Genomic DNA, 54091 nt, shown 5'->3' with positions numbered 1-54091 from the left:
GGCGGTGAGGTCACCGGTGTCCAGCGCGCACTCGCCGAGCCCGAGCAGCGCGGTGGCCTGCTCCTCGACGAGCCCGTGCGTCTCCGCCTCCGCGAGCAGGGCGGCGTAGCGCTCCCTGGCCTCTTCCGCTTCGCCGGTGGCGAGGGTGCGCCGGGCGTCGGTCAACCGGAGCCTGAGGTCGGTCGCGAGGTGGGCGGGGCGGCCGGTGGCCAGCTCGTCGAAGGCGACGCCGAGCCGCTCGGCGAGGTGGCGCAGCGCGTCGTCGGAGGGGCGGACGCGGCCTGCCTCCAGGGTGGAGATATAGGCGGGGGTGTAGGCCGGTTCGGCCAACTGCCGCTGGGTGAGCCCGCGTTCGTGCCGCAACTGCTGCACCCTGCGTCCGATGGTCTCAGGGTCGTCCCGCTTCGCCATGTGCTTAATCATGCCAGTAAATGGAGTTACGCCGTCAGGCGGCCGGTGTGGGGGCGAGTGCCGCCGGGAAGGGACGGGCGGGTGGTCCTCGTGTCGCCGTCCGGGGCCGGCGGGTTTCGTCAACTCCCCTGGGCCCCCTTCCGGTTGGCCCTTGTGACCCCCTAGGTTAGGAGCGAGATTAAGGCCGCTTAATCCCCCACTGTCATTGCGGAGGTTGCCGTGCACGGTCCCACATCCGCTTCCCACGGGCGGTCGTCCGCCCGTTACGCGCGGGCGTTCGCCGCGGCGGTCGTCGCGGCCGCGGCCCTGATCACGGCGGCGAACGCGGGCCCGGCGCGGGCGTCGGAGCCGGTGCGGACGGTTGTGCAGGGGGAACGCGGGTAGCCGCGGGCGTTCGCCCTAGACCGACACCCGGGCCTGCTTGCGCACCTCCGCCAGCCGCTCGGCCCCCAGCTCGGCGACCGCCTGGGTGACCTGGGTGAAGACCTCGCCGAGCCCGCCGTTGGTGAGGGTGAAGGCGTCCTCACCGACGCGCACGGCGGCGATGTCCAGGGTGAGGGTGGCGGTGTTGTTGCCGTTGGCCCGGGTGACCGTGATCCGCAGCCCCTGCCGCGCGTCACCGAACTCCGGCAGCGCCGAGTCGGCGACCTGTACGCCCTGCACCACGCCGAGGGCGGTGGTGGCCGTGAACTGCCGGCACTTCTGCGGCAGGCTCCGCAGCCAGGTCAGCGCCGCGTCCACGTCGGCGGCCCGCTGGGCGGAGACCTGGTAGCGCAGCTGGGCACCGGCGTAGCCGTCGTCGATGCCCGCGACGGCGCGGGCGGGGGCGCCGAGGAGCTCGTCGCTGTAGAGGGCGTCGATCAGCCGCTGGCAGTCGGGCGTCCCGGCGGGGGTGGTGGCCTTGAGGAACCCGTCCCGCCAGGTGGCGACACCCTGGGTGGCCGCCCAGGGGTCTCCGAGGTCGGCCTCGGTGACCAGCGCGGACCGTGCCTGCTCGTCGGTGAGGGCGGACGAGGACCCGGGGGACGTGGGGGAACTGCCGGGCGAGCCGGCGGCGGTCCGGGGGGAGGACGCGTACCGCGCGACGTCGGAGGCGAGCCCGGAACAGCCGGTGACGGCGAGCAACCCGCTCGCCGACAGCGCGGAGACGAGAAGCAGACGGGCGGCGGAGCGCGGACGCGGGCACGGGGTCATCGGGGTGCCTCCAGGACAACTGCAGAGGGGGACACGTCCACGGGAACACCTGAACCGGCAGGTCACCAGCACGCCGGGCCGTACGGGGATGGGGTGCGGCCGGATGGGTGAGCGGGTTCCGCCGGCCGGGCCGGACACCGCGACCACGGACCGACCCTCACATCTCGCGCAGACTTTCGACATCTTCTGGATCCCCCGAGCGGACTCTCCGTACGGTTCCGCGCATGTGCTCACCCGGAACACGACGCCCAGGACGAGGCCGCCCCACGCGACGCGAACGCCCCATGCCACGTAAGCGCACCGGGATGCCCGCCGTCACCGCCGGCACGCTTCTCCTCCTGCTCGCCACCGCGTGCACCACCCCCCGCACCGGCGACGCCGCGCCCCCCGCGCCCTCGTCGCCGACGCCGTCCCCCACACACCGGACCGCCCCCGTCCTGGCCCCGGATCTCGATTCCGACGAGACCCTCGCCGGCCGGCACCCGGCCACCCGCGGCAACGCGGCCTTCCCCTGCACCGGCGGGCCCCAGGGCAAGGCGCTCCTCGTCGCGATCAGCTGCGTGGGAGGGGGCTCCGTCACCGTGGACCTCCCGCGGATGGACTCCTCCTTCCGCCAGGAATGTGATCCGGACACCCCGACCGAGACGTACAACCAGCTCGCCGTCCCGGAGGCGGGCAAGCCCGGCACGGTGAGGGTGGAGGCACCCACGACCGTCACCTGGGCGGTCACGATCGGACGCACCGATCCCGTAGAGGCCGACGAGTAGAAGACGAAGCGCCGCAGGGCGCTGGAACGCCGACCCGAAGCACGCGGTCGAGGGGAGCCGGCGGGCGGAATCCGCGTAAGGTCGCGGGCGGAGCCAACGGCCCCGGTGGCCCGTCGAAGGAGGCCCGTGTGAACGGACAGCCCGTCCCGGTGATCATCGACTGCGACACCGGGGTCGACGACGCCCTCGCCCTGCTCTTCGCCGTACGGCACCCGGCGATCGACCTGCGTGCCGTCACCTGTGTGGCCGGGAACACCGACGTCGACGGCGTCGTACGCAACACGCTCACCGTGCTGGAGCAGGCCGGTGCCGGGGACGTGCCCGTCGCCCGGGGAGCCGCCCGGCCGCTGATCGAGGCGCCGCGCCCGGCCCGGCACGTGCACGGGCAGGACGGTATGGGCGACCTGGGGCTGCCCGCGCCGGCGCGCAGGCCGGTGGACGTGGACGCCGTGACGCTGCTGCGCCGCGAGATCCTCGCCTCGCCGAGGCCCGTCACCCTCGTCCCCACCGCCCCCCTCACCAACATCGCCCTGCTGCTGCGCACCCATCCGGAGGTCGCCGACCGCATCGAGCGGATCGTCTTCATGGGCGGCGCGGTCGCGGTCGGGAACGCGACGCCCGTCGCCGAGTTCAATGTGTGGCACGACCCGGAGGCCGCCGCGATCCTGCTGAGCTCGGGCGTGCCGCTCACGATGTACGGGCTGGACGTGTTCACGCGCGTCGTCGTGCCCGCCTCGGACGTCCGGCGGCTGCGCCGGAGCTCCCAGCCGGGCGCCCGGCTGGGGGGCGAACTGCTGGCCCACCGGGGACCGGGCACCGAGGAGGACCCGGCGGGCGGGCTCGGTGACGCGGGGGCCGTCTGCGCGGTCGCCGATCCCGCGGGGCTCACCACCCGGGCGCTGCCCGTCGAGGTGGCGCTCGCGCCGGGACCTACCAGGGGCCAGACCGTCGTCGACCTCCGGCCGCGCCCCGGCGAGGCGGAGATCCACGGCGAGGCGCGTGAACAGCCGCTGGTCGACGTCGCGTTGGACATCGACGAGGAGCGTTACGTGAAGCTGTGGCTGGCGGCCGTGGAGGGCTAGGGCGAAACACGACCCAGGCGCCCGCCGCGAGCGCGGCCTCGTCGTCCGGGGGACGGCCGCGCGGTGGACGCCACTCGGGTGACGGTCCCCGGCCCGTGCCGGTCCGCGCGGATGCGGGCGGGTCCGCCTCCGCCTTCACTGTGGGCAGGACGGTTCCAGCCGGGGCCGGAGAGGTGGAGGCGGCATGGCGGGTTACCGGAGGCGGTGGGTGGTCGCGGCGGCCTTGGCGGGCGTCATGGGGACCGGCGCGGTGGGGTGCGGGGGCGGCGGTGACGGGCCGGCCGCGAAGGCGGGCGAGGCCGCCTCGGCCCTGGACTCGGCCGCCGCGCGCGCCTCCGAGATGTTCGCCTCGGCATCCGCGGAGGCGGACCGCGAGCTCGACGAGATCAAGGGCGTCGACGCCAGGAACGAGGTCACGCTCGGCGAACCGCGGACCGGGAAGGACGGGCGGACGGCCGTCGAGGTCGAGGTGCGCAACACCGGCGGCGGCCCGAAGTCCTTCGCCGTGCAGGTCGACTTCACCGACTCCGGCGGGCAGCTCCACGACGCCGTCGTCGTGACCGTCACCGACGTGGCCGCGGGACGGACCGGCAAGGGCACGGCCCGCAGCGCGCACGGGCTGTCCGGTGACGTGGGCGCGCGGGTCGCGCGGGCCGTGCGGTACTGAACCGGCACCTCGGCGCCCGGCCCGGTCACCCCGGCCGGCCGTGCGCGGCCGCGCCGTTCACCGGCCCCGCCACGGCCCGGTGACCTCCACACAGGCCGGACGCGGCAGATGGTCGCCGACCCGGTAGCCGGGGCGCACGATCGCCGTGCGGGTCGGCCGGACGCGGGACGCGTCGACCCGGTGGGCGAGCGCCTCGTGGCGGGACGGGTCGAAGGGGTCGCCCACCTCGCCGAACGCCACCGGACCCAGCGCCCCCGCCTGGACCCGGAGCGTCTCGGAGATCTCCCGCAGCCCCGGCGTCATCGGCTCGTGCGCGCAGGCCCGTTCCACCGCGTCCAGCACCGGCAGCAGCTCGCGCAGCACGTTGGCCACCGCGACGTGCCGTACGGCGAGCCGGTTCCGCCGCGCCCGCTTGCGGTAGTTGTCGTACTCGGCCTGCACGCGCTGCGGGTCGGCGGTGCGTTCGGCCGGCTCCGCCCCGGCGGTCCCGGCCGAAGGCCCGGGTTCCGTCTCCGGCCATTCGGGCCACCTCCTCGGCGCGTGCGGGCGCAGGGGAGGGCTCGGAGGGGGCTGTTCCGTCTGTGGGTGAAGAGTGAGGGGCGCGTCAACTCCCTCTGAATGCGCGCAGGTTGACAGCATTCTGCCGGGCGTCCCACCATGTGCTCACACTGTGGCGCATGTGACCAGTGGGCCCGGTGTTCCTCTTCTTCCTTTCACACACCCTTGTGCACCTTCATGTGCACGCCACGATGGGATACGCATGTCCATTGCGAGACGTGTCACCGCGCGCCGCCTGCTGGGGACGGGCGCCGCGTCGCTCGCGCTCTGCGCCGCATCCGCCTCCGGTGCCTGGGCCACCGGGTCGCCGGGCGGTGGTGACGGCTGGGGGGCCGGCGCCCGGTACAAGCCCGGGACCGGGGCCGGGACGGTCACCGGGAGCGACCGATGCGAGTTCTCGCTCGACGGCGAGAACTTCCAGGCATCCGTCAAGGTCGACGACGTCAGCCTGCGGCCGACCGACGACGGCAAGGTGCACATCAAGGTCCGCGCCGCCGGGGACGCGGCGACCTGCACGGCGTCCCTCGCCTCCTACCTCGCGCACGGGGCCACCTTCGCGACCTCCGGTGAGCAGAAGTTTGTCGACTTCGACACGGCGACCGTGAAGCCGGGGCAGACCGATTCGCTCGACATCGCGGTACCGGACGCGGGCTGCTTCGCGCAGATCGACCTCTACCGCGGCGCGGTGAAGTACGACGGTCTCCTCGACGCGGGCGACGGCTTCGAGCACGGCGAGCTGCCCAAGGGCCCCGACCGTCCGGTGATCAAGGACAAGCTGATCGCCGCGTGGAACGGCGGGACGAAGGACTGCACGGCGACGCCGTCGGAGCCGCCCGCCACCACGTCGCCGTCTCCCTCTCCCACCCCGCCCGCCTCGACGCCGCCGGGCTCCGCCGAGCCGTCGACGCCGGCCGGGACGACGCCCGCGCCGACCGAGCCGGCCTCCGAGCCGCCGTCGAGCACGCCGCCCGCGAACGCCCCCTCGCCCGCGGGTCCCGGCGAGGACCTGGCCGAGACGGGCGCCGACAGCAACACGACCCCGATCGCCCTGGGCGCGGCGGCACTTCTGGCCGGCGGCGCCGCGATCGTCGTCGCCACCCGGCGTCGCAGGTCTTCGGGCAGCTGACACCCGTCCGCTCCGTCACTCGGCCCACCCGCCGTCGGCCGACCCGTATCAGGGTCCGGCTGCCGGCCGGTGGGCCGTCGCGTGCCCGCAGACCCGGACCGCGGCGACGCAGCGAGGTCAGCCCAGGCAGATGACCAGCAGGCAGAGCTGCGGCGGCGTGGACTCCGGGGGCGCGGGCGGCGGCGCCGCGGGGTCGGTCGGCGCCGGGGAGGCGTCGGCGGGGGGCGGCGTGGTCGGCTGGGGTGCGGTGGGGGTGGCGACCGGGTCCGACGGGACGTCGGGGGAGTCGCTGCGGTGCTGCGGGGGCCGCGGTGCCGAGGGGACGGAGACCGGGGCCTGGGACTGCCCGCCCTGCGGAGCCGGTGACGCGGGGCGCTGCTGCGAGCGGCCGGCCGTGGAGCGGTCGTCCCGGGACGGCGTGGCGGAGGTGCCGGGCGCGGTGCGCCGCTCCTCGGGCCGCGTCTCCGGCGGAGCTATTCGCTCGGCCGGATGCCCCTGCGGGGTGTCCAGCGTCAGCTCGTCGGGTGCCGCGGCCGTCTGCGCGCGGTCGGTGGGCGCGCCGCGCCCCACGGTCTGGAGGGTCAGCCCGCCGCCGATCAGCGCCACGGCCGTCGCCACCAGCGCCCGGCGCTGACTCTTCTTCCAGCGGATGCGCTGCCTGCGCCGTGCCGCGCGGCCGTCGCGCAGAGGGATCACCGCCGTCTCGGGCGCGGCGTCCGGTACCGGTGCGGCATACGCCGGCTCCGGCTCCTCGTGCGCGTGCGGCTCCGGTGCGATGTCCGGTGCGTAGGCGCCGCATCCAGGGCACACCAGGGCGCGGTTGAGATGCCGTCGGCACGAGGAGCAGTAGTCCATCTGCCAGTAGTCCATCTGCGGTCTTCCTGAATCGACAGCCCCCGAACGGCCAGCAACGCTAACGACGGATTCCGTCCTCCGTGTGCAGCCGGTGTGACACTCCTGCACAGATTCGCCGGTCCGCGGTCGCCCTCCGGGCACTGCCTTCGCACGAACTTCGGCACCGGCAGGCAACCCGCACCCCGAGTTCACCTGTCTCACAGGATGCTCACAGAGTCACGGTCACCGGACGCGTGGGGTGCGTCGGTACAGCGGTGGCCGCGCGGACGTGAGCTGTCCGGTCCGATGCCGCCGACCAGCGGCACTCGCAGACGAGGAACCGATGACCAGTCAGCAACACCGCAACCGTGTGAGGCGTTCGGCGCTCGCCGCCGGCACCGCGCTCACCGTCGTCGTGGGCGGCGCCGCCGTCGCCTCCGGGGCCGACCCGGCGAGCACCACGCCCGGAAAGCCGAAGCTCAAGCTGATCGCCGCGTCGAAATCCGTGACGCTGGATCGCTGGGAGGGGGAGCCCGGGGTCTATCTGGACCTCGGGACCTATGTGAGCGTCGACAACGCGCCCTTGGAGTTCAAGGTGACGCGGAAGTCGTACAAGGACCCGGTGGTCGCCCAGCAGATCCTGCGGAGCGGCAACGGCGTCCAGACCAAGAACCTGCCCGCCGGTCTGGTGAAGGACTTCTCCGGGCTGCCCGGCTTCCTGGAGGTGTCGATCAAGAACGCGGCCGGTCAGGAGGTGTCGAAGTCCAAGGGCACCTTCTGCCCGAACAACGCCTCCGGCCGGCTCCGTCCGGACGCCCCGGCGACCTCGCACTACCCGGAGAGCTGCCCCATGAACCCGTGGACGCTGGGCTCCGTGTGGGGCGTGGAGAAGGGCTGGGCGTCCAACTCCAGCACCGTCGACTACGACAAGCCCGTGGACCTGCCCGCCGGCGAGTACACGGCGAAGGTCTCGGTCGCCAAGAAGTACCGCGACCTGTTCGGCATCCCGAACGACCAGCCGACCGTCAAGGTGACCGTCCGACAGACCAGCGACGGCGGTGGCGACGCGGGCGCGTCGCGTTCCGGCGCGCAGCAAGGCGGTCACGGGGCGCACAGCGGTCACGGCGCCGCCGACCCGAGCGCCCACACCGCCCACCACTACGGCCCGCGCGGCGCCGACGCGCCCACCCCGCCCCAGCTGTCGCACGCGATGGAGCACCGCGGCCGTGCCTCGCACCTGGGCGACGGGCCGGGCCACACCGACGGTTCGCGGATCGCGCCCGCGCTGAAGCCCAATGCCAAGCGGCCCACCGGGCGCGCGGGCGTCCCGGCGAACGCGCCCAAGCCCGACCTGCGGTCGCTGCCGGCCTGGGACATCGCCGTCACGGACGGCGAGGACGGCGACGTGCCCGGCAAGGACTACCTCGCGTTCAGCGCGAACGTCTGGAACGCCGGGCCCGCGCCGCTCGTCGTGGACGGGTTCCGCAGCCCGGGCGCCGATCTGATGGACGCCTACCAGTACTTCTACGACGCGAACGGCAAGCAGATCGGCTACACGCCCACCGGCACCATGGAGTGGGACCCGCGCGTCGGGCACGAGCACTGGCACTTCACGGACTTCGCCAGCTACCGCCTGCTGAGCGCCGACCAGACCAAGGAGGTGCGCAGCGGCAAGGAGGCGTTCTGCCTGGCCAACACCGACGCCGTGGACTACACGGTGAAGAACGCCAACTGGCACCCGTACAACACGGACCTGTCGACCGCCTGCGGTCAGCAGAACTCGATCTCCGTGCGGGAGGTGCTCGACGTCGGCTCCGGCGACACCTACACGCAGTACCGTCCGGGCCAGTCCTTCGACATCACCGACCTGCCGAACGGCACGTACTACATCCAGGTGATCGCCAACCCGGAGAAGCGGCTCAAGGAGACCGACCTGAACAACAACGTCGCCCTGCGCAAGGTCGTCCTCGGCGGCGAACCGGGCGCCCGCACGGTCAAGGTCCCCCCGCACCACCTGATCGACGCCCCGTGACCGGCCCCGCCTGACCGTTTCCCGAACGCCCCCGGCCGCCGTGCCGGGGGCGTTCTGTCCGCGCCCGCCGTTTCCTCCGCCACACCTGAGCGTTGGTCCCGTTGTGCACTGAGCGATGCCCAGCAGACACGGGCGCCCGGTGCCGCAGCAGGCAGCGTTCGCCCCGTCGCGGCACCGGCCGTTCGTCTCCCGTGGGCGGACGAACGGAGAATGCTGTGCGAATGACGGACATCCAGCGCTGCGAGATCCGCCCCGGGCGGCTCGTGGAGTGGACGCTGCACCCGGCGGCGGTGCGGGCCGCGGCGGACATGCCGGAGGACACCCGGCCGCCGGCGTACGTCCAGGAGTCACATGTGCGCACCGCGCGCACCGTGCGCGAGGACGGGCTGTTCGTGCCGACCTGGCTGGGAGCGGCCTTCGACATCCCCGGCCAGGTCGACCTCGGCGCGCTCCAGGAGGCCCTGCGGGCCTGGACCCTGCGGCACGAGACGCTGCGCAGCGGATTCCGCTGGATCGGTGACGACATGCGGCGCTTCACGCTCGACGCGGACGCGGTCGTCCTGCACCGCGAGGACCGCGGCGCCTTCGGCGACGCGGCCCGGCTGACCCGCTATCTGCAGGACCGCTTCGACACCGTGGCGGACGCGCTCAGCTGGCCCAACTTCATCTACACCGCGGTCGTCCGGGACGACGGCACCAGCGTCTATATGGCGTTCGACCACAGCAACGTCGACGCGCACTCCATCCACCGCATCCCCGCCGAGATCCACGAGCTGTACACCTCGGCCCTCGGCGGCCACCGCCTCGAATCGCCGCCGGTCGCCAGTTACGTCGACTTCTGCGCCCTCGAACGCACCGAGGCCGACCGCCTCGACGACACCCACGAGATCGTCGGCCGCTGGCGGGAGTTCATCGTGAGTTGCGACGGGAAACTACCCAACTTCCCCGTCGAGCTGGGCCTCGACCCGGAAGGGCCGCTGCCCACACAGAAGTTCATGCAGGAGATGCTCGTCGACGACGCGGACGCCGCCGCCTTCGAGGCGTACTGCCGCCCCTACGGCGGCAGCCTGGTCGGGGTGCTCGCCGCGACCGCGCTCATCGTCCGGGAGATCGGCGGACAGCAGGTGTACCGCACGGTCGTGCCCTTCCACACCCGGGTCCGCTCCCAGTGGTCGGACTCCGTCGGCTGGTACGTCGGCGGCGCGCCGATCGAGATCCCGGTCGCCGGGACACCCGACTTCGACGCCACGCTGCGCCTGGTCCGCGCCGCGCTGCGCGAGAACCGCCCCCTGTCCCGCAAGCCCATCGCCCGCGTCCTGAAGCTCCTGGGCGCCGACTTCCGCCCCACCTCACCCGACCTGTACTCGATCGTCTCCTTCGTCGACGCCCGCGCCACCACCGGCTCCGAGCAGTGGCACGACCTGAAGGCGTACGGCCTGATCCGGGTGTCGTACGGCGACCAGGTCTGCGTCTGGCTGACCCGTCTGCACGAGGGGCTCCAGCTCGCCAGCCGCTACCCGGACACCGACATCGCGCGCAAGAACATGCGGCTGTTCACGGAGCGGCTCCGGGAGCACGTCGTCACCGTGGCCCGGGACGCCCTCGTCGCCGGACGCTCTGCGCGGGTGACCCCGTCGTCCCGGTGAGGCACATGCGTCGGGGCCCGCACTCCGTGGAGTGCGGGCCCCGATGTACCACCACGCGTCAGGCGGGAACGATGTTCTCGGCCTGCGGGCCCTTCTGGCCCTGCGTCACGTCGAAGGTCACCTTCTGGCCTTCCTGAAGCTCGCGGAAGCCGGAGGTGGCGATGTTCGAGTAGTGAGCGAACACGTCGGCGCCGCCACCGTCCTGCTCGATAAAGCCGAAGCCCTTTTCCGCGTTGAACCACTTCACGGTGCCAGATGCCATATTCAATCTCCCTAAAAACGAGTGCTCCTATCAAAGCTAGCACAGTCACGGGTATATGGCCCGGGCGATTCTCGCGAGCTCGCATTCCCTTTTTGGGTACAGAAATTCTGCTCCCGCCACGACAGATATTCAGCGGTTCAGCGGCCTTCGGGGCGGTGTCCTTTTCCCTGGCCCCCGAGCTGCCGCCGGGCCTCGGCGAGCTGGTCCTCCAGGCTGATGATGCGGCAGGCGGCGTCGATCGGGGTCCCCTGGTCGACCAGTTCCCGCGCACGGGCTGCCGTCCGCAGCTGGTGGCGGGAGTAGCGGCGGTGGCCGCCCTCCGAGCGCAGGGGGGTGATCAGCCTGGCCTCGCCCAGGGCGCGCAGGAACGCCGGGGTCGTGTCGAGGACGGCGGCCGCCCGGCCCATGGTGTAGGCGGGGTAGTCGTCGTCGTCGAGGTTGCCGGCGGGGGCGGCGGTGGCGGTGGCGGTGGCGGTGGCGGGATCGTCGGGCACACGGTCAGGGGACACGCAAAAACCCTAGCCTGCGCGAGGGGCGATATCTGCGGCAGCCGCGACAGAATCGCCCCTCGCCGGTGGCGCGGCGTTCAGCCGAAGAGCCGGCGCGGGATCAGAGGCCGAACTCCTGCGGCGACAGGCCCAGCACCGAGCACGCTTCCCGCAGCACCTGCTCCTCGGCCGGCGCGATGTAGCCGTCGGCCCCGGCGATGACGAGACCGGTCTGGATGACGGCCCGCGCCTCCGTCGGCTTCTTGGCCGCCTTGGCGATCTCCTGCAGGACCTGTGTCTTGCCCTGCGGGAAGTCGAACGCCAGCTGGTCGACGTGCTTGCTGAAACGCTGACGCAGCTGCTCCGGCGGGAAGTTCTGCAGGACGTCGTTGTTGAGGATCAGCGACTCCATCTGCTGCCGCTCGGTTGGGTCGACATGTCCGTCGGCCGCCGCGACCAGGGCGCACATGGCCATGCTGGCGTCCCGGTAGGCGCCGCTCTTCAGCTCCGTCTTCAACGACGTGAGCTGCGACTTCAGGGTGCTGACCAGCTGGGCGCGCGAGCCGCCGGAGGACCCGGAGCCCGGCCGGCCGTGTCCGCCGGGGGCGCCGTATCCGCCCTGGCCGCCGTGCCCGCCCTGGCCGCCGTATCCCTGGCCGCCGGAGCCGCGCGCGCCCTGAGCCTGCTGCTGCAGGTTCTTGGCCTGGTCCTTGATCCGATCCCACATATCCCGTGCCACCTCGGCTTCAGCCGTGTCGTTCCGGTCGTCGGTGTGCGTTCGCACACGTCGTGGTGGCAACGCCTGCCCGCTGCCCGAAGTTCCGGGCGGCGCCCGCGCGGCCGGGGGCGCGGTGACATGGATCACGTCTCCGGGCGGCGTTGACAGGAGCGCCCGCCGCCTTCCATCATCATTCCACTAATCAAGTAGTTAAATGGTGGTGGATGACGTGAGTGACGGTCAGTACGCCGGGGACACGGCGTTGGAGGCCTCCGGCGTGGGGGTGCGCTACCGACGGGGCTGGGCCCTGCGGGACTGCTCGTTCCGGCTGCCGGCCGGACGGATCTGCGGGCTGGTCGGCCCCAACGGGGCGGGAAAGACCACGTTGATGGGCATCGCCGCGAACGTGCTGGAGCCGACCGAGGGCACGCTCCGGGTGTTCGGCGCGGCCCCGGAGTCGGCGGAGGCCGGCCGGCGGACGGCGTTCCTCGCCCAGGAGAAGCCGCTGTACCGCCGCTTCACGGTGGCCGAGATCCTGCGGATGGGCCGGGAGCTCAACCCCCACTGGGACCAGGAGGCCGCCGAGGGCATCGTCCGCGCCGGGAACGTGCCGCTGGACGCCAGGGTCGGCACCCTCTCCGGCGGGCAGCGCACCCGCGTCGCCTTCGCGCTCGCCTTCGGCAAGCGGCCCGACCTGCTGCTCCTCGACGAGCCGATGTCCGACCTCGACCCGGTCGTGCGGCACGAGCTGATGGGCACCCTGATGGCCGAGGCCGCCGAGCGCGGCACCACCGTGCTGATGTCCACGCACGTCCTGGCCGAGCTGGAGAACGTCTGCGACTACCTCGTCGTGATTGCCGCCGGCGCGGTGCGCCTCGCCGGCGACGTGGACGAACTGCTCGCCGCGCACACCCTGGTCACCGGCGTGCGCGAGGACGAGGGCCTGCCCGCCGGACTCGCCCGTCACACCCTCGTCGAGACCCGCGCCACCGGACGCCAGTTCACCGCCCTCGTCCGTGCCGAGGGTCCGGTCACCGGCCCCTGGGAGGCGGCCGCCCCGACCATGGAGGAACTCCTGCTCGCCCATCTGCGCTCCGCGGACGCGCCCTCGCTGATCACCCCCACCGCGCAGGTGCACGGCTCCCGGGCGGTGGCCGCATGAGCACCCTCACCGGCACGCCCGTCACCACCGGCGCCGACACCCCCGCCCCTCGCCGCCGTCTCCGCCTCCGCCTCTCCGGCATGACCTGGCTGGTCTGGCGCCAGCACCGGGCGGCGTATCTGACGGTGCTCGGCGCGAGCGTGCTCCTGCTGGCGTGGATCGCCTTCCAGCGGCACACCATGATGGAGTTCCTGACCGGCTACGGCTGGCCCGAGAACAGCCTCGACAGCCTGGGCACCGAGTTCCAGCCCTACGCCGCCGCCTTCGGCCCGGTCGGCACCGCGCTGGGCCTGATGCCGGTCGTGCTAGGTGTGTTCGTCGGCGCACCGCTGCTGGCGGGCGACCTGGAGCACGGCACCGCCAAGCTGGTCGCCGCCCAGAGCGCGAGCCGCTCCCGCTGGCTGGCCACCAAGCTGGGGCTGACCGCGCTGGTGCTGACGGTGAGCACGATCGCCCTGTCGGCCGGGTTCGGCTGGTGGTGGGAGCCGGTCAAGGAAGGGACCATGGTCCTGGACTGGACGAGCACCGCCTTCGACACCACCGGACCGGTGCCCGTCGCCCTCACCCTCCTCACCGTCGTGGGCGGGGTGGCGATCGGCGTGGTGCTCCGCCGCACGCTGACGGCCATGGTGGTCACCTTCGGCTTCGCCGTCGCAGTCCAGCTCGCCTGGGGCCAACTGCGGCTGTCGCTCGGCGACGTCGTCACGGTCACCACGGACAAGGGCGTCCTCGCGGAGGACTCGTTCCCGGTCCTCCCCGACGGCGCCTACCAGATCGACCAGTGGTACCTCACCGGCGACGGGAAGCTGCTCGGGTGGAGCACCTGTACCGACTCGGCGTCCGAGCAGGCCCGCGACCTGTGCCTGCGGCAGAAGGACGTGGTCGGCTGGGCGGTGGACTATCTGCCGATGTCCCAGATGGCCGGCATGCAGTGGCTCGGCGCGGCGATCCTGTTCGCGCTGACGGCGGCCGTCGCGGCGTTCCTCTTCCTGTGGGGCCGCAAGCGCCTCGTCTGACACACGGGCCGGGGCGGGGCGCCTACCTTCACCCGGGCCGGGCGGGGCGCCTCACTTCACCCGGGCCGGGCGGGGCGCCTCACTTCACCCGGGCCCGGGCAGGGCGCCTACCTTCGGGTGGCGCCCTGCTTCGGAATCAGCCGTGCCGAGGAGTCCCGCTCACGCGCGCTCCGCGAGGAGGCGGCGGGGCGCGTGGCCTCCCGACGGCCCTCCCGGGGCGCCGGGCCCCGCGACTCCTCGGCGCCGGGGGACGGGGCGGGCGGCCGCGAGCGGTGCCGTGGCAGCGTGCGCCGGGGCGGGCGGGTCAGCGTGATCTGCCGTACGAGCTGCTGAAAGCAGGCGAGCGCCGCCAGACCGGGCAGGGCGGCCGTGACGGTGTCGACCACCGTCCGGGGCGCCTGCGCGACGCATAAAAGCATTGCCGCCGTCGAAAAGAGGAGAATCACACACCAGGAGTGCACCGCCCGGCGCTGATGGAGGGCGGCCCGCAGGACGGACAGCGAGGCCACCAGCCAGGGGCCGTAGATCAACAGGGGCCACAAGGAAACAATGCCGTCTTGCGTTCGGGAAACGGAAAGGCGCAGCGGTTCGTAGACGGCCATTCCGCCGAAGAAACTCACGCTGCACGCGATGACCGCCGCCAGCGCGGCGAGAAACCGGCTGACCGCGCGCAGGGCGTTGCGGCCGACGCGCGCACGGGGCTTGCGGTGGCCTTTCGGGGAATCCCTCAGCGGCGGCAGCTCGGCGGTGATCTCCTGGAGGTTCCCGAGCGGCGAGCCGGGGACGGGAGCGGTGACCGAGGTGTCCGCCGGAGTGATGTCCAGGGGGATGTCCGCGGGGACATCCATGGGGACATCCACGGGGACGTAGGTCGGAACCTGCTCCGCCATCGCGTCCTGGAGCATGAACGCCAGCTCCTCGGCGGGGTCCCAGGCGGAGTCCGGGGGAACCAGGGGCTGCGGGTACGCCTCGGCGGGACCTCGGTGCCGACCGGTGCCATACGTGCCCTGGTCGCCATAAGTGCCCTGGTTGCCGTGAGTGCCATGAGTGCCATGGCCGTGCGTATACATGCGGCTTGCTATTTCGCCGCTGAGAAGCCGGCCGCGCCCTGTGGCGCCAGCCACCTTCGGGCGAGATCGTCTTCCAGCTCGGCCATGACGTGCAGGAAATTCCGGAGAATCGGCTCGGTGGCCCGGAGTGCCACCGGGGGACCGTCTTTGGTGAGTGTTCCGTTGACACCGGCCGAGCAGTGGGCCGGGGCCGGAATGTAAGTGTAGGGACCCAGCGTCACCGCATGTCCCGCAGCCCGGCCCCCTCGCTGCTGACTCGCCAACAGGCCGAAAAAACCGTCCCTGGTTGCCTTGGTCATATCCAAACTAACGGCACCCCATTCCGCCGGATGCGCGGCAAACGGGTGAACGATTAAGGTAATAAAACGGTCGCCGCGCGTGAAATGAAGTGATGACTGGTCTTACATTCCGCACCGCGGTCGAAGGCATGGTCGAAGTCGCGCTCGAAGACCGGGACGGCTGTCGATGTGACCCGGATCACTGGCGGCGGGTGCATAGGGGCGGGGCCGCCGACGTCTTTACTCCAGATGTGGGCGAGCGGCGGGAGCGGGGGGCGGTGTGGATGGAGCAGGCGCGGGCGGGTGAGTTCGACGAGTTCGTCACGGCCCGCTGGCCGGTGTTGCTGCACCTCGCCCGGCTGCTCGTCGGCGGCGACCGCCATCGCGCGGAGGACCTCGTCCAGGACTCCCTGGTCAAGCTCTGGTTCGTCTGGCCGAGGATCGCCGAGGAGGCGCCGGAGGCATACGTCCGCAAGGTGATGGTGCGGGCCGCCGCCCGCTCGGGCCGGCGGCTGTGGTGGGGCGAACGCCCCGTGGAGCGCCTGCCCGACGTGGCCGGGGCGGCCGACGTCTGCGCCGACGTGGCGGAGCGCTCCCGACTGGAGGCCGCACTGGCCCGGCTGACCCCCCGTCAGCGGGTGGCCGTGGTGCTGCGCTACTACCAGGACCTGCCCGAGCGGCAGGTGGCGGAGGCGCTCGGCTGCCCGGTGGGCACGGCCCGCTCCCATGCCGCGCGGGGAGTGGCACGGCTGCGGGAGCTGCTGGCCGACGTCGTCGAGCCGGTGCGGTGAAGGAGAACCCCATGGACCACTTCGAGCGGCGGCTGGCGCGGATGATGCGCGACAGCGAGGAGCACAGCCCGTTCGGGCCGCGGCACCGGGAACGGCTCCGGGAAGGCGTCGCGGCCCGCCGCCGCGCCCGCGCCGCACAGCGGGCCGCCGGTTCCCTCCTCGCCGTCGCCGGACTCGTGGTCGGACTGCTCCTGCTGCCCGGCGGCCCGGACCGGGCCGAACCAGCCGGACCCCTGCCGCGGCCCGCGACGAGCCCACAGTCCTCCGGCCCGGGGCCGACACCGACACCGGACGCGTCCACGCAACCCGCGCTCCCGGCAGGGCCCACCGGCACGACGACGCCGCCGTACTCCACCTCGCACCCGCCGTCCGGCACACCGGACCCGGCGGACTCGACGGACCTGCCCGATCCGCCCGGGGCGCCGACCTCGACGGCGCGCACCGGCCCATGACCCGTACACCGCGGCCCACGGCCGCCGACGCCCGCGTGCTTTCGGCATACCCTGCGCCGGAGCACCCACAAGGACGAACCAGTGACTGAGCGAGGGACCGCCGCCGTGAAGGACGTACACCCGCTGCCCCGACGCACCCCGGTCCCGACCGATCACCCGGACCCCGTCCTGGACCTCGTCGTCCCGGTGTACAACGAGGAGACGGACCTGGAGCCGAGTGTGCGGCGGCTGCACGCGCACCTGAGCGAGACGTTCCCCTACGCGTTCCGCATCACCATCGCCGACAACGCCAGCACCGACCGCACGCCCGAGATCGCCGCCCGGCTGGCCGGTGAACTGGCCGAGGTCGAGGAGCTGCGGCTGGACGAGAAGGGGCGCGGACGGGCCCTGTACGCCGCCTGGACCCGCTCGCCGGCTCCCGTGCTCGCCTACGTCGACGTGGACCTGTCCACCGAACTGGCCGCCCTGCTTCCGCTGGTCGCGCCGCTGATATCCGGCCACTCCGACATCGCCATAGGCACCCGGCTGGCCCGCGGCGCCCGCGTCGTGCGCGGTCCCAAGAGGGAGTTCACCTCCCGCTGCTACAACGCGTTGCTGCGCTCGACGCTCTCCGTGGGCTTCTCCGACGCGCAGTGCGGCTTCAAGGCGGTACGGCGGGACGTGGCCGAGCGGCTGCTGCCCCTGGTGCGGGACACCGGCTGGTTCTTCGACACCGAGATGCTGGTCATCGCCGAGCGGGCCGGGCTGCGCATCCACGAGGTGCCGGTCGACTGGGTGGACGACCCCGACAGCCGGGTCGACATCGTCGCCACCGCCCTGGCCGACCTGCGCGGCATCGCCCGGATCGGCTCGGCCCTGGCGCGCGGCACCCTGCCGCCGGCCGAGCTGCGGCGCAGTGAAGGCGACGGGCCGTCGGGCGGGCTGGTGATGCAACTCGTGCGGTTCGCCACCGTCGGAGCGGTGAGCACCCTCGCCCACCTCCTGCTGTACTCGCTGCTGCGACCGGTGGTGGGAGCCCAGGCCGCCAACGCGCTCGCACTGCTGATCTGCGCCATCGGCAACACCGCCGCCAACCGCCGTCTCACCTTCGGCATCCGCGGGCCCGGCGGTGCGATGCGCCATCAGGCCAGGGGGCTGGTGGTGTTCCTGCTCGGTCTGACGCTCACCAGCGGCTCGCTCGCCCTGCTGCACCAGGCGGCGCCCTCGGCCGGGCCGCGCGTCGAACTGGCCGTGCTGATCGCCGCCAACCTCACGGCGACACTGCTGCGCTTCCTGCTCTTCCGGGCGTGGGTGTTCGGCACCCGGCCCCGACGGCGGAGCGAGCCCCGGGCCTCATGACCACGACGCTCCCCGGTCCGGCCGCCTGGAACGCACGGCTGCCGGACAGCCCACCCCTGCCCGGACGCGGGCACCGGTTGCGCCGCGCGGTCGCGCGGTACGGCCCGGTGCTCGCCCTCTACGGCGGCCTGAAGCTCATCGGCTTCGGCGCCTTCATGTTCGCTCGCCGTCGCACTGCGCCGTCTCGGCACAGCCCATCTCTGCGCCCTGCTCGGCACGGCGGCCCTGGCCTCCGGCTCGTACGCGGGCTACGCCCTCTTCGAACTCGGTGTGCCGTGACGGTGCCGCTGAGGACGCCGCTCACCTTCGGGTGACGCTCTCAGCGCGGACCGGGACCGGACCTCTCGGACGCCTCGTCCGCGGCGCGGCGGTACTCGGCGTTGATGCGCTGCGCGTCCTCCAGCTGGTCCTCGAGGATGACGATGCGGCAGGCGGCCTCGATCGGGGTCCCTCTGTCGACGAGCTCGCGGGCACGCGCCGCGATCCTCAGCTGGTAGCGGGAGTAGCGGCGGTGCCCGCCTTCCGAGCGCAGCGGCGTGATCAGACGAGCCTCACCGACGGCCCGCAGGAAACCGGGAGTGGTGCCGAGCATCTCGGCGGCCCGGCCCATGGTGTACGCGGGGTAGTCGTCGTCGTCCAGACGATCGCTGAGCTGGGTATCTGCTGCCATGTCACCTCGTTGCAACGCGTCGAGGGGCCCTCGCGCCGTACGGCGGCAGGGCCCCGGAGGAAATTCAACACCATCCTCCGGCCCTGACGCCGTTGGCTTCCCGCTGTCGCACAGGGTGGCGACGCGCGACGAGGGCCCCGCCGACACCCGTCGGCAGGGCCCTCACCCGGTCCTCGACGGCGGCCCGCGCCGGTGTGCGCGCGGCGGGCCGCCGACGTTCTAGGCGGCCGACCCGGAACCGGTGCGCCGCTGCGGCCTGCGCCGCGCCGTCTCTCCGACGGGCCTGCCCTGGCCCGAGCGGCCGCGGCGGCCCCGGCGGCTCGGCGACGAGGCGGAGGACGCGCCCGAGGGACGCTGCGCGGGCGGCGCGGTGACGACGACCGGCACACCGGAGGGCGCCTGGGCGCCGGTGATCCGGCTCAGCTCCTCCTCACCCGAGCGCACCGGCGTGATCCGGGGCGTGATGCCCGCCGCGGCCATCAGCCGGCTCATGTCGCGACGCTGGTCGGGGGTGACCAGGGTGACGACGCTGCCGGACTCGCCGGCGCGGGCGGTACGGCCGCCGCGGTGCAGGTAGTCCTTGTGGTCGCTGGGCGGATCGACGTTGACGACCAGGTCGAGGTTGTCGACGTGGATGCCCCGCGCCGCGACGTTGGTCGCCACCAGGACCGTCACATGCCCGGTCTTGAACTGGGCCAGCGTCCGTGTGCGCTGCGGCTGGGACTTGCCACCGTGCAGCGCCGCGGCGCGCACCCCGCTGTTCAGCAGGTGCTTGGTCAGCCGGTCCACAGCGTGCTTGGTGTCCAGGAACATGATCACCCGGCCGTCGCGCGCCGCGATCTCGGTGGTGGTGCGGTGCTTGTCCGCCTCGTGCACATGGAGGATGTGGTGCTCCATGGTGGTGACGGCGCCCGCCGACGGGTCGACGGAGTGGACCACCGGGTCCGACAGGTAGCGGCGCACCAGCAGGTCGACGTTGCGGTCCAGGGTGGCCGAGAAGAGCATCCGCTGCCCACCCGGGCGCACCTGGTCGAGCAGGGCGGTGACCTGGGGCATGAAGCCCATGTCGGCCATCTGGTCGGCCTCGTCGAGCACCGTGATGTCGACGGTGTCCAGCCGGCAGTCGCCCCGGTCGATGAGGTCCTTGAGCCGGCCGGGCGTCGCGACGACCATCTCCGCCCCGCCGCGCAGCGCGCTGGCCTGCCTGCCGATGGACATGCCGCCCACGACGGTGGCCAGTCGCAGGCTCACGGAACGGGCGTAGGGGGTGAGCGCGTCGGTGACCTGCTGGGCGAGCTCGCGGGTGGGGACGAGGACGAGGGCGAGCGGCTGCCGCGGCTCGGCCCGCTTGCCCGCGGTACGGGCCAGGGCGGCCAGGCCGAAGGCGAGGGTCTTGCCCGAGCCGGTGCGGCCCCGGCCGAGCACGTCCCGGCCGGCCAGGGAGTTGGGCAGCGTCGCCCCCTGGATCGGGAACGGCACGGTCACACCCTCGCGGCCGAGCGTGGCCAGCATCTGCGCGGGCAGGGCGAGATCGGTGAACGAGTCGACGGCCGGCAGCGCGGGAGTGATCGTCTCCGGCGCCGCGAACTCGCCCTGCACGGGCCGTCCGGCGGACCGGTTCCCGTTGCCCCGGGAACGGCGCGGACCACCGGAGCGGCCGGCACCGGAGCCGCCGCGCCCACCGGAGCGGCCGGCGCCCGCGCCGTTACCCCCTCCGGAGCGGTCGGACGCCCCTCCGAAGCCGTCGGAGGGGCGGGACATGCGGGCACGCTTCATGCGGAACCTTCCTTGATGAGGCGCGTATCAAGGAATTCCCGCAGCGGTCGAACGCGCAGAGAATCTCGAGACGAGCCGAAGTAGATACGGGCCTATTCGAACCGGCGGGAACGGGTCACCGGCCGGTGCCGTGACGGAATCTTCCCGTCGTACGCCCTGAAATACAGCGAGCCGGGGCCCGCACCCCAGAGGTGCGGGCCCCAGCTGCGAAGTGTCGCGTCAGCCGCCGGTGTCAGGCGGGGACGATGTTCTCGGCCGTCGGGCCCTTCTGGCCCTGGGCGACGTCGAACGACACCTTCTGGCCTTCCTGCAGCTCGCGGAAGCCCGAGGAGGCGATGTTGGAGTAGTGGGCGAAGACGTCGGGGCCGCCGCCGTCCTGCTCGATGAAGCCGAAGCCCTTTTCCGAGTTGAACCACTTCACGGTGCCGGTAGCCATTTGATTTCTCCTTCGGAGGCGTTTTCAGGAATTAACCGTGTGTTAATTCCTTGTCGCCGTGATGATTACCCCGTCGGAAATTAATCTTCTGGCAACCACACCTGCAACTGCGATCGACAGTAGCACGGTGCGATCGGCCCTGCACTGTCGATGATTTCGATCGGACCGGCGGCCCGGGAATATCCGCCGGGCCGCACACCCAATTCTCACGTGGCGACCACGGACTCCGACCGCCGCGGCCCCGCCCTCCCGGCCCGCGCACCGCGTCCGACAGCGCTGTGACCTCAGGGGACGCGCGCGGCGCCGCGGCCACCGCCGGTCGGGACGACTGTACGACGGCACGGCGACAGGGATTCCCCGGCCGCGACCAACGTCACACCCGCGCGGGACCTGCGGCGGCTCTCCTGGGGCTGCGCGTGGGGGGCGGTCCGGGGGCTGAGAGTTCTCGCAGGGAAAAGGGAAAAGGGGGCGTTCGGCTCCCTTTGCGAAGATCGACTCCGGGTGGCAGGTCTCCAAGGGCGTGTACTGACGCCGGACCCGGGTGGCCTTCGAGCGGGCGTCGCGGTGCCGCGCCTCGTACATCCATTCGGCATCATCGGAGGTCTTCTCTGAGCCCGCAGGCAGCACTCGGAGAGGAACTCATGGCCCGGCCCGATCACACGCGCTCCCGGTGTCTCGTCGTCCTGGGCGCCGCCGCCGTCGCGGCCACCCTGGCAGGTGGCCTGCTCGTCGCCCTGCCCGGCAGCGCGAGTGCCGTCCCGTCGCGCCTCGCCGACGACTTCAACGGCGACGGCTACCGCGACCTGGCGAGCGCCGCCCCGGGTGCCGTCGTGGGCGGGAAGGCGAAGGCGGGCGCCGTGGTCGTCAACTACGGCTCGTCGAGCGGCATCAGCGCCGCGCGCCGCAAGACCACGTCGCAGGACTCCTCCGGTGTGCCGGGCACCTCGGAGACCTCCGACCGTTTCGGCACCGAACTGGCGCGCGGCGACCTCGACAGGGACGGCTACGGCGATCTCGTCGTCGGCACACCGCTGGAGGACGTCGGCGGCGACGTCGACGGCGGTGCGGTCACGATCCTGTGGGGCGGGTCGTCCGGCCTGTCCGGTGGCACGACGATCAGCGACCCCGACGCGTCGGGTCACGACCGGTTCGGCCAGTCCCTCGCGGTCGGCGACTTCACCCGTGACGGGGAGGTCGATCTGGCGGTCGGTTCCACCGGCAAGGACGTGTGGATCTTCAAGGGCGGCTTCACCAGGTCCGGCGGCGCGGCCGGGAAGCTGCGCCTCGACGCGCAGATCACCCCCGGCGCGTACCCCAGGGGCGCGGTCCGGTTGGCCGCCGGGGACTTCGACGACGACGGGGCGGACGACGTCGTGGTGGGGTCCTCCACAGGCAACTTCGTCTACCGGGGCTCCCCGGCCGGGCTCAAGCTGCAGACCGCGGTGGGGTCGGAGTACGCGAGCGCGCTCACCGCGGCCGACTTCGACCGCGACGGGCACGACGACCTGGTCGTCGGCACCGACTCCGGCCCCCTCTTCGACCGGCCGGCGAAGGGCGGCTACGTCACCGTGTTCTACGGCGGTGCGGCGGGCGTCGACACCACGCGCGGCGCCCACTTCAGCCAGGACACCCCGGGCGTGCCGGACACGGACGAGTCCGACGACATGTTCGGCGGCTCACTGGCCACCGGCGACGTCGACGGCTACCCGGACCTCGCCGTCGGCGCGGTCTTCGAGACCATCGGCTCCGCGTCCCACACGGGGAACGTCTGGGTGCTGCGCGGTGGCGCCTCCGGCCTGACGGGGACCGGCGCCCAGTCCTTCCACCAGAACACCGCGGGTGTCCCGGGCACCGGCGAGTCCTCGGACATGTTCGGCGGCGCCGTCCACCTCGCCGACCACAACAAGGACGGTCGCGCCGATCTGTCGGTGGGCGCGGCCGGCGAGAACAGCGACGACGGCGCGGTATGGGTCCTGCGCGGCTCCACCCGAGGTGTCACGGTCACCGGCGTGGTGAGCTTCGGGGCGACGACCGTGGGCATCGGCAAGTCGGGGAACGACCCCGTGTTCGGAAAGGCCATGCCGGGCAGCTGAACACGCCGGGCGGCCGGCGCGACGCGTGGGAAGCGGGCGCCAGGAGTCGTCGGCCCGGCGCCCGGGGCCGTCGTCATCGGGCCGGGCCGAGCACCTCGTCGGCGCTCCGGGGCTCGGTCCGCGGCTGCCGGTTGAGCTTGTGGCGTTCTATGGAGGACCGCCGGTAGACCTCCTTGCGCGCCCGCATGATGTTGCCCAGCGGGGCGTGTTCGGCCGTGACCCGCCAGGGCGTGAAGGACAGTGCGTCCATCTTCTCCAGGTTCCCCGGCTCGGAGATGTCCTGCCGGGGCAGCCGCAGCTTTGCCACGGTGAAGGACGGCGAGAGCCGTTCCGGCCACTCCACGGTGGTGTCCTCCACCGGCATGTGCTGCAGGTCGGTGCAGAGTTGGACCTGGATGTCGAAGGCGTACGGCCGCTCCCGCAACTCGGCCTGCAGGGCGGGTCGGAAGACCTCGGCAGCCGAGGCCGGGTCGACGGTGCGCCGGGCCACCGCGGCCGCGGAGGCCGGGTCGGGGGCGATGCGCACCTTGGCGACATAGTCCCCGTGCCGGACCGCGCCCATCGTCCAGTAGGTCGACAGCAGCAGGTTCGTCGGCGGGGTCTTCGACAGGCGCAGGAACGCCAGGAACTCGTCCCACGCCCAGTCGTCCTGGTCCAGCGTTCCCTTGCCGGTCACGAAATCGGTGAAGAAGCGGTGTGCCCCGGGCCGACCCTGGGAGAAGTAGGCCGGCGCGACGAGGAACAGCTCCTGGATGAACAGGTAGTGCTCGACCGTGTTGCAGAAGAAGATCGGCCCGTTGATGTTGGCGTAGTCGAAGGTGCCCGAGTCCGGCTCGTCCTCCAGCAGGGTCGGGCCGGGGATGCCGAACATCTTCAGCGCCAGTCCGGTGGCGGCACCGAGTCGCGCGTCGGCTCCCGCGTGGGGTGAGCCGTTGGAGAAGCGGATGAGCGCTTCGTGGGTACCCGGGGTCGCGTAGATCCCTTGTGCGTACTCGGCGGGGAGCCCGTCCAGGATCTCCACCTCCCCCCGGACCAGGCCGTACCCCTTGGCGTGGGCGTCGCGAAGGGCCTGTCCGGTGCCGCCTGCCTCCACTGACTCGGCGATGTAGCTCTCGGTCTTCTCGATCACCGTCCGTACGTTCTGGTCGAAGTGCGGATCGTCGTCCTCGATGTCCGGTGTGTAGCGAACGAACTGTGCTGCCATGACTTCGGCCTCTCCTTCCGGAGATTGTGATCGCACGCCGGAGGCCTGCCATGGCCCTCGACCCGCAGCGCTCAGCGCTCAGCGCTCGGCGTTCAGCCCTGAACTCTCAGCCCGTAGCCCGTAGCCTTGAGCCTTGAGCCTTGAGCCCTCAGCCCTCCAGCTCGGCGAGCCATCGCAGAGCGCGCAGTCCCGGCACGAAGCAGTACTCACCGCCTCGGGTGGCCACGAAGCTGGGCAGGTTCCGCAGGCGGCGCCGCACCGGCTTCTCCGGGACGGTGACGGTGCCGGTTCCACCGTGATGTCCGGCTACCGGGTCCTGCTCGCCCGGGTAGCCGATGAAGTTGCCGTCGTTGACCCATTCGGCCTTGATGAACTCGAACTGACGCTCAAGGTGAGCTCCGAGGAAGACTCCGACCAGGCCGCGGTCGGCGCCGTCGTCCTCCAGCACGCCGTCCGGCAGCGGCGGGCCGTAGGTGGTGCCACGCCGGATGAGGCGGTGCATCCGCGCATCGCCGATGATCGTGGAATCGCGGGGATTGGTGCGCCGGATGTGCGCACCGGCGGGGCACCGGTACCCCCGGTCGTCGTTCTCCCGGTACAGGAAGTCGTTGACGCGGTGCGGATCGGCCGCCAGCTCCGGATCGTCGTGCTCGGGCGACAGCGCGAGGGGCGCCCCGCTGGGCCAGCGCCCGACCATCTTGGCGGCCAGGAGCGCCTCCGCCTCCGCGCCGGAACTGTTCGCGCGCAGGTACCGGCGCCAAGCCGCCACGTCGGTGCGGATCTTGCGGACGGCCGCGTAGGTGCCGTTGCGTCCCAGCACATCGGGTCTGGGCATGGGAGGCAGGCCGCCGGTTTCGTCGGGGTAGCCGAGGATGAACTCGCCGGCCTTGATGGGAGCTTCCCGCGGGTTGGAGCCGGGCAGTCCCACGCCCTCGATGTTCGGATGGCTGATGCCGTCGCGGAAGCCGAAGGTGGTGCGCCCCGTCGGGAGTTGGCGGACGTCCTGCTCCCAGATCAGCTCGACACCGGGCGTCTCCTCGTATGCGACGCGAGCCCGCTCCAGCTCCTCGTCGAGCCGTGCCGCATCGGAGGACAGGGCGCTCAGCGCGATGTGGACATCGCCCGTTCCGAACGGTGCCTCCCAGTGGGCCGGACCACTCTCGCCCACGTCGCCGATCAGCTCGGCCCGCGCGGCCATACCCTCCCGGAACGCCCGCGGAAAGCTGTCCAACGACTCCTGCGGCACCCCCAGGGCCTTCAGTCCCTGGTAGGTGAACGCCACCGCCACCCAGGCGTCCCCGCTGTGGTCCGCGTCGGGCAGACCTCCGGAGGTCACCGGGAGCAGCCGCCGCAGCAGGTCGCGACCCGCGTGCCGGTCATCGACGTGCAGGAAGAGGTATTTCCCCTGGTAGGGGACGGGCCGTGGACGAAGGGCCCCGCTCTGGACGTCGTCGATCTCGACGCGCGCCCCGTTGGCGCTGCTGGTGTCCGACGTGTTCATGGTCGCTTGTGCCTCCACGTTGTCCACGGCTTCGCGTGCGCACAGGGCGCACAGGAGCGGTACCGCCGACCCGGTCCGCGGACGGCGGCGGACCGCGGGCCGGGTTCCGGGCGTCGCTCGCGGTCGGGCGTCAGGCCGACGCCTCCTCCAGCAGCCTCCGGAAGGCGGGCGTGGCCACCAGATCTGCGTTGGCCGGGTTGTCCAGTGCCGCACGGAACTCGGAGGTGTCCAGCACCTCCTGGAACGCGTCGTCCACACGCTGGTCCTTGTAGATCTGCTGGACGGTCAGGTCGGGATACGCGCTGACGAAGACCCCCGCGGGCGCCTGGTGGGCGAGGAACCAGTCCTTCACCCCCGGATCCTTGACGCCGGGGAACCCTTCGCTGTGCGAGAAGACCTGGTTGAAGCGGTCCCCGACCACCGTCTTGGCGAAGTCGTCGATGTAGGTGTCCCAGGAGCCGTCGAAGACGCTGGCGAACATGAACCGGGTGTCGTCATCGAAGATCACGTGTCGCGCGTCGTGCAGGGTGCCGATCTGGCGTACCGCCGCGTGGACCCTCTCCTCACCCGCCACGTCGGCGAGCTTGGCGAGATCCTCACGCAGCGCGTCCGCATGCCCCGGCTTGATCTTGGTGAAGACGGTGAACTCACTGCAGACCCCATCCGACCTGCCTGGTCGCTCGGGGCGCGCTGACTGGGATGCACCTGTCGTCGCAGTCATCGTGGAACTCTCCTGCCACGGATCGGTGCGAGGGTCGCCAAGCACCCGAACATGAGGCGCCATCGCCCTCACATGTCAATCCTCACGGTGGACGCGCGCCCTCGCATCCCGGCGGGAACCAGGTCGCGCGGCGTCCGGACTGATCGTCTCGCCCCCCTCGCGCGAAGCACCAAAGGACAGATCCGGCCCGGCGCAGGAAGATGGAACCGGTGGGACGGGAAACCAGTGGCGCAGCCGATCGCACACGCCGACCGGAGCCGCCGCCGAGGTGGCCGAAGCGCCTCCTCGGGCCGAGCCCCGCGCGACCGGATCGCCGTTGTCCGGCCCCATACGGAGGCAACCATGGGCGCAGTTCTCGGTGACGTACTGGGCTTCGCGGCAGCCGTCGCGGTCAGTCCGCTCCCGATCATCGCCGTCATCCTCATCCTCGCCACGCCCCGGGGACGTCTCAACGGCCCCCTCTTCACCGTCGGCTGGATTCTGGGACTCTCGGCACTGGGCGCTGTGATGCTGGCGATCGCATCCCCCGCAGGTGCCTCCGCCCACAATCAGCCGGCCACCTGGGTGGGAGCCCTCAAGCTCGCTCTCGGCTTGCTCCTCGTCCTCTTCGGCGCCCGCCAATGGCACCGGCGTCCCAAAGATCCGTCACAAGCCCAGCTGCCGAAATGGATGGGGGCGATTGATCGCCTCACGCCGATCAAGGTCTTCGGACTCGGCCTGGCCCTGGCCGCGCTCAACGCCAAGAACGCCCCGCTGACCATCGCCGCGGCCGCCTCCATCGGCTCCGCCGGCCTGCCGGTCGGGCAGCAGATCGTTTCGCTGGCAATCTTCGTCCTGATCGCCACCCTCGGCCTCCTGGCCCCATTGGGCGTCTATCTGCTCGGTGGAGAGCGAGCGAAGACGATGCTCGGCAACTGGAAGGACTGGGCGGCTCAGCACAACGTCGCCGTGATGGCGGTCCTGTTCTTCGTCCTGGGCCTGAAACTGCTCGGCGACGGCATCTCCGTCCTCACCTCCTGAGCGGCCGGACCCACCCTCCGGTGGCCTTCCGGGGCCGTGGGACAGTCGGACACGGCTGACCGACCGGCACCGAGGAGTAGGACCCATGAGGACTTTGCCCGCCGTCACCGGACGGGGCGAGTACGACGCCCTCGTCGTCAGGACCGACTACCTCGACGACCGGGCGTGGCAGGACGTGGCGGCGGCGCTGACGGAGCCCTGGGGAGACAGGCAGTACGAGGCACAGGTCCACTTCGTCGACGATCCCGCCTGGGCGGGGACGACCGTCGACGAGGTGCTGACCGCGGTCCGCGGCGACGACCACCTCGCCGTCGTCTTCCTCGCCGACGGTACGACCATGCGGGACGGGAGCCACCCGCTGCTGGCGGTCACCACGGTGACGCGGGAGGAGTGCGTCGACGAGGGGGACTACGCACAACTGACCGAGTTCGGTCGCGAATTCCGCACCGTCCCGGCAGGGCTCCACGACGTCCACGCGAACCTGAGCATCGGCAACCTGGGCTTCGAGGAGTACGCGGCATGGGCTCACGACGATCCCGAGGGGATCTTGCGGCCGTCCTTCTGAACGGGCTCACGGGACCGACACCGCGAGAGCGAGAGGAAGGCCCCGACCGTCACGGTCGGGGCCTTCCTCGTGTCTCTCCCGGCGTCGGGTCAGAACAGGGCCTTGTAGCCCTGCCAACCGGTGGCGATCCTCACCCGTCCGTGGAACGACCCCTTGCCGTCGCCGCTGGTGCGCCACAGGTTGCCGGAGGTGTCCCGGGAGACGAGGTCCGCCTTCCCGTCACGGGTGATGTCCCCGACGCCGACGACGACGTTGTACGCCGTACCCCAGTTGTCGAACACCTTCACCCGCCCCGCGAACTTCCCCGTGCCCGTGCCGTTGTAGCGCCACAGTTCGTTCGAGGCGTCTTGCGCCAGCAGGTCCCCGCGGCCGTCGCCGTTCAGATCCCCGACCCCGATGACCTTCTTGTAGCCCTTCCAGTCGGCGTACAGCTTCACCCGCGTGGCCAGTTTCCCGTCGCTGGTGCCCTTGTGGAGATAGACGGCACCGGTGGAGGAGTGGCGGGTGATCAGATCCGCCCGCCCGTCACCGGTGATGTCGCCCGGCGAGGTCAGCAGGTTGTACTGATTCCAGCCCGTGCCCAGCGACACGTACGACGTCGACGGCGTGACCGCCTTGCCGCAGCCCGGCCGGTAAGCGCGAAGAGCCCCGCTGCTCAGCCGGACCAGGACGTCGTTGCACCGGTCGCCGTTGAGGTCGCCGAACGGTACGAACCTCGCGGTGGTCGGCCAGCCGGCGCCGGAGACCTTGCCGCCCAGCGTGCCCGTGCCGGTGCCGCGCTGGATCGTGAGGGTGCCGGAGGAGTCGAGGGTGAGGACGTCGCCCACGCCGTCGTTGCCCGCGTGATCGCGCGGTGCCGCCGCTCCCGCCGTCACGTCGACGGCTGCCGGGGCCTTGGGCGGGCGGTCGTGGGGGTCGGTCGTGGGGGTCGGCCGCTGAGGGCGGCTGGGCCGGCTGCTCAGTTCCTCAGGTGCGCTGAAGGCCGACCGCGATCGCCGTGGTTGCTGTACGTGATGGCAAGACGCATCCTCGACCCCAGGACATCGCCGCGAAATGCGAGAAAATTGCCGAAAGGGCAGTTTTGGTACGTGCCAGGGAGTCTCGGATGGATGCCTCGGACGAACTCCTTCGAGGGGCTGCCCCGGCGGCTCTTCTGACGCTGGACGGTGCCATCCGCTGCCTCAACGCCGCGATGGCCACCGTGCTGGGCAGCTCGGCCGAACAGTGCCTGGGACGTGATTTCGGTGATCTATGGCCCGCAAGCCAGCGGCTGTCGGCCGAGAGCCTCATGGCCCACGCCGCCAGGACGAAGACGGTCGCGATGCGGGTGCTGGACTTCCCCGGGCAAGGCGGAGAACCCGTTGCCTGCTTGATCGAGGCGCGGCAAGTGAAGGATCCCGCAACTGGCGAGCGGCTGGTCCGGGTGCACGCCCTGGACGCGGGGAACGACCTGGCCAGCCTGTTGATCCCGTTCCGGCTGGCTGCCACGGCCGCCGACCTCGGCCTGTGGAGGTATTCGCCCCATGAGGAACAGTTCGAGTGGCTCGGTGGCGCACCGGTCGTGTCCGCGATCTTCCCGGATCCCACCCCGTCGCTGTCCGAAGTGGTGTCGGCAGTGCACCCTGACGACCGGGAGGCCTTCCGGCAGCTGCTGCGCTGGGCCTCCCCTCAGTCCCCCTGGGTAAGACTGCGGTACCTCACCCAGCACGACGGCTGGCACCAACTGGCCACATACACCAGGCGGATCCAACTGGGCTATGGCGGCCCCGAGCGGATCTTCGGGGTGGTCCGCGACGACACCAAGCAGGAGAAGCGACGGGAGATGGCGCAGGCGGCGCTCACTGCCGAGCGACAGCGTGCCAAAGACATCGCCGACTTCTCCTCTGCCTTGATCACCGCAGCCACGGAGCAGGAAATGCAGCAGGTCGTCCTGACCCGGCTCGCCGCGACCTTCGGCGCCGGCGGTGCCGTGCTCGCGCTCGTGGACGACAACCGCCTGCGTGTCTCCACCGATGCCGGGATAGCCATGTGGGAGGTCGGCGACCTGCACGGCATGTCGCTGGACCATCCGACCCCACTCACTGAAGCGATCCGCACCGGCACGTCCCACTTCATCCTCGACCGGGGGGATTACATCCGCCGTTGGCCGCACGCGGTCGAATTTCGGCGGCTCGCCCGGCTCGGCTCCGACTACGCCGTCTCGGTCATGCCCCTCACCGAGCCCGGCAATCAGCCGCTCGGGGGATGGTTGGTGTTCTACCGCAGTGGACACCGGCCGTCCTTGGACGAGCAGACCCTCGTGAGTACGCTGGCCGACCTGGCGGGCCAGGCATTGAGGCGCATCAGGTTGCAGCAGGCACGCGTCGAGCTGGCCACGGCGCTGCAGCAGGCCATGCTCCCCAGGCTGCCCGAGCACCTCGCGGGCCTGGAGGTCGCGGCCCGCTACCGACCGAGCCGGGACGGGTTGGACATCGGCGGAGACTGGTACGACGCCTTCGCCATGCCCGACGGCGCTGTCGCCATGGAGATCGGCGACGCCCAGGGACATGACGTGGACGCTGCCGTAGCCATGGGACAGGTGCGCGCCTCCATACGTGCGATCGCCGCCCACGAGCCGGATCCCGCGACCGTGCTGACCCGCATCAACGAGTTGCTCCTCACGATGGGCGCGGATCGATTCGCCAGCTGCACCATGCTGCGTCTCGACCCGCGCGAGGGGCGGGTCACCGGTGCCAGCGCCGGCCACGTACCGCTGCTGTACGCGCGCAAGGACGGCAGCCACAGCATCCGCGAGCTGCCGGGCGGGCCGGTCCTGGGAGTCGTGCCCGGTACCGAGTACCGGGAGGAGACCTTCGTCCTGGACGAGGACAGCGCGCTGGTCATGGTCACCGACGGCTTGGTCGAAGGGCCGGGCCTCACCTTGGAAGCCGGACTGGAGCGGGCCGGAGCACTGGCCGGCGCGGCACTTCACGACGGCCTGGACGCCGAGGAGACCGCCGACCGCATCCTCGACGCCGCGGTCGCGGTGGACCACCTCGACGACGTCGCCGTACTGGTCATCCGACGTACATGACCGCCTTGAGCCGGCCCGGGCGCCGACAACCGGTCGATGACGACGACCGCCCGGCCAGGGTCACCTCGTGGAGATCATGTCTCCCGTGGCGCCGCACCGTAGAGTGCCTGGTCGACCAGGCGTTCCGCGAGCGAGTCGCGAGGGGGACTCTCACCACGAGCAACCGGTGGTAGCAGGCGCCCCACAGTTGATCGATGATGACGTCGAGGTCCGCGTCCTCGCGCAGCTCACCCTCCTGCTGGGCGGCGCGGAGACGCACCCGGGCGAGCTCGCGGCGGGGCAGGAGATAGCTCTCCGTCCAGGCGTTTGCCACGCCCGGATCCATCTGGGCGGCGCCGATGAGCTCGGACACGGGTTTCGACGCCCCCTCGTCGGTCAGCCACCGTACGAAAGAGCCGAGCTGGGCGAGCAGATCCGCGCGCAGATCGTCGGTGTGGGCGAACTCCAGTGCCAGGTTGACCTGGGCGAAGTACGCCTCGGCCGCGAGGGCGCCCGGCGACGGCCACCACTTGTAGAGGGTCATCTTGCTCGATCCCGCGTCCGACGCGACGCGGTCGAACGTGACAGCTCGCAGACCGTCTGTCAGCAGGATTCGCCCCGCTGCCGCCAGCACGCTGGCACGCACCTCTGCTGCCGGACGCCGGCCTCGTCCCCGGCGGGCAGCTGTGCCCTCGGTCATGGACAACCCCTCATGTGGACTACTTGTGTACACATTTCTATGTACCGTAATTAGTGGAAAGGCTGGGCGGGCCGGCGGCCACCCCACACGCCGAATCCATAACTCGGACCCGACACATCCTGCACGCCCCCCAACCGATCACACCACCGTCGAGCCGGTGGATCCGGGCTGAGGCGTAGATGTCGGACTGCGGCGCTGGTTGCACCTCACGACTTCCGATGCAGGATTTACTTGGTGCCTGCGTCCGTCGCTTATTTCTTCGTATCCGAACCGAAGGAGTTCTGAAATGATTGAGAATCCTCTTCTGGTGCTTGCCGCTACCGGTGGACAGGGCAGGGCGGTGACTGACGCATTGTTGGACCGCGGGGCCGGGGTACGGGCGCTGGTGCGGAATCCCCACGATGAGGCCGCGCGCCGACTGGCCGACCGGGGCGTTGAGGTTGTGGCGGGTTCCCTGACCGATCAGGCTTCCCTGGCCGCGGCGATGCAAGGGGTGGCCGGGGTGTTCGCGTACACCACTCCTTTTGTCGACGGCGGCGTGAAGGCCGAGGTGGCCCAGGGGCAGGCAATTCTGGCTGCCGCAGGCGAACAGCGGGTCCCCCACTTGGTGTTCAGTTCGTTGGCGAATGCCGACCAGGGGACCGGCGTACCGATTTTCGAAAGCAAGGCACGTATCGAAGCCCAACTGGTCTCCGGCGATGTGCCTTACACGATCCTCGGACCGACGTCTCTCTTGGACATCGTCAACCTCGGCAGCGCGCAACGCATTCTCAGCGGGGCGCTGGACATGCCGCTCCACTCGGACAAGCCGTTGAAGCAGCTCGCCCGCACCGACCATGGAGCGTTCGCGGCCGGAGTGCTGCTCAACCCCACCCGCTATGTGGGACAGCGGATCAACCTGGCAAGCGATGAGAACACTCCCACACAGATGGCGGCCACACTGAGTGCCACCGTCGGAACGGAGGTCCGGCACGAGTACATCCCGCTGGCACAGGTCGACAATTCCGACGTGCGCGCGGTGTGGGCCTTCCTCGACGGACCTGGTTACACCGTCGACGTCCCGGCTTTGCATGCGGCACATCCGGAGATCGCCTGGACCAGCTTCGCCGATTGGACACGAAGCGCATTCAGTGCCGCGGACTGAGCCCGGAGAAGTCGGCGACACTCTTCGACCTCGATCAGCGAACTCGGCACACCCGGCCCGGCCCCGACCGGGGCCGGTGCCTGCTCCGTGGCCCCCATCGCTCCCAACAGTTTCGCCAAGCGTTGCGGATCCTTGTTCATGGCCCGAGCCTGGACAACCTGGCCATGGGGAGAGTGCCGCTTCAGGAGCGAGGTGAGTCGAGTGCGGCTCTGACCTGCGGAACAGCCATGTGGGCGAAGAAGGGTATCAGACAACTGCTGGCCCCGCGGTTCCCCGTAACTCCCGCTGGATCACGCAGGGATGTGGCACAGGGGCCTCTGGCCTTCCTCAACTGGGCTTTGGGAAGGCGCACCCGCGCCGGCGCCCGGTGGACCTTCGCTGAGCTGGTGGCGAGTTGTCGTCGGTTGTCGTGGCTGATCCGCCCTCGGAAGGATCAGAGACGACCCGAGTGGGGGCCGTGTGCTGTACCTCGATGCGCACTACGCGGGGCGGGCCGATACATAGAACAGCAGGGCCCCAGCCACCATCAGGACCATCGGCAAGATGATCACCGCCATTATGATCTCGAGGAAGATCAGCAGGCGGTCCGCTGCCGTGAGCGGCTCCCGCAGCCAGCCGTGATCACGCATGAGTCTCCCCATCGGTCGCACTGTTCAGCAGTGGTGGTTGGAGTCCAGTGACCGAGTCTCCGGTCGGTCGGTGCCCCTCGATGTGAACTATGGGCGCCGAGGTCGCTGGGGTCTACGGGACTGGTCAACCAGTTGTCTGGGGTGGGCTATGGTCGTCCGTGGGCGCCCGGGTTGCTGTACTTCCCTGCTGTGCAGCGCGCTTCGCCGCCGCGTTCCGGGCATGAGCCTCACTCCGAAGCCGACGCTCATAGTCAGTGACCTGTCGGGGAACGGGCCTACCGGTTGCACCTCGGATCAGTCGCTCGTTCTCCCGATCCACCAAGAAAGGGCCGTTCCCACCCAGCGATGGCCGGTGGCCGGAGGGGCGGCCGATGTCCCGTCGCGCGCACCAGTAGAACACCCACCCGAAAGAAACGGGTTTAACCCGGGAGATCGCAAGGTCCAGGCTTGTCATCCCTTCGGCCCGCGCGAGCTCCGCCACAACGAGCCCTCGTGCTTCATCTTCAGTGAGCATCTGCCCAGCGTCTCAGAGAGGGCGGCGCGTGTGTTTCTGCCTGCTCGGAAGAAGGCGCCACCATGCTTGGGTTGCTAGAGCACCAGTTGGAAGACGCCGTATGCGGATATCGGCTGACCTGGGAACTCCCTGACCTGGGCCGGAACGCGATGGACGCCGCTGTTCCCCGTGAGCCCCCGGCGTCCCGTCGGACCGGGCACGGCCCCGCGTGCGCCTGCAATGACTGCGATCACCCAGGGCCGGTGCCATCAGTGGCTCAAGGCATTGCGCCGACCTTCGAAGCAGGTTGTCGGACGCCCCGTGGATGTCCGTGGCGCATGCCATGATCCGGCGTCATGAGTGACCGTTCGCTTTCGCCTGCCTGGCTGCTGTCGTAGGAGAGCAGGGTCTCAGAGGCCTTGACGGCGATGACTGACGAGTTCGAGCGCCAGCACGGTTTCCCCCCGGGAGCCAATGAGGTCCGGCTGGCCGACCACGTCGACCAGGCCTCGGCTCGCACGCTTGCCCAGGTGAGCGCTGCCCCTGCTGACCTGATCACCTTCTACAACATCATCGGCGGCGTCACCTGGGCGGACGTCGGCAACGGCTACTTCGTCGACCCGGCAGGTGATTCCCTTCTGCGGTTCAAGGAGTACGGCGCTGTCGATGTCGGCGCGGACAAGAAGGCCGCGAGCCTGGTCATCGGCTCGAACGGCGGCGGCCTGTCCTACGTCGCTAGCTCTGGCGGAAGGATTTACCGGACGCAAACGGCGTCGCTGGATGAATCCGAGCCGGCTATCGCTTTGACCTGCGTGTATCCGCAGTGCGGCAAGTTCCGGCGTGTTCACCGTCGTTGCCGCTGACTCCCCGTGGTTCCCCGCACGTTCTGGCACGAGAGTGGCACGGTCCTGCGGTGATGGTGAGGCAGCCGACCCTTGTCGCACCCCGGGTCACGGCCTTTACCGTGCGGACGACCTCACCACTCGGCAGGGTACGCCTTTTGATCCGTAGCTCTATAGAGATCGGTCAGCGACGGTCATAGGGGCCACCGCAAGGACCCTCAGAGGCACTGCCGGTCGTGGTCGGTTGCTGTGGTTGCTGTACTTCGCTGCTGTACGCAGAATCGCGTGCATGGGATCTATACAGCCAGAGTTGAGCTGGCCATACCAGGGCGGAGCCTTCCCTGAAGGACTGCTGGCGATCGTCCAGCGAACTGTTTCAGAGGCTCAGTTTCCCGCGCTGACCGTGATCCACGATGAGGAAGACGACTGGTTGGTCTGTGACGATGTCCACGACCCGAACGAAGACGGCGCGTCGACGGTCCAACACCTGCACCACGTCTTGGCCCTGGACCCGTCATTGGCCGAGCTGGTCACGATGCCACCCGGCTTCGCTGCCCACCGCACGAGTGCGACTACATCCTGGGAGATCAGTGAGTGGGTCTACGCCGACGACTAGAAAGGCGGGGACGCTCGTGTAGTGGAGCGGTTCTGCCATGAGTTCCTCCGGGACATGGGTCACAAGGTCGGTGGAGTTTCCATCCCGGTCAAATGCCGCTGCTCAGGTCCTGGAGCACCAGTTCGGAAGGCCTCGTACACGGGTCACGCTTGGTATGCCCGGATGCTACCCAGGTATCAAGTGCCCTCTGCTGGCAGGAGTTGGACCACACCGACCGAAGGGGACCCGTCGGTCTTGTAGAACGCGCGGACTCTCCATCGTCCCGCGGGCACGGGCACCGGGGCTTCGTCAGGCTGGCCCTTGCCGTCCGGGTAGGGCACGCCGAGGTCTTCGCCGGCCTCGGCCGAGTCCATCAGGACCGCCGGGCCGTCGGTCTCCCAGACCCCGCACTCCTCCCATAGCGTCGCCTCATCGCTCAGGACGGCACCGGCTGCGGCGACCAGCTCGGCTTCGGAGTTGGCGCCGAGCCATCGCACGAAGGCTCGTTGTTCGGGTAGGTAGCAGGTCGTGGCTGGTTCGTCTCCCAGCACCAGCGCGGTTGCGCTCTCGGCGTCACCCAGGCTGATCACTTCGACGCACTCTTCGACGGCGCAGGCCCGGTCGTAATCGTCCGGCTGGTCGGTGCCACCGACGATGATGCCGTCCTCGGTGCAGCCGCTCCACTGGTGCAGCACGGACACAGGAACGACGATCAGCGGGCCACCCATGGACTCCACCCATGTCAGGTCCAGCCTGCGGCGATTGGTGTAGACGCTGTCACTCATGCGCTCAGTCTGCCTTCACCCTGTGACAGGGCGAGACGACGGACACCTGGAGTTCCTCAACTCAGGTTCAGGGCTCGGGGCCTGCGACAGCAACCGAGACACCGGCCCTGTGCTGGGGAGAGCCGTCGCCGTCTGTCGTCGTCAGCAGCCCTCGGACGGCCCAGAAACGGCCCGAGTGAAGGTGCCGCGGTGTGCCACTCGATGCTAGCGACGGGCGGTGCGGTCGCTGAGGCCCTCGTGGCTGGTCGCCCGTGTAGGTGAGTGATAACTGGGTGCTGCCGCGGTGGTGTTTCATCGCGTACACGTGAGCCACAGAGCACACAGCCAACAGCCGTGCTGGCCTTATCTGTTGGTATCGCTGGTGGATTTCAGTACTGGCGCTCTGGCTCATCGAGCTAGCGAGGGCCATAGGACCCGATGACTCACGCGCTGATGTGATCATTTCGTGTCTTCACGCGGGTCGATCTTCACACTATCTTTAAGATCCCGTTGAACGATCAACCGATAGGCGTAAAATGTCCACACCGCAGCCTGAACCCTCTCAGCAGCCCCAGATGCCGCAGCCGATCATCATCAACAACAACGTTGCTGCCTCTGCGTCTGCTTCTGCGGCGGCCTTCGCCGGAGGTTACGGTCGGCGTCGGCGCCAGTCCGCCATGGTCCACCTCGTGCTGTTCTTGTTCACTGCGGGAATCGGCAACATCGTTTACGCCTTGTACATCAGCAGCTGGAACAAAAAGCGTGGCCTGTAGCCCAAAGCAGCCGATATAGCGCTGAGAGCAGAGGGTGCCTACTTCCCCCTCAGCCCACCATCTTCCCTAGCTCCCGTCCCGTCCGCCGTCGACCCACACACCGTGGAGCGGAGGTGGTTCATGGCGTCCAGGTGGAGCGCGCCACTGTACGAACGACCTGGACGCCATGGGCCGCGTCTGCTCGGCTCTGCCTGGGTTGACGGTGGACGGGACGGGAGCACCCGCGCACGCCACTATGGACCTGCGGAGCGGAGCGCAGCCGGGGCTTGAACCCGTGAAGACGGTTGTTACTCAGGAGCCTCTGTGATGCGCCACAGCGGGGCGGCGTACTGCTCCGGTCGGCTGTTGATGAGCAGCTCGCGGAGGGCCTCGCGCTGGGTGCCGTCGAGGTTCAGTGCCTCTGTGAGTCGTCGGAACGTCGTGTGGGTGACTCCGCGGCTTCGGGCTTCGGCCTCGAACTCGGCGAGTTGGGGGAGCACCGATTCGCCGACCAGCTTCGTCGGCCGCTGTTCCTTGAGCCAGAGTGCCTTGTTTCGCTCGTAGTCGATCTCTGAGAAGCCGCACACCTCGCGGCTCAGGGCCTCGACCTCGTCCAACGTGGCCGTCGTCATGATCGCGCGGGCCAACTGGTTGCGGCTCAGTGCTTCGTCCAGGTCGACTACATGGATCGTCGGAGCCTCGTCGGTCAAGGGGAGGGGAAGTCCCGCATCCCTGATCTCGCATGTGCCCCGGATTCCTCGGCACACCGGACACACCCTGTCCACCCGTTCCCGTTCAGGCGCCACGCTCAAAGACACGATGGTCCGCGCCGGCCAGTCCTCGGAGAAGGCGGCGCTGATCTACCAGCACTTCGACAACGATCGCCAAGAGGAGGTCGCCGCGAGTCTGAACGCCTTGGTCCGGAAGGCTCGCGCCGATGCCATGCAGAAGAAGCCCGACGAGCCTTCTGGCACGAATCTGGCACGCGACGAGTGATCGTGGCGGACAGCAAAAAGGCCCGGGTCGCTGACCTGGGCCTTAATCATGGAGCGGGTGACGAGAATCGAACTCGCGCTCTCAGCTTGGGAAGCTGATGTTCTACCATTAAACTACACCCGCGTGAGACGCCGACTGAGGTCGGTGTCAGAATGCTCGCTTACTGTACCTCATCGCAGGCCCCCGGTGCTCGGACCGTGGGGCCTGCGGGTGTTCGGAGGGTGGGATGTGGCTGCGGGGCACGGGAGTTGGCGCGTACGGTGGAGGTGCGGGAGAGGGGCTGGGCGGGGTCGGAGTGCCGCCTGGAGGGCCGTCCCGTTCATCCCGTAATGTGGCCTTTCTCGTCAGGGCGTCAGCCAGACGCGGTTCTTTGGGGAAGGGACTTCAGGACTTGATGGAGCGCACCGTCGTCCGTTGTGCCGATGGGCACGTGTTCACCACCGCTTCGTTCCCGATGCAGCAGGCCGATCGCCTCGGCCCTGGTCGGCTCCTGCGCTGTCCGCGCTGCGCGCGGTTGCGCAGTGTCGTGCCGGTGACTCTTCAGAGGCGGTAGCGGAAGAAGGGCCCCCGGGACATCGGAGACGCCGGGGGCATGTGAGGCTCCGGATGCTCCGGAGGCGCAGGTCCGGCCGTGGGCGCGTGGAGCCGTCGCGATTGTCGTGGTTCCACGCGCCTTGCGTATCCTCGGGGCGTGCTTCTCTCAGACAAGGACATCCGGGCCGAGATCGATGCCGGGCGGGTACGGATCGATCCCTACGACGAATTCATGGTGCAGCCGTCGAGCATCGACGTGCGGCTCGATCGGTACTTCCGGGTGTTCGAGAACCACCGGTACCCGCACATCGACCCCTCCATCGAGCAGGGCGACCTGACGCGGCTGGTCGAGCCCGAAGGCGACGAACCGTTCATCCTGCACCCCGGTGAGTTCGTGCTCGCCTCGACCTACGAGGTCATCACGCTCCCCGACGACCTCGCCTCCCGTCTGGAGGGCAAGAGCTCGCTCGGGCGGCTCGGGCTCGTCACTCACTCCACCGCCGGATTCATCGACCCCGGCTTCTCCGGACATGTGACTCTGGAGCTGTCCAATCTCGCGACGCTCCCCATCAAGCTCTGGCCCGGAATGAAGATCGGCCAGCTGTGCATGTTCCGGCTCAGCTCGCCCGCGGAGTTCCCGTACGGGAGCGAGCGGTACGGGTCGCGTTACCAGGGGCAGCGCGGTCCCACCGCCTCCCGGTCCTTCCTCAATTTCCACCGGACCCAGGTCTGAGCCCCGTAGCCCACGCAGCCCCGTAGTCCCCCGAGCCCCCGAGCGGCGGAGTGACATGAGTGACGCAGAGATGCGAGAGAACCTCACCTACGAGCAGTTCGGTGTCGCCGTGCGCGAGCTGGCGCAGGGCATCGCGGACGACGGGTACGAGCCCGACATCGTGCTCAGCATCGCCCGCGGCGGGGTGTTCGTGGCCGGCGGGCTGGCCTACGCCCTCGACTGCAAGAACATCCACCTGGTGAACGTCGAGTTCTACACGGGCGTGGGCACCACCCTGGAGATGCCGGTCATGCTGGCGCCCGTCCCCAACGTCGTCGACTTCTCGGACAAGAAGGTCCTGATCGCCGACGACGTCGCCGACACCGGCAAGACGCTCAAGCTCGTGCGCGACTTCTGCCTCGACGCCGTCGCCGAGGTGCGCTCCGCCGTCATCTACGAGAAGCCCCACTCCCTCGTGCGGTGCGAGTACGTCTGGAAGCGCACCGATGAGTGGATCAACTTCCCGTGGAGCGTCGAGCGGCCGGTCGTGAAGCGGTCCGGGCAGGTGCTCGACGCCTGAGGGGGCGGGGGCGAGCGGTCGTGGAAGGGAAGGGGCCCCCGGCGGATGATCGCCGGGGGCCCCTTCGCGTGGTTGCCGGGGGGCGGGCTACACCGTGCCCAGCTTCACGATCGACAGCAGCGCGATCAGCTGGATCGCCGAGGCTCCGAGCGCCTTGGGCCACGGCAGGTCGTGCGACTTGGACACCATCAGCGTGAGCAGGGCGCCGCCCGCGACCCAGGTGGCCCAGCCGAGGACCTGGACGAAGGGGGCGTCGCCGCCAAGGAACGTCGCGAAGACCAGGCGCGGCGCGTCCGTGATCGACATGATCAGCATGGAGAGGCCGACCGTCGGCTGCCAGGCCCCGTCGCCGCCCAGCTGGCGCGCCAGGGTGTGGGTGACCACGCCGAGGATGAACGCGCTGATCACCATCGCGACGGCCGTGGTCAGGACGATCGGGATGGCGTTGGAGAGGGTGGCGTTGATCGCGTCCTCGCGGGCGCCGTCGAAGCCGAAGACCGCGATCAGGCTGTAGAGGAGCGTCACGACGAGGGCGGGGCCCCACATCGTGTAGTCGCGCATCTGCAGGAACGTCTGCTGGGGGGCCACGACGATGCCCTTGAGCAGGTCCTTCCAGTGCAGCCGCGGGCCGACCGGGGCGGCCGGGGCCGCGCCGGCGCGGTAGGTGCCGCCCTGGTGGTAGGCGTCCTCGCCGACGGAGAACGCCTGGGTGTGGCCCGGGTTGTTCGCGGCGTACGGGTCCGGCCCGCCCTGGTGGTACGCGGCGTCGTCGCCGAAGTACTCCGGCTCGCCGCCGCCGCCCGGACCGCCGTACCCGCCGTTCGTCTGCGGCCAGCCGGCGTTCCCGTAGCTCTGCTGCCCGGGGTGCGGGTGCGGCCGCGGGGCCTGGGGGTAGCCGTACGACGGCCCCGGCGCCTGCTGTACGTGCGGGGGGTGTTGCGGTCGCGTGTGCGGGGCGCGGTCGTTCCGGCCGCCTCGTCCGATCCTGAATCCAGCCACGTTCTCGAACGTACCTGGTCTCGGGAAGCGGTGGGCCGGGCCCGGGTTCCGGGCCCGGCTTTGCTGCCGAGCTGTGACATCCCTTACGGACCTTGTGCGGAGATCCCTTACGGGTCTCCCCCGGTCCCGTACGTCGTCGCACGGGGGCAGCGGGCAGGATGGACCCATGAGCGTAGTCAAGATCAATGTGCTGACCGTTCCCGCCGAGCAGCGGGAGGTCCTGGAGAAGCGGTTCGCGTCCCGCGCGCACGCGGTCGAGAACTCCGACGGCTTCGAGTGGTTCGAGCTGCTGCGTCCCGTCGAGGGGACGGAGGACTACCTGGTGTACACGCGCTGGCGGGACGAGGAGTCGTTCCAGGCGTGGATGGAGGGGCCGATGAAGGCCGCCCACCGGGGTGGTGGGTCCGCCGAGGGCGGGGAGCAGCCCAAGCCCGCCGCCTCGGGGTCGACGGTGTGGTCGTTCGACGTGGTGCAGCAGGCCGGGCCGAAGGGCTAGCAGCGCGGCAACACCGGGCGGTCCGTCCGGCGGGCAGTCGCGGGCGTGGGCCGGGACGGCATCGACCGCCCGGCCGCGCGGTTCAGCAGTTGGCCCAGGTCTCCGAGAGGGCCGCGGGGATCTGCGGGATGTCGCCGCAGCCCCGGGCTCCACGGGGGAAGGTGTCGCTGGCGATGTAGCTCCAGACGCCCGTGGAAGTGGTGCGGAAGTACTTGGTGACGCTGCCCTCGTCCTGCAGGGTCACGAGTTCGTCGAGCGTGGCGCCAGCGGTGGCCTGGAAGCGGGTCGCGGCGTAGTGGACGTCGCCGCAGCGGCCGTGGAAGAACTGTCCCGGCACCGGCTGGATGTGGTCGAGGCGGGGGGAGTTGCGCCGGTAGGCGCTGGTCACGGCGGCCTTGACGTCGTTGGCGGCGGTCAGGTTGCGGCAGCCGGGGTCGCTCGCGGGCGTCGGGCGGACCGCGGGGGCAGTGGGCGTCGCGGCCGTGACCGGGGCGGCTGAGGTGCGTGACGGTGCCGGGGTCGCGGCATCCGGGCCGGTGGGGGTGGTGGTGGCCGGGGTCGCGGGCGAGCGGGTGCCGGCGGGGCCGGACGCGGTGTCCGCGACCGGGGAGGCGTTCACGGAAGGTGAGGCCGAAGGAGCCGCGGCTGCACGGGAACCGGACGGTTCCTGACACCCGGTCAGCAACAGGACCCCGCCCATGACCGCCACCACCGACACTCCTCTGGGACCGGGCATCTCGCATCCTCTCCTCGACGGGCGGATCACGGCCGGCACCCGTCCGATCGGTGGGGACGGGTGCCCTCGGCGTACCGCCGGGCGCGTGACTCGTTCCTAGACACCTGGGACGGGGGAGGAGGTTGTGGGGCGGGGGACGCGGGTTGGTCTCGGTTCCGTCACACACGGGTACCGGGGGGAGGGCTTGTGCCGGTACCCGGCGATCCGTCGGACCTCGGATATCTGAGGTCCGTTCGTCAGACGGTCAGGACCTGGGAGCCGGTGAGCCGGCGGGCCAGGGCTTCCTGGGCGACTCCTCCTCCCTCAAGAAGGCGCCCGGCACCGCCCCGGCTCGCATCAAGATCTACGCCGAGAACGAAGCCTGCGCGGACCGCGCTCCCCCGCGTGCGAGCGGGCAGGCGGCTCTTCGTCCCGGCGGGTGAATCACGGCATGTCGTGCGGGAGCGCACGGCGGGCGGCGGGAAAGGGCTTGGGGCATGCCGACACCCGACCAGCGCTGCCGCAGGGAGCACCCCATGGCGAAGTTCCTCATTCAGGCCACCTACACGCCCGAGGGCACGAAGGGGCTGCTCAAGGAAGGCGCGAGCGGGCGGCGGGCCGCCGTCGACCACGTCGTGACCGCGCTCGGCGGGAGCGTCGAGACGATGTACTACGCCTTCGGGGAGGACGACGTCGTGATCATCGTCGACTTCCCCGATCCCGTCTCCATGGCCGCGGTCAGCCTCACCGTGAAGGCCAGCGGCGCGCTCCGTACGCGGGCGACCCCTCTTCTCACCCTCGACGAGATCGACGAGGCCGCCCGTCGGCAGGTCCCCTTCCGCGAGCCGGGCGGCGCGTGAGACGAGGCCGGCGCGGGGCTCTCCCGGAGGTTTCCCGGCTGTCTTCCGGCGGGGCACCGGGCCGGGCCCGTCATCGCCCGCCCGGCCCGGTGCCCCTCGCCCTCCCTGGTAGGCCCGCGCGTCTCACCCCACCGTCTCTTCACCCCGCCGCCGCTTCACCCCGCCGCCGCTTCACCCCGCCATCGAGCCCGCCCCCGCCGACGACTCCGCGCGTGCCGACGACCCAGGCCCCGCCCCTGTCGCCGTCTCCCGGACGACACGGCGCCGCCTGCTCGGGATTCCGAGGGTCGGGTTGGCGACGCCCCATGCCGCTCCCTTGCAGACCAGCTCCTTGTAGAGGGCGGCGAGCCGTCCGGTCAGGGCCGCGCGCACGGCGCGGTCGTCGGCGGTGACGTACTGGATCACGCCCTCCTTGCGGCCGAGTGAGATGCACTGGTTGAAGTACCGCAGCGGCGTGTTCGGTAGCTTGCCGCCGGTCAGCCGGGCCGCGATCGCGTCGGCGGCCTGCCACGCGGTGGGGACGCCGGACGCGCACGACATCCGCAGCGGTTTGCCGCCGGGGCCCGCGACCTCGGCCGCGTCACCGACGACGTACACGTCCGGATGCGAGACCGAGCGCATGGTGCCGTCCACCAGGACCCGGCCCGTGCCGCCGGCTCGCAGGGTGGTGGCCTGAGCGATCGGGTGGACGGCGAAGCCGGTGGTCCACACGGTGACCGCGGCCGGGAGGGACACGCCGTCGGCGGTGACGACGTGGTCGGGCCCCACTCCGGTGACGTCGGCATGTTCGCGGACGGTGATGCCGAGCCTGCCGAAGACCTTCCGCAGGTGACCGCGGCCCTTGGGCGAGAGCCAGTCGCCGAGGCCGCCGCGCGTCGCGAGGACGACGTCGAGGTCCGGACGGGCCTCGGCGAACTCGGTCGCGGCCTCCAGGCCGGTGAGACCGCCGCCGACCACGACGACGCGCTGTCCGGCGTCCAGCCCGGCCAGGCGCTCACGCAGCCGTAGCGCGCCGGGGCGGGAGGCGATCTCGTACGCGTGCTGGGCGGTGCCGGGGACGCCCTGGCTGTTCCAGCCGCTGCCGAGGGCGTACACGAGGGTGTCGTACGGCAGCTTCTTGGTGCTGTCCGCGCCGGTGACCGAGACGGTCTTGCCGTCGGGGTCGACGACGGTGACCTTCGCGACCTCGAGGACGACGCCGGTGCCCGCGAACATCTCGTTGAACGGCCGGGACGTGAGGTGCCGTCCGGCCGCGAGCTCGTGCATCCTCACGCGTTCGACGAAGTCGGGCTCGGCGTTGACGAGGGTGATGACGGCGTCGTCGCGGCGCAGCCGCCTGGCGAGGCGTCCGGCGGCGACGGCCCCGGCGTATCCGGCTCCGAGGACGATGATGCGGTGCTGCATCTGCATGCTCCTGTCTTGAGCGGGTTCGCCCCTTGAACCGGGCAGGCCGCCGTTTCCTGACAGGAACGGGCTGTGAAGCAGCTCACGTCGGAGCATCAGGTCACGTCGGAGCATCAGGTCAAGTCGGAGATCACGTCACGTCGGCCGCGGAGGTCAGAACGCGTGGAACAGCGGGGTGCCGTGGTCCTCGGCCGCCCAGTGCCTCGTGGCGCGTTCGAGCTTGTCGGGGTTGACCTGGTTGCGCAACGCGGTGATGCCCTCGGCGGTGATCTCCAGGCACATGACGCCGACGACCCGGCCGTCGAGCACCGCCACGATCGCGGGGCCGCCGTTGGCGCTCGTGACATGGACCTCGGGCGAGCCGCCGACCATGTCGCGCTTGGCCTTGGCCGGTTTGAACAGGCCCCGCATGAACTTCGCGACCGCGAGCGCGCCCTCGAACGCCTTGGCGCGGGCCGGTGTCTTCCCGCCGCCGTCGCCGACCGCGATGGCGTCCTCGGTGAGCAGCCGTACGAGCGGCTCGGTCCGGCCGCTGGTCGCGGCGGCGAGAAACTCGTCGACGACCCGTCGGGCGGCGGCGGCGTCGACCGCGCCGCGGGTCCTGCCGTCGGCGACGTGCTTCTTCGCGCGGTGCAGGATCTGCTGGCTGGCGGCCTCGGTGATGTCGAGGATCGCGGCGATCTCCCGGTGCGGGTAGTCGAACGCCTCCCGCAGCACGTACACCGCCCGCTCGCCCGGGGAGAGGCGCTCCAGCAGGACGAGGACCGCGTACGAGACCGACTCGCGCTGTTCGGCGGTGTCCGCCGGGCCGAGCATCGGGTCCCCGGCCAGCAGCGGCTCGGGCAGCCACTGGCCGACGTAGGTCTCGCGCCGCGCGCGGGCCGAGGTGAGGTGGTTGAGGCACAGGTTGGTGAGCGTCTTGGTCAGCCATGCCTCAGGGACCCTGATGTGGCCCGTGCCGGCGGTCTGCCAGCGCAGGAACGTCTCCTGCACGGCGTCCTCGGCCTCGCTCGCGGAGCCCAGCAGACGGTAGGCGATGGCCTCCAGACGGGGCCTGGACGCCTCGAACCGGTCGACTTCACTTACCGTCAGGGCCATGGACCGGATCCTAACTTCCGGCCGGGCTCCCGCCCGTGAAGACTTCCGGCCGGCCGCGACGCCGGCGGAGCACCGCGGGCCCGGGCCGTTGGCCCGGGCCCGCGGTGGCACCCTGCTGTCCGGGTCGGCGTCGGGGCGCCGCCGTCTTCAGGAAAGAGGCCCGGGCCGCTACTTCACCGGTTCCGGCTCCGGTTCGGCCTCGGCGTCCGCCGTGTCCTCCGGGACGACCGGGATCTTCACGGAGTCGAGGAGGAGCTGGGCGACGTCGACGACCTGGATGGACTCCTTGGCGGTGCCGTCGTTCTTCTTGCCGTTGACCGAGTCCGTGAGCATGACCAGGCAGAACGGGCAGGCGGTGGAGACGATGTCGGGGTTGAGGGAGAGGGCCTCGTCGACGCGCTCGTTGTTGATGCGCTTGCCGATCCGCTCCTCCATCCACATCCGCGCGCCGCCGGCGCCGCAGCAGAAGCCGCGTTCCTTGTGGCGGTGCATCTCCTCGTTGCGGACACCCGGGACGGCCGCGATGATCTCGCGCGGCGGCGTGTAGATCTTGTTGTGGCGGCCCAGGTAGCAGGGGTCGTGGTAGGTGATGATGCCCTCGACCGGAGTGACCGGGACGAGCTTGCCCTCGTCGACCAGGTGCTGGAGCAGCTGGGTGTGGTGGATGACCTCGTAGTCCCCGCCGAGCTGCGGGTACTCGTTGCCGATGGTGTTGAGGCAGTGCGGGCAGGTCGCGACGATCTTCTTGGCCGACTTCGGCTTCTTCGTCGACTCGTCCTCGTCGTCCTCGCCGAAGGCCATGTTCAGCGCGGCGACGTTCTCCATGCCGAGCTCCTGGAAGAGGGGCTCGTTGCCGAGGCGGCGGGCGGAGTCACCGGTGCACTTCTCGTCGCCGCCCATGATCGCGAACTTCACGCCCGCGATGTGCAGCAGCTCGGCGAAGGCCTTGGTGGTCTTCTTCGCCCGGTCCTCCAGGGCGCCGGCGCAGCCGACCCAGTACAGGTACTCGACCTCGGTGAGGTCCTCGATGTCCTTGCCGACGACCGGGATCTCGAAGTCGACCTCCTTGAGCCACTCCAGGCGCTGCTTCTTCGCCAGGCCCCAGGGGTTGCCCTTCTTCTCCAGGTTCTTCAGCATCGTGCCCGCCTCGGACGGGAACGCCGACTCGATCATCACCTGGTAGCGGCGCATGTCGACGATGTGGTCGACGTGCTCGATGTCCACCGGGCACTGCTCGACGCAGGCGCCGCAGGTGGTGCAGGACCACAGGACGTCCGGGTCGATGACGCCGTTCTCCTCGGCGGTGCCGATCAGCGGGCGCTCGGCCTCCGCGAGGGCGGCGGCGGGCACGCCGGCCAGCTGCTCCTCGCTCGCCTTCTCCTCGCCCTCCATGGTCTTGCCGCCGCCGGCCAGCAGATAGGGGGCCTTGGCGTGCGCGTGGTCGCGCAGCGACATGATCAGGAGCTTGGGGGAGAGCGGCTTGCCGGTGTTCCAGGCGGGGCACTGCGACTGGCAGCGACCGCACTCGGTGCAGGTGGAGAAGTCCAGCAGGCCCTTCCAGGAGAACTGCTCGACCTGGGAGACACCGAAGACGTCGTCGTCACCGGGGTCGGTGAAGTCGATCGGCTTGCCGCCCGAGGTCATCGGCTGGAGGGCGCCCAGCGCCGTTCCGCCGGCCGCCTCGCGCTTGAACCAGATGTTCGGGAACGCCAGGAAGCGGTGCCAGGCCACGCCCATGTCGGTGTTGAGCGAGACCACGATCATCCAGACGAACGACGTCCCGACCTTGATCATCGCCACGAAGTAGACGAGATTCTGCAGAACGCCGACAGACAGGCCCTTGAAGGCGAGGACCAGCGGATACGACGCGAAGTATGCGGCCTCGTAGTGCTCGACGTGGTGGAGCGCGCCTTCGAGGCCGCGCAGGACGTAGATCGACAATCCGATGGTGAAGATGACGTACTCGACGAAGTACGCCTGCCATGCCGTCGAGCCGGCGAAGCGGGACTTGCGGCCGGCTCGTGAGGGCAGGCTCAGCAGCCGGATCGCCATGAGCACCGAAATGCCCAAGATCGTCAACACGGTGATGAACTCGACGTACATCTCCCACGGCAGCCACCCGCCGATCAGTGGGAGTGTGAAGTCGGCCACGAACAACTGGCCCATGGCCTGGCCCAGAATCGGGATCAGCGTCAGAAAGCCGATCGCCACGAACCAGTGGGCGATACCCACGACGCCCCAGCGGTTCATCCGCGTATGGCCGAGGAACTCCTTCACCAGCGTCACACTGCGCTGGTAGGGGTTGTCGGTCCGGGTGCCGGCGGGTACGGGCTGGCCCAGTTTGAAATACCGGACGAACTGACCGGTGGCGCGCGCGAGCAGGGCGACGCCGACCACGGTCAGGACCAGCGACACGATGATCGCGGCGAGTTGCATTTGGGGGCTCCTCGGGCCTGCGAGGGAGATTACTAAGCGGTAACTTACCCAGTCGGTCTGAGACTACCCGCATCCCTTGTCGCACTGTAGCCAGGCATGGAGTGATCTGAATCGCTGAGGGTCGCCTCACGAAGTGAACGTGCCACCTCACGAACCGAACGTGTTATTCGTACCAAATTGAGAGATTCACGCCTAATTTAAGACCGTGCTCTACGGCATCGCCGCCGCTGTCGCGGCCCTCCTGCTCGCCTCGCTGCTCACGGCCGTCCTGCGCGTGCCCGCGCTGCGCCTCGGACTGCTCGACCGGCGCCGCCGCACCCCCGTTCCGCTGCTCGGCGGCGTGGCCGTCGTGCTCGCCACCCTCGCCGTCGCGGGCACCGGCGAGTGGACCGGCGTCGCCCCGCTCGGCTCCGGCGTCGGCACGCTGCTGGTCGCCTCCGGAGCCGTCGCCCTGCTCGGGCTGCTGGCGGACCTGTGGCGGCTGCGGGCGCGGCTGCTGCTGTGCGGCACGGCGGGGGCGGCGGCCTGCGTGGTGCCGTACGAGGAGGTCGGTGTCGTCGGCGGGGTGGTGGCCGTCGCGTGGATCGCGGCCGTCGCCGTGGCCTTCCGGGCGCTCGACCACGCGGACGCGCTGGTGGGGACCGTCGGAGTGGTGACCGCCTTCGGGGTGGGGGTGTGCGCGGCGGTCGAGGTGATGGACGGGCTCGCGGTGCTGCTGAGCGTGCTGGCCGCCGCGCTGACCGGGTTCCTGATGCACAACTGGCATCCCGCGCGGATCGCGCTCGGCGCGTGCGGGTCGCTGTTCACCGGGTTCGTGCTCGCCGGCGCGGTGGTGCTGACCCGCGCGGGGTACGCGCCGGGGAGTTCCGCCGGCCCGCTGTTCGCGTTCACCGCCGTGGCGAGCGCGGACGTCCTGCTCGTGGTGCTGGCGCGGCGGCTGCTGACCCGCAGGCCCGGCCCCGACCATCTGGCGCACCGGCTGCGGCGGCTCGGGCTCTCTCCGCAGGGCGTGACCGTGGTGCTGGGCGCCCTCGCCTTCGCCGGGGTGCTCGTGGGCGTCCTGGTGCACACCGGGTGGGCCGGAGGGTTCGCGGTGCTCGGTGTCGCGGGCGTCGCGCTGCTTCTCGTCCTCGGGCTGCTGCGGGTGAAGACGCGCACCCGGTTGACGGGAACCTCGACGCGTGCCGCTGCGTCCTTGCAGGTCACAGGGCACCTGCGTGTAAGGAACGGATAAGAGTTGAGTCGGAGCGACTCAGGTCTGTTGACCCCGACGCGGACGTCATGCACACTTGAGCCTGTTCCACTCAAGTCAGCTGGAGGAATCAACCATGGCACGTGCGGTCGGCATCGACCTGGGCACGACAAACTCGGTCGTCAGCGTTCTGGAGGGCGGCGAGCCCACCGTCATCACCAACGCCGAGGGCGCCAGGACCACGCCGTCCGTCGTCGCCTTCGCCAAGAACGGCGAGGTGCTGGTCGGCGAGGTGGCCAAGCGTCAGGCCGTGACCAACGTCGACCGGACCATCCGGTCGGTCAAGCGTCACATGGGCACGGACTGGAAGATCGAGCTCGACGGGAAGCCCTTCAACCCGCAGCAGATCAGCGCCTTCGTGCTGCAGAAGCTGAAGCGCGACGCGGAGGCCTACCTGGGCGAGAAGGTGACCGACGCGGTCATCACCGTCCCGGCGTACTTCAACGACGCCGAGCGCCAGGCCACCAAGGAGGCCGGCGAGATCGCCGGTCTGAACGTCCTGCGCATCGTCAACGAGCCGACGGCCGCCGCCCTGGCGTACGGCCTCGACAAGGACGACCAGACCATCCTGGTCTTCGACCTCGGTGGCGGTACGTTCGACGTCTCGCTGCTGGAGATCGGCGACGGTGTCGTCGAGGTGAAGGCCACCAACGGTGACAACCACCTCGGTGGTGACGACTGGGACCAGCGCGTCGTCGACTACCTGGTGCAGCAGTTCAAGTCCGGTCACGGCGTGGACCTGGCCAAGGACAAGATGGCGCTGCAGCGTCTGCGTGAGGCCGCCGAGAAGGCGAAGATCGAGCTGTCGTCCTCCACGGAGACCTCGATCAACCTCCCCTACATCACCGCCTCCGCCGAGGGCCCCCTGCACCTCGACGAGAAGCTCACCCGCGCCCAGTTCCAGCAGCTGACCGCGGACCTGCTGGAGCGCTGCAAGACGCCGTTCCACAACGTCATCAAGGACGCCGGCATCCAGCTCGGCGAGATCGACCACGTCGTCCTCGTCGGTGGCTCCACCCGTATGCCCGCCGTCGCCGAGCTCGTCAAGCAGCTGACCGGCGGCAAGGACGCCAACAAGGGCGTGAACCCGGACGAGGTCGTCGCCATCGGCGCCGTCCTCCAGGCCGGTGTCCTCAAGGGCGAGGTCAAGGACGTCCTGCTCCTCGACGTCACCCCGCTGTCCCTCGGTATCGAGACCAAGGGCGGCATCATGACCAAGCTCATCGAGCGGAACACGACGATCCCGACGAAGCGTTCGGAGATCTTCACCACCGCCGAGGACAACCAGCCCTCCGTGCAGATCCAGGTCTACCAGGGCGAGCGCGAGATCGCGGCGTACAACAAGAAGCTCGGGATGTTCGAGCTGACCGGTCTGCCCCCGGCGCCGCGCGGTGTCCCGCAGATCGAGGTCGCCTTCGACATCGACGCCAACGGCATCATGCACGTCACGGCGAAGGACCTCGGCACCGGCAAGGAGCAGAAGATGACCGTCACCGGCGGCTCCTCGCTGCCGAAGGACGAGGTCGACCGGATGCGCCAGGAGGCCGAGCAGTACGCGGAGGAGGACCACCGCCGCCGCGAGGCCGCCGAGTCCCGCAACCAGGGCGAGCAGCTCGTCTACCAGACGGAGAAGTTCCTCGCGGACAACGAGGACAAGGTCCCCGGCGAGATCAAGACCGAGGTCGAGGCCGCCCTCGCCGAGCTGAAGGAGAAGCTCAAGGGCGACGACTCGGCCGAGATCCGCACCGCCACGGAGAAGGTCGCGGCCGTCTCCCAGAAGCTGGGCCAGGCCATGTACGCCGACGCCCAGGCGTCCCAGGCCACCGCGGGCGGCGCCGAGCAGCCCAAGGCCGACGACGACGTGGTCGACGCCGAGATCGTGGACGACGAGCGCAAGGACGGTGCCGCGTGACGGAGGAGACCCCGGGCTTCGAGGAGAGGCCCGACGTCCCCTCCGGCGCGACTCCCGACGACGCCGAGCCGCAGGCCGCCACCCCCTCCCCGGAGGAGGGGGCGGCCCCGGCCGGGGACGCGAACCAGACGGCGGCCCTGGTGGCCCAGCTGGACCAGGTGCGCACCGCGCTCAACGAGCGCACCGCGGACCTCCAGCGGCTCCAGGCCGAGTTCCAGAACTACCGTCGCCGGGTCGAGCGCGACCGGATCACCGTCAAGGAGATCGCGATCGCGAACCTCCTGACGGAGCTCCTGCCCGTGCTCGACGACATCGGCCGGGCCCGGGAGCACGGCGAGCTGGTCGGCGGTTTCAAGTCCGTCGCCGAGTCGCTGGAGACCGTGGCGGCCAAGATGGGCCTTCAGCAGTTCGGCAAGGAGGGCGAGCCCTTCGACCCGACGATCCACGAGGCCCTGATGCACTCGTACGCGCCGGACGTCACCGAGACGACCTGCGTCGCGATCCTCCAGCCGGGGTATCGCATCGGCGAACGCACCATCCGCCCCGCGCGGGTGGCCGTCGCCGAGCCCCAGCCGGGCGCGCAGACCGTGAAGCCCGCCGAGGAGGGCGACGCGCAGGCCGACGACAAGGAGAGCGGTGGCCCGGACGAGGGCTGACGTTGAACGGATGAGGGAGGAGGGACGTCGAGGATGAGCACCAAGGACTTCATCGAGAAGGACTACTACAAGGTTCTCGGCGTCCCCAAGGACGCCACCGAGGCCGAGATCAAGAAGGCGTACCGCAAGCTCGCCCGCGAGTTCCACCCGGACGCCAACAAGGGCAACGCCAAGGCCGAGGAACGCTTCAAGGAGATCTCCGAGGCGAACGACGTCCTCGGTGACCCCAAGAAGCGCAAGGAGTACGACGAGGCGCGCACCCTGTTCGGCAACGGCGGCTTCCGCCCGGGGCCGGGCGCGGGCAGCGGCTCGTTCAACTTCGACCTGGGCGACCTCTTCGGCGGCGCCCAGGGCCAGGGCGGGCAGGCGGGCGGCTTCGGCGGCGGAATCGGTGATGTCTTCGGGGGCCTGTTCAACCGGGGCGGCCCCACGACCGGCACCCGGACCCAGCCGCGGCGCGGACAGGACATCGAGTCCGAGGTCACCCTCAGCTTCACCGAGGCGATCGAGGGCGCGACGGTCCCGCTGCGGATGTCCTCGCAGGCGCCGTGCAAGGCGTGCTCCGGCACCGGCGACGCCAACGGCACACCCCGTGTGTGCCCGACGTGCGTCGGCACCGGCCAGGTCGCGCGCGGCTCCGGCGGCGGTTTCTCGCTGACCGACCCGTGCCCCGACTGCAAGGGCCGCGGCCTGATCGCGGAGAACCCCTGCGAGGTCTGCAAGGGCAGCGGACGCGCCAAGTCCTCGCGGACCATGCAGGTGCGCATCCCGGCCGGGGTCTCGGACGGCCAGCGGATCCGCCTGCGCGGCAAGGGCGCGCCCGGCGAGCGGGGCGGCCCGGCGGGCGACCTGTACGTGGTCGTCCACGTCAAGGAGCACCCGGTGTTCGGCCGCAAGGGCGACAACCTCACCGTCGTCGTCCCCGTGACGTTCACGGAGGCGGCACTCGGCGGCGAGGTCAGGGTCCCGACCCTGGGCGGGCCCTCGGTCACCCTGAAGCTTCCGCCGGGCACGCCGAACGGCCGCACGATGCGGGCCCGGGGCAAGGGCGCGGTCCGCAAGGACGGCACCCGGGGGGATCTGCTCGTCACCGTCGAGGTGAGTGTCCCCAAGGACCTGACGGGGAAGGCTCGTGACGCGCTGGAGGCGTATCGCGAGGCGACCGCGGACGAGGATCCGCGGGCGGAGCTGTTCCAGGCCGCGAAGGGAGCATGAGTGAAGCCATGGACATCAACGGCCGTCGACGCAACCCCTATGAACTGACCGAGGAGACCCCGGTCTACGTCATCTCGGTGGCGGCCCAGTTGTCCGGCCTGCACCCGCAGACGCTGCGCCAGTACGACCGGCTGGGGCTGGTGTCTCCGGACCGCACCGCCGGCCGGGGCCGCCGCTACTCGGCCCGCGACATCGAACTGCTCCGCCAGGTGCAGCAGTTGTCGCAGGACGAGGGCATCAACCTGGCCGGCATCAAACGCATCATCGAACTGGAGAACCAGGTCGCGGCACTTCAGTCCCGCGTCGCGGAGCTCCAGGCCGGGCTGGACGGCGCGGCGGCGGCGATGCAGCAGCGCGAGGCCGCGGTGCACGCGTCCTACCGCCGCGACCTGGTGCCGTACCAGGAGGTCCAGCAGACCAGCGCGTTGGTGGTGTGGCGCCCGAAGAAGGCCAAGGACTAGGCAGGAACGCAGGTACGCGAAGGGGGCCCGGAGGTTCGGTGAGAACCGCCGGGCCCCCTTCGCTGTGCTCTTCGACTCAGGTGCCGCTGGGCAGGGTGGCGGCGGTGGCCACGTCCGTGAACGCCTCCGTGCCGTCCTCCTTGGTGAAGGAGGCCAGGTAGTGGACGGTGGTGCCGGCCGGCGCACTGGTGTCGGTCCAGTACGAGGTCGTCGCGGGCGTCTCCGTCAGACGGACCCAGGTGTTCGTCGCCCGGTCCCAGCGGTGGACGTGGTAGCCGTCGGCCTCGGTGAAGGCCGAGCCGTAGCAGTACGGGTCCACCAGGACGTTGCCCGACCGGTCGACGAACGCGCCCAGATCGCACGCCGTGGGCTCGGGGGCCTCGGTCGTCGGGCGGAGGTCCAGCTCGGTGACGGAGACCGCGGAGACCGGGTCGCTCCAGTAGGTCCCGTCGTCCTCGATGTCGCCGATGAAGGTCGCGGCGTTGCCGTACCGGTCCACGGGGATGACGACGTAGTGCTTCTGCTCGCCGTCGGCCGGCATCCGCAGCAGGGTCTCCGACTTGGTGGCGTCCACCGTGCGGAGGTAGTCGGGGTGCTGCTGCGGATGCGACTGCTCGTAGATCCAGTACTCGGCCAGGTCCTCCACCGGGCTCGCGTCCCAGTCGAGTTTGACGCCGTACTCCAGGGCCTGCGCGGTCAGATCGGTCACGGCCGGCGGGGCGATCTCGTCGCCGGGGCGGGTGACGAGGATCTCCTGTGACGCGACGGACCAGCGGCCGTGGATGTCCTTGCGCGTCACCACGTAGGCGTAGGTGGCGCCCTGGTCGCCGTCGTAGTCGGTGCAGCTGTGGACCGTGTTGCCGGAGGGGTCGGTGCTCGTGGCGCGGTCGCGGCAGTCGACGCTCGTCCAGGTGCG

At 70.5% G+C, this 54091-nt stretch carries 53 protein-coding genes, 1 tRNA gene and 2 pseudogenes (2 of these 56 running past the window's edge); 29 read left to right on the top strand and 27 right to left on the bottom strand.

The window, feature by feature from the left end:
- Both ACWCPM_RS02860 and ACWCPM_RS02855 read right to left on the bottom strand, forming a co-directional pair.
- Positions 1 to 411 carry the 5' end (the start) of a tetratricopeptide repeat protein gene (locus tag ACWCPM_RS02860; RefSeq protein ID WP_450974336.1) on the bottom strand. Its footprint begins 933 nt before the window's first position, so the window shows 411 of its 1344 coding nt (coding positions 1-411); it begins with the start codon at positions 409 to 411; its stop codon lies off the left edge, out of view.
- A 399-nt stretch (positions 412 to 810) separates the two neighbouring features.
- Positions 811 to 1605, bottom strand: coding sequence for a hypothetical protein (locus ACWCPM_RS02855; protein ID WP_450974335.1), 795 nt, complete (start codon positions 1603 to 1605; stop codon positions 811 to 813).
- 284 nt (positions 1606 to 1889) lie between these two features.
- On the opposite strand from ACWCPM_RS02855, the gene ACWCPM_RS02850 reads away from it, so the two are divergent.
- From ACWCPM_RS02850 to ACWCPM_RS02840, 3 genes are all read left to right on the top strand, one after another.
- Positions 1890 to 2372, top strand: coding sequence for a hypothetical protein (locus tag ACWCPM_RS02850; protein WP_450974334.1), 483 nt, complete (start codon positions 1890 to 1892; stop codon positions 2370 to 2372).
- A 128-nt stretch (positions 2373 to 2500) separates the two neighbouring features.
- Entirely contained in the window at positions 2501 to 3454 is a 954-nt protein-coding gene (locus ACWCPM_RS02845) for a nucleoside hydrolase (RefSeq protein WP_450974333.1), read from the top strand.
- Between the two features lie 184 nt (positions 3455 to 3638).
- Positions 3639 to 4121, top strand: coding sequence for a hypothetical protein (locus ACWCPM_RS02840; protein WP_450974332.1), 483 nt, complete (start codon positions 3639 to 3641; stop codon positions 4119 to 4121).
- Positions 4122 to 4178: 57 nt separating this feature from the next.
- Here ACWCPM_RS02840 and grpE (ACWCPM_RS02835) read toward each other — a convergent pair whose 3' ends face one another.
- Positions 4179 to 4562: a nucleotide exchange factor GrpE gene (gene grpE / locus ACWCPM_RS02835; RefSeq protein WP_450974331.1), complete on the bottom strand. Its 384-nt coding sequence runs from the start codon at positions 4560 to 4562 to the stop codon at positions 4179 to 4181.
- A gap of 319 nt (positions 4563 to 4881) precedes the next feature.
- On the opposite strand from grpE (ACWCPM_RS02835), the gene ACWCPM_RS02830 reads away from it, so the two are divergent.
- Positions 4882 to 5805 carry an LAETG motif-containing sortase-dependent surface protein gene (locus tag ACWCPM_RS02830; RefSeq protein ID WP_450974330.1) on the top strand — a complete coding sequence of 308 codons (924 nt, stop codon included), beginning with the start codon at positions 4882 to 4884 and terminating at the stop codon, positions 5803 to 5805.
- A 117-nt stretch (positions 5806 to 5922) separates the two neighbouring features.
- Here the strand turns inward: ACWCPM_RS02830 and ACWCPM_RS02825 are convergent, their stop codons facing one another.
- Positions 5923 to 6675 carry an SCO2400 family protein gene (locus ACWCPM_RS02825; protein ID WP_450974329.1) on the bottom strand — a complete coding sequence of 251 codons (753 nt, stop codon included), beginning with the start codon at positions 6673 to 6675 and terminating at the stop codon, positions 5923 to 5925.
- A gap of 307 nt (positions 6676 to 6982) precedes the next feature.
- On the opposite strand from ACWCPM_RS02825, the gene ACWCPM_RS02820 reads away from it, so the two are divergent.
- Positions 6983 to 8671 (top strand): lysyl oxidase family protein, encoded by a 1689-nt coding sequence (locus ACWCPM_RS02820; protein WP_450974328.1) that lies wholly within the window; start codon positions 6983 to 6985, stop codon positions 8669 to 8671.
- A gap of 221 nt (positions 8672 to 8892) precedes the next feature.
- Complete coding sequence (locus ACWCPM_RS02815) at positions 8893 to 10317, top strand: condensation domain-containing protein (RefSeq protein ID WP_450974327.1); 1425 nt, start codon at positions 8893 to 8895, stop codon at positions 10315 to 10317.
- Positions 10318 to 10375: 58 nt separating this feature from the next.
- Here the strand turns inward: ACWCPM_RS02815 and ACWCPM_RS02810 are convergent, their stop codons facing one another.
- The 3 genes from ACWCPM_RS02810 to ACWCPM_RS02800 form a co-directional block, all read right to left on the bottom strand.
- Positions 10376 to 10579 (bottom strand): cold-shock protein, encoded by a 204-nt coding sequence (locus tag ACWCPM_RS02810; RefSeq protein ID WP_007383480.1) that lies wholly within the window; start codon positions 10577 to 10579, stop codon positions 10376 to 10378.
- A 137-nt stretch (positions 10580 to 10716) separates the two neighbouring features.
- Positions 10717 to 10986, bottom strand: a complete 270-nt coding sequence (locus ACWCPM_RS02805) for a helix-turn-helix domain-containing protein (RefSeq protein ID WP_450974387.1) — start codon at positions 10984 to 10986, stop codon at positions 10717 to 10719.
- A gap of 202 nt (positions 10987 to 11188) precedes the next feature.
- Positions 11189 to 11794: a tellurite resistance TerB family protein gene (locus ACWCPM_RS02800; protein ID WP_450974326.1), complete on the bottom strand. Its 606-nt coding sequence runs from the start codon at positions 11792 to 11794 to the stop codon at positions 11189 to 11191.
- Between the two features lie 205 nt (positions 11795 to 11999).
- On the opposite strand from ACWCPM_RS02800, the gene ACWCPM_RS02795 reads away from it, so the two are divergent.
- Together ACWCPM_RS02795 and ACWCPM_RS02790 are read left to right on the top strand one after the other, a co-directional pair.
- Entirely contained in the window at positions 12000 to 12947 is a 948-nt protein-coding gene (locus tag ACWCPM_RS02795; RefSeq protein WP_450974325.1) for an ABC transporter ATP-binding protein, read from the top strand.
- The gene (locus ACWCPM_RS02790; protein WP_450974324.1) at positions 12944 to 13963 is read left to right on the top strand and encodes an ABC transporter; all 1020 of its coding nucleotides are present in this window, start codon (positions 12944 to 12946) and stop codon (positions 13961 to 13963) included. The genes ACWCPM_RS02795 and ACWCPM_RS02790 overlap by 4 nt, the downstream gene beginning before the upstream one ends.
- Before the next feature lie 107 nt (positions 13964 to 14070).
- Here the strand turns inward: ACWCPM_RS02790 and ACWCPM_RS02785 are convergent, their stop codons facing one another.
- Both ACWCPM_RS02785 and ACWCPM_RS02780 read right to left on the bottom strand, forming a co-directional pair.
- The gene (locus ACWCPM_RS02785; RefSeq protein WP_450974323.1) at positions 14071 to 15033 is read right to left on the bottom strand and encodes a hypothetical protein; all 963 of its coding nucleotides are present in this window, start codon (positions 15031 to 15033) and stop codon (positions 14071 to 14073) included.
- 8 nt (positions 15034 to 15041) lie between these two features.
- Positions 15042 to 15332, bottom strand: coding sequence for a hypothetical protein (locus ACWCPM_RS02780; RefSeq protein ID WP_450974322.1), 291 nt, complete (start codon positions 15330 to 15332; stop codon positions 15042 to 15044).
- 263 nt (positions 15333 to 15595) lie between these two features.
- Between ACWCPM_RS02780 and ACWCPM_RS02775 the strand changes: the two genes are divergently transcribed.
- The 3 genes from ACWCPM_RS02775 (at position 15596) to ACWCPM_RS02765 (ending at position 17892) form a co-directional block, all read left to right on the top strand.
- A complete protein-coding gene (locus ACWCPM_RS02775) occupies positions 15596 to 16102 on the top strand; it encodes a SigE family RNA polymerase sigma factor (protein WP_450974386.1) in 507 nt (168 codons plus the stop codon).
- An 11-nt stretch (positions 16103 to 16113) separates the two neighbouring features.
- On the top strand, positions 16114 to 16554 hold the full coding sequence (locus tag ACWCPM_RS02770) for a cellulase (protein WP_450974321.1): 441 nt from the start codon (positions 16114 to 16116) through the stop codon (positions 16552 to 16554).
- Between the two features lie 81 nt (positions 16555 to 16635).
- Positions 16636 to 17892, top strand: a complete 1257-nt coding sequence (locus tag ACWCPM_RS02765) for a glycosyltransferase (RefSeq protein WP_450974320.1) — start codon at positions 16636 to 16638, stop codon at positions 17890 to 17892.
- 319 nt (positions 17893 to 18211) lie between these two features.
- On the opposite strand, the gene ACWCPM_RS02760 is transcribed toward ACWCPM_RS02765, so the two are convergent.
- The 3 genes from ACWCPM_RS02760 to ACWCPM_RS02750 all read right to left on the bottom strand — a co-directional run bounded on the left by ACWCPM_RS02760 (position 18212) and on the right by ACWCPM_RS02750 (position 20774).
- Complete coding sequence (locus ACWCPM_RS02760) at positions 18212 to 18562, bottom strand: MerR family transcriptional regulator (protein WP_450974319.1); 351 nt, start codon at positions 18560 to 18562, stop codon at positions 18212 to 18214.
- A gap of 219 nt (positions 18563 to 18781) precedes the next feature.
- Positions 18782 to 20338: a DEAD/DEAH box helicase gene (locus ACWCPM_RS02755; RefSeq protein WP_450974318.1), complete on the bottom strand. Its 1557-nt coding sequence runs from the start codon at positions 20336 to 20338 to the stop codon at positions 18782 to 18784.
- A 232-nt stretch (positions 20339 to 20570) separates the two neighbouring features.
- On the bottom strand, positions 20571 to 20774 hold the full coding sequence (locus ACWCPM_RS02750) for a cold-shock protein (RefSeq protein WP_450974317.1): 204 nt from the start codon (positions 20772 to 20774) through the stop codon (positions 20571 to 20573).
- Between the two features lie 641 nt (positions 20775 to 21415).
- Here ACWCPM_RS02750 and ACWCPM_RS02745 point away from each other — a divergent pair.
- Positions 21416 to 22867, top strand: coding sequence for an FG-GAP repeat protein (locus ACWCPM_RS02745; protein WP_450974316.1), 1452 nt, complete (start codon positions 21416 to 21418; stop codon positions 22865 to 22867).
- Positions 22868 to 22940: 73 nt separating this feature from the next.
- Here the strand turns inward: ACWCPM_RS02745 and ACWCPM_RS02740 are convergent, their stop codons facing one another.
- The 3 genes from ACWCPM_RS02740 to ACWCPM_RS02730 form a co-directional block, all read right to left on the bottom strand.
- Positions 22941 to 24071 (bottom strand): catalase family protein, encoded by a 1131-nt coding sequence (locus tag ACWCPM_RS02740; RefSeq protein ID WP_450974315.1) that lies wholly within the window; start codon positions 24069 to 24071, stop codon positions 22941 to 22943.
- 148 nt (positions 24072 to 24219) lie between these two features.
- Entirely contained in the window at positions 24220 to 25572 is a 1353-nt protein-coding gene (locus ACWCPM_RS02735) for a Dyp-type peroxidase (RefSeq protein WP_450974314.1), read from the bottom strand.
- 130 nt (positions 25573 to 25702) lie between these two features.
- Positions 25703 to 26293, bottom strand: coding sequence for a hypothetical protein (locus ACWCPM_RS02730; RefSeq protein ID WP_450974313.1), 591 nt, complete (start codon positions 26291 to 26293; stop codon positions 25703 to 25705).
- 342 nt (positions 26294 to 26635) lie between these two features.
- On the opposite strand from ACWCPM_RS02730, the gene ACWCPM_RS02725 reads away from it, so the two are divergent.
- Both ACWCPM_RS02725 and ACWCPM_RS02720 read left to right on the top strand, forming a co-directional pair.
- On the top strand, positions 26636 to 27313 hold the full coding sequence (locus ACWCPM_RS02725; protein ID WP_450974312.1) for a GAP family protein: 678 nt from the start codon (positions 26636 to 26638) through the stop codon (positions 27311 to 27313).
- An 85-nt stretch (positions 27314 to 27398) separates the two neighbouring features.
- On the top strand, positions 27399 to 27878 hold the full coding sequence (locus tag ACWCPM_RS02720) for a DUF6924 domain-containing protein (protein WP_450974311.1): 480 nt from the start codon (positions 27399 to 27401) through the stop codon (positions 27876 to 27878).
- 89 nt (positions 27879 to 27967) lie between these two features.
- Here ACWCPM_RS02720 and ACWCPM_RS02715 read toward each other — a convergent pair whose 3' ends face one another.
- Positions 27968 to 28753, bottom strand: a complete 786-nt coding sequence (locus ACWCPM_RS02715) for an FG-GAP repeat domain-containing protein (protein WP_450974310.1) — start codon at positions 28751 to 28753, stop codon at positions 27968 to 27970.
- Between the two features lie 230 nt (positions 28754 to 28983).
- Here ACWCPM_RS02715 and ACWCPM_RS02710 point away from each other — a divergent pair, with 230 nt between their 5' ends.
- The gene (locus ACWCPM_RS02710) at positions 28984 to 30951 is read left to right on the top strand and encodes a SpoIIE family protein phosphatase (protein WP_450974309.1); all 1968 of its coding nucleotides are present in this window, start codon (positions 28984 to 28986) and stop codon (positions 30949 to 30951) included.
- Here the strand turns inward: ACWCPM_RS02710 and ACWCPM_RS02705 are convergent.
- Positions 30935 to 31630, bottom strand: coding sequence for a TetR/AcrR family transcriptional regulator C-terminal ligand-binding domain-containing protein (locus tag ACWCPM_RS02705; RefSeq protein WP_450974308.1), 696 nt, complete (start codon positions 31628 to 31630; stop codon positions 30935 to 30937). The genes ACWCPM_RS02710 and ACWCPM_RS02705 overlap by 17 nt on opposite strands.
- Before the next feature lie 286 nt (positions 31631 to 31916).
- On the opposite strand from ACWCPM_RS02705, the gene ACWCPM_RS02700 reads away from it, so the two are divergent.
- On the top strand, positions 31917 to 32774 hold the full coding sequence (locus tag ACWCPM_RS02700; protein WP_450974307.1) for an NmrA family NAD(P)-binding protein: 858 nt from the start codon (positions 31917 to 31919) through the stop codon (positions 32772 to 32774).
- 479 nt (positions 32775 to 33253) lie between these two features.
- Here ACWCPM_RS02700 and ACWCPM_RS02695 read toward each other — a convergent pair whose 3' ends face one another.
- Positions 33254 to 33403 (bottom strand): hypothetical protein, encoded by a 150-nt coding sequence (locus ACWCPM_RS02695; RefSeq protein ID WP_450974306.1) that lies wholly within the window; start codon positions 33401 to 33403, stop codon positions 33254 to 33256.
- A gap of 921 nt (positions 33404 to 34324) precedes the next feature.
- On the opposite strand from ACWCPM_RS02695, the gene ACWCPM_RS02690 reads away from it, so the two are divergent.
- Both ACWCPM_RS02690 and ACWCPM_RS02685 read left to right on the top strand, forming a co-directional pair.
- On the top strand, positions 34325 to 34759 hold the full coding sequence (locus ACWCPM_RS02690; RefSeq protein ID WP_450974305.1) for an SMI1/KNR4 family protein: 435 nt from the start codon (positions 34325 to 34327) through the stop codon (positions 34757 to 34759).
- Between the two features lie 268 nt (positions 34760 to 35027).
- The gene (locus tag ACWCPM_RS02685; RefSeq protein WP_450974304.1) at positions 35028 to 35354 is read left to right on the top strand and encodes a hypothetical protein; all 327 of its coding nucleotides are present in this window, start codon (positions 35028 to 35030) and stop codon (positions 35352 to 35354) included.
- A 176-nt stretch (positions 35355 to 35530) separates the two neighbouring features.
- On the opposite strand, the gene ACWCPM_RS02680 is transcribed toward ACWCPM_RS02685, so the two are convergent.
- Positions 35531 to 36118: an Imm21 family immunity protein gene (locus ACWCPM_RS02680; RefSeq protein WP_450974303.1), complete on the bottom strand. Its 588-nt coding sequence runs from the start codon at positions 36116 to 36118 to the stop codon at positions 35531 to 35533.
- A 554-nt stretch (positions 36119 to 36672) separates the two neighbouring features.
- On the opposite strand from ACWCPM_RS02680, the gene ACWCPM_RS02675 reads away from it, so the two are divergent.
- The gene (locus ACWCPM_RS02675; RefSeq protein ID WP_450974302.1) at positions 36673 to 36870 is read left to right on the top strand and encodes a hypothetical protein; all 198 of its coding nucleotides are present in this window, start codon (positions 36673 to 36675) and stop codon (positions 36868 to 36870) included.
- Positions 36871 to 37157: 287 nt separating this feature from the next.
- On the opposite strand, the pseudogene ACWCPM_RS02670 reads toward ACWCPM_RS02675, so the two are convergent.
- A pseudogene (locus ACWCPM_RS02670) lies at positions 37158 to 37610 on the bottom strand (DUF1152 domain-containing protein); the annotation flags it as partial.
- Here ACWCPM_RS02670 and ACWCPM_RS02665 point away from each other — a divergent pair.
- Positions 37609 to 37845 (top strand): annotated as a pseudogene (locus tag ACWCPM_RS02665) (tyrosine-type recombinase/integrase); the annotation flags it as partial. The pseudogenes ACWCPM_RS02670 and ACWCPM_RS02665 overlap by 2 nt on opposite strands.
- A gap of 49 nt (positions 37846 to 37894) precedes the next feature.
- Here ACWCPM_RS02665 and ACWCPM_RS02660 read toward each other — a convergent pair.
- Positions 37895 to 37968: transfer RNA gene (locus ACWCPM_RS02660), tRNA-Gly, on the bottom strand.
- A 568-nt stretch (positions 37969 to 38536) separates the two neighbouring features.
- Here ACWCPM_RS02660 and dcd point away from each other — a divergent pair.
- Both dcd and ACWCPM_RS02650 read left to right on the top strand, forming a co-directional pair.
- Entirely contained in the window at positions 38537 to 39112 is a 576-nt protein-coding gene (gene dcd, locus ACWCPM_RS02655; protein ID WP_450974301.1) for a dCTP deaminase, read from the top strand.
- Positions 39113 to 39182: 70 nt separating this feature from the next.
- On the top strand, positions 39183 to 39671 hold the full coding sequence (locus ACWCPM_RS02650) for a phosphoribosyltransferase (RefSeq protein ID WP_450974385.1): 489 nt from the start codon (positions 39183 to 39185) through the stop codon (positions 39669 to 39671).
- A gap of 87 nt (positions 39672 to 39758) precedes the next feature.
- Here ACWCPM_RS02650 and ACWCPM_RS02645 read toward each other — a convergent pair whose 3' ends face one another.
- Complete coding sequence (locus ACWCPM_RS02645) at positions 39759 to 40670, bottom strand: Yip1 family protein (RefSeq protein WP_450974300.1); 912 nt, start codon at positions 40668 to 40670, stop codon at positions 39759 to 39761.
- A gap of 166 nt (positions 40671 to 40836) precedes the next feature.
- On the opposite strand from ACWCPM_RS02645, the gene ACWCPM_RS02640 reads away from it, so the two are divergent.
- Entirely contained in the window at positions 40837 to 41166 is a 330-nt protein-coding gene (locus ACWCPM_RS02640) for an antibiotic biosynthesis monooxygenase family protein (protein ID WP_450974299.1), read from the top strand.
- Between the two features lie 82 nt (positions 41167 to 41248).
- Here the strand turns inward: ACWCPM_RS02640 and ACWCPM_RS02635 are convergent, their stop codons facing one another.
- Positions 41249 to 41785 carry a hypothetical protein gene (locus ACWCPM_RS02635; protein WP_450974298.1) on the bottom strand — a complete coding sequence of 179 codons (537 nt, stop codon included), beginning with the start codon at positions 41783 to 41785 and terminating at the stop codon, positions 41249 to 41251.
- A gap of 632 nt (positions 41786 to 42417) precedes the next feature.
- On the opposite strand from ACWCPM_RS02635, the gene ACWCPM_RS02630 reads away from it, so the two are divergent.
- Positions 42418 to 42741: a GYD domain-containing protein gene (locus ACWCPM_RS02630; RefSeq protein ID WP_450974297.1), complete on the top strand. Its 324-nt coding sequence runs from the start codon at positions 42418 to 42420 to the stop codon at positions 42739 to 42741.
- Between the two features lie 171 nt (positions 42742 to 42912).
- On the opposite strand, the gene ACWCPM_RS02625 is transcribed toward ACWCPM_RS02630, so the two are convergent.
- The 3 genes from ACWCPM_RS02625 to ACWCPM_RS02615 all read right to left on the bottom strand — a co-directional run bounded on the left by ACWCPM_RS02625 (position 42913) and on the right by ACWCPM_RS02615 (position 47679).
- Entirely contained in the window at positions 42913 to 44145 is a 1233-nt protein-coding gene (locus ACWCPM_RS02625; RefSeq protein ID WP_450974296.1) for an NAD(P)/FAD-dependent oxidoreductase, read from the bottom strand.
- Positions 44146 to 44298: 153 nt separating this feature from the next.
- The gene (gene sigJ / locus ACWCPM_RS02620) at positions 44299 to 45243 is read right to left on the bottom strand and encodes an RNA polymerase sigma factor SigJ (RefSeq protein WP_450974295.1); all 945 of its coding nucleotides are present in this window, start codon (positions 45241 to 45243) and stop codon (positions 44299 to 44301) included.
- Positions 45244 to 45411: 168 nt separating this feature from the next.
- Positions 45412 to 47679 carry a (Fe-S)-binding protein gene (locus tag ACWCPM_RS02615; RefSeq protein ID WP_450974294.1) on the bottom strand — a complete coding sequence of 756 codons (2268 nt, stop codon included), beginning with the start codon at positions 47677 to 47679 and terminating at the stop codon, positions 45412 to 45414.
- A gap of 205 nt (positions 47680 to 47884) precedes the next feature.
- Here ACWCPM_RS02615 and ACWCPM_RS02610 point away from each other — a divergent pair, with 205 nt between their 5' ends.
- The 5 genes from ACWCPM_RS02610 (at position 47885) to ACWCPM_RS02590 (ending at position 53175) form a co-directional block, all read left to right on the top strand.
- Positions 47885 to 48913: an MraY family glycosyltransferase gene (locus ACWCPM_RS02610; RefSeq protein WP_450974293.1), complete on the top strand. Its 1029-nt coding sequence runs from the start codon at positions 47885 to 47887 to the stop codon at positions 48911 to 48913.
- A 94-nt stretch (positions 48914 to 49007) separates the two neighbouring features.
- Complete coding sequence (gene dnaK, locus ACWCPM_RS02605; protein WP_450974292.1) at positions 49008 to 50843, top strand: molecular chaperone DnaK; 1836 nt, start codon at positions 49008 to 49010, stop codon at positions 50841 to 50843.
- Positions 50840 to 51499 (top strand): nucleotide exchange factor GrpE, encoded by a 660-nt coding sequence (gene grpE, locus ACWCPM_RS02600; RefSeq protein ID WP_450974291.1) that lies wholly within the window; start codon positions 50840 to 50842, stop codon positions 51497 to 51499. The genes dnaK and grpE (ACWCPM_RS02600) overlap by 4 nt, the downstream gene beginning before the upstream one ends.
- 33 nt (positions 51500 to 51532) lie before the next feature.
- Positions 51533 to 52714, top strand: a complete 1182-nt coding sequence (dnaJ, locus tag ACWCPM_RS02595; RefSeq protein ID WP_450974290.1) for a molecular chaperone DnaJ — start codon at positions 51533 to 51535, stop codon at positions 52712 to 52714.
- Positions 52715 to 52722: 8 nt separating this feature from the next.
- Positions 52723 to 53175, top strand: coding sequence for a heat shock protein transcriptional repressor HspR (locus ACWCPM_RS02590; protein WP_450974384.1), 453 nt, complete (start codon positions 52723 to 52725; stop codon positions 53173 to 53175).
- Between the two features lie 76 nt (positions 53176 to 53251).
- Here ACWCPM_RS02590 and ACWCPM_RS02585 read toward each other — a convergent pair whose 3' ends face one another.
- A protein-coding gene (locus ACWCPM_RS02585) for a PA14 domain-containing protein (RefSeq protein ID WP_450974289.1) crosses the window boundary here: on the bottom strand, positions 53252 to 54091 show its 3' portion. The gene runs 1194 nt beyond the window's last position; 840 of the gene's 2034 nt are visible here — the last part of the coding sequence; its start codon lies off the right edge, out of view — the gene reads right to left on this strand; its stop codon occupies positions 53252 to 53254.

It is taken from the genome of Streptomyces sp. NPDC002309 (assembly GCF_053593375.1).
This window is presented reverse-complemented; position numbering and strand designations above follow the sequence as displayed.

Coding starts and splice junctions, on each gene's coding strand:
- ACWCPM_RS02690 (WP_450974305.1), top strand. CDS start 34,325: ATGACTGACGAGTTCGAGCGCCAGCACGGTTTCCCCCCGGGAGCCAAT.
- ACWCPM_RS02705 (WP_450974308.1), bottom strand. CDS start 31,630: ATGACCGAGGGCACAGCTGCCCGCCGGGGACGAGGCCGGCGTCCGGCA.
- ACWCPM_RS02820 (WP_450974328.1), top strand. CDS start 6,983: ATGACCAGTCAGCAACACCGCAACCGTGTGAGGCGTTCGGCGCTCGCC.
- ACWCPM_RS02680 (WP_450974303.1), bottom strand. CDS start 36,118: ATGAGTGACAGCGTCTACACCAATCGCCGCAGGCTGGACCTGACATGG.
- ACWCPM_RS02740 (WP_450974315.1), bottom strand. CDS start 24,071: ATGGCAGCACAGTTCGTTCGCTACACACCGGACATCGAGGACGACGAT.
- ACWCPM_RS02695 (WP_450974306.1), bottom strand. CDS start 33,403: ATGCGTGATCACGGCTGGCTGCGGGAGCCGCTCACGGCAGCGGACCGC.
- ACWCPM_RS02780 (WP_450974322.1), bottom strand. CDS start 15,332: ATGACCAAGGCAACCAGGGACGGTTTTTTCGGCCTGTTGGCGAGTCAG.
- ACWCPM_RS02750 (WP_450974317.1), bottom strand. CDS start 20,774: ATGGCTACCGGCACCGTGAAGTGGTTCAACTCGGAAAAGGGCTTCGGC.
- ACWCPM_RS02855 (WP_450974335.1), bottom strand. CDS start 1,605: ATGACCCCGTGCCCGCGTCCGCGCTCCGCCGCCCGTCTGCTTCTCGTC.
- sigJ (WP_450974295.1), bottom strand. CDS start 45,243: ATGGCCCTGACGGTAAGTGAAGTCGACCGGTTCGAGGCGTCCAGGCCC.
- ACWCPM_RS02815 (WP_450974327.1), top strand. CDS start 8,893: ATGACGGACATCCAGCGCTGCGAGATCCGCCCCGGGCGGCTCGTGGAG.
- ACWCPM_RS02710 (WP_450974309.1), top strand. CDS start 28,984: ATGGATGCCTCGGACGAACTCCTTCGAGGGGCTGCCCCGGCGGCTCTT.
- ACWCPM_RS02810 (WP_007383480.1), bottom strand. CDS start 10,579: ATGGCATCTGGCACCGTGAAGTGGTTCAACGCGGAAAAGGGCTTCGGC.
- ACWCPM_RS02685 (WP_450974304.1), top strand. CDS start 35,028: ATGGGATCTATACAGCCAGAGTTGAGCTGGCCATACCAGGGCGGAGCC.
- ACWCPM_RS02785 (WP_450974323.1), bottom strand. CDS start 15,033: ATGTATACGCACGGCCATGGCACTCATGGCACTCACGGCAACCAGGGC.
- ACWCPM_RS02730 (WP_450974313.1), bottom strand. CDS start 26,293: ATGACTGCGACGACAGGTGCATCCCAGTCAGCGCGCCCCGAGCGACCA.
- dnaK (WP_450974292.1), top strand. CDS start 49,008: ATGGCACGTGCGGTCGGCATCGACCTGGGCACGACAAACTCGGTCGTC.
- ACWCPM_RS02615 (WP_450974294.1), bottom strand. CDS start 47,679: ATGCAACTCGCCGCGATCATCGTGTCGCTGGTCCTGACCGTGGTCGGC.
- ACWCPM_RS02755 (WP_450974318.1), bottom strand. CDS start 20,338: ATGAAGCGTGCCCGCATGTCCCGCCCCTCCGACGGCTTCGGAGGGGCG.
- ACWCPM_RS02795 (WP_450974325.1), top strand. CDS start 12,000: ATGGTGGTGGATGACGTGAGTGACGGTCAGTACGCCGGGGACACGGCG.
- ACWCPM_RS02625 (WP_450974296.1), bottom strand. CDS start 44,145: ATGCAGCACCGCATCATCGTCCTCGGAGCCGGATACGCCGGGGCCGTC.
- ACWCPM_RS02805 (WP_450974387.1), bottom strand. CDS start 10,986: ATGGGCCGGGCGGCCGCCGTCCTCGACACGACCCCGGCGTTCCTGCGC.
- ACWCPM_RS02700 (WP_450974307.1), top strand. CDS start 31,917: ATGATTGAGAATCCTCTTCTGGTGCTTGCCGCTACCGGTGGACAGGGC.
- ACWCPM_RS02800 (WP_450974326.1), bottom strand. CDS start 11,794: ATGTGGGATCGGATCAAGGACCAGGCCAAGAACCTGCAGCAGCAGGCT.
- ACWCPM_RS02720 (WP_450974311.1), top strand. CDS start 27,399: ATGAGGACTTTGCCCGCCGTCACCGGACGGGGCGAGTACGACGCCCTC.
- ACWCPM_RS02850 (WP_450974334.1), top strand. CDS start 1,890: ATGCCACGTAAGCGCACCGGGATGCCCGCCGTCACCGCCGGCACGCTT.
- ACWCPM_RS02640 (WP_450974299.1), top strand. CDS start 40,837: ATGAGCGTAGTCAAGATCAATGTGCTGACCGTTCCCGCCGAGCAGCGG.
- ACWCPM_RS02840 (WP_450974332.1), top strand. CDS start 3,639: ATGGCGGGTTACCGGAGGCGGTGGGTGGTCGCGGCGGCCTTGGCGGGC.
- ACWCPM_RS02760 (WP_450974319.1), bottom strand. CDS start 18,562: ATGGCAGCAGATACCCAGCTCAGCGATCGTCTGGACGACGACGACTAC.
- ACWCPM_RS02675 (WP_450974302.1), top strand. CDS start 36,673: ATGCCGCAGCCGATCATCATCAACAACAACGTTGCTGCCTCTGCGTCT.
- ACWCPM_RS02630 (WP_450974297.1), top strand. CDS start 42,418: ATGGCGAAGTTCCTCATTCAGGCCACCTACACGCCCGAGGGCACGAAG.
- ACWCPM_RS02735 (WP_450974314.1), bottom strand. CDS start 25,572: ATGAACACGTCGGACACCAGCAGCGCCAACGGGGCGCGCGTCGAGATC.
- ACWCPM_RS02830 (WP_450974330.1), top strand. CDS start 4,882: ATGTCCATTGCGAGACGTGTCACCGCGCGCCGCCTGCTGGGGACGGGC.
- ACWCPM_RS02790 (WP_450974324.1), top strand. CDS start 12,944: ATGAGCACCCTCACCGGCACGCCCGTCACCACCGGCGCCGACACCCCC.
- ACWCPM_RS02590 (WP_450974384.1), top strand. CDS start 52,723: ATGGACATCAACGGCCGTCGACGCAACCCCTATGAACTGACCGAGGAG.
- ACWCPM_RS02725 (WP_450974312.1), top strand. CDS start 26,636: ATGGGCGCAGTTCTCGGTGACGTACTGGGCTTCGCGGCAGCCGTCGCG.
- ACWCPM_RS02650 (WP_450974385.1), top strand. CDS start 39,183: ATGCGAGAGAACCTCACCTACGAGCAGTTCGGTGTCGCCGTGCGCGAG.
- ACWCPM_RS02775 (WP_450974386.1), top strand. CDS start 15,596: ATGGAGCAGGCGCGGGCGGGTGAGTTCGACGAGTTCGTCACGGCCCGC.
- ACWCPM_RS02825 (WP_450974329.1), bottom strand. CDS start 6,675: ATGGACTACTGGCAGATGGACTACTGCTCCTCGTGCCGACGGCATCTC.
- ACWCPM_RS02745 (WP_450974316.1), top strand. CDS start 21,416: ATGGCCCGGCCCGATCACACGCGCTCCCGGTGTCTCGTCGTCCTGGGC.
- dnaJ (WP_450974290.1), top strand. CDS start 51,533: ATGAGCACCAAGGACTTCATCGAGAAGGACTACTACAAGGTTCTCGGC.
- ACWCPM_RS02770 (WP_450974321.1), top strand. CDS start 16,114: ATGGACCACTTCGAGCGGCGGCTGGCGCGGATGATGCGCGACAGCGAG.